The organism is Oceaniovalibus sp. ACAM 378, assembly GCF_008085915.1.
In the GTDB taxonomy this organism is placed as follows: domain Bacteria; phylum Pseudomonadota; class Alphaproteobacteria; order Rhodobacterales; family Rhodobacteraceae; genus Oceaniglobus.
Window position 1 is genome coordinate 113,288 of the sequence record NZ_VSJK01000009.1, and the last position, 56,416, is coordinate 169,703.

The 56,416-nt window shown below is 60.9% G+C and carries 55 protein-coding genes and 1 pseudogene (1 of these 56 only partly in view); 24 read left to right on the top strand and 32 right to left on the bottom strand.

Annotation, left to right across the window (positions count from 1 at the left end; all coding sequences use genetic code 11):
- Positions 1-100 precede the first annotated feature (100 nt).
- From FQ320_RS13750 to FQ320_RS13765, 4 genes are read right to left on the bottom strand one after another with little or no spacing between them, the layout of a single operon-like run.
- Positions 101-670 (bottom strand): TadE/TadG family type IV pilus assembly protein, encoded by a 570-nt coding sequence (locus FQ320_RS13750; RefSeq protein ID WP_148473182.1) that lies wholly within the window; start codon positions 668-670, stop codon positions 101-103.
- A gap of 27 nt (positions 671-697) precedes the next feature.
- The gene (locus FQ320_RS13755) at positions 698-1,240 is read right to left on the bottom strand and encodes a pilus assembly protein (protein ID WP_148473184.1); all 543 of its coding nucleotides are present in this window, start codon (positions 1,238-1,240) and stop codon (positions 698-700) included.
- Positions 1,237-2,958 carry a Tad domain-containing protein gene (locus FQ320_RS13760; RefSeq protein ID WP_148473185.1) on the bottom strand — a complete coding sequence of 574 codons (1,722 nt, stop codon included), beginning with the start codon at positions 2,956-2,958 and terminating at the stop codon, positions 1,237-1,239. The genes FQ320_RS13755 and FQ320_RS13760 overlap by 4 nt, the downstream gene beginning before the upstream one ends.
- A 57-nt stretch (positions 2,959-3,015) precedes the next feature.
- Positions 3,016-3,240: a hypothetical protein gene (locus FQ320_RS13765; RefSeq protein ID WP_148473187.1), complete on the bottom strand. Its 225-nt coding sequence runs from the start codon at positions 3,238-3,240 to the stop codon at positions 3,016-3,018.
- A gap of 162 nt (positions 3,241-3,402) precedes the next feature.
- On the opposite strand from FQ320_RS13765, the gene FQ320_RS13770 reads away from it, so the two are divergent.
- Complete coding sequence (locus FQ320_RS13770) at positions 3,403-4,002, top strand: DUF6151 family protein (protein WP_187393902.1); 600 nt, start codon at positions 3,403-3,405, stop codon at positions 4,000-4,002.
- A 341-nt stretch (positions 4,003-4,343) separates the two neighbouring features.
- On the opposite strand, the gene FQ320_RS13775 is transcribed toward FQ320_RS13770, so the two are convergent.
- The 5 genes from FQ320_RS13775 to cobS all read right to left on the bottom strand — a co-directional run bounded on the left by FQ320_RS13775 (position 4,344) and on the right by cobS (position 10,423).
- A complete protein-coding gene (locus tag FQ320_RS13775; RefSeq protein ID WP_148473191.1) occupies positions 4,344-4,682 on the bottom strand; it encodes a DUF427 domain-containing protein in 339 nt (112 codons plus the stop codon).
- A 149-nt stretch (positions 4,683-4,831) separates the two neighbouring features.
- Positions 4,832-6,634 carry an aminopeptidase P family protein gene (locus tag FQ320_RS13780; protein ID WP_148473192.1) on the bottom strand — a complete coding sequence of 601 codons (1,803 nt, stop codon included), beginning with the start codon at positions 6,632-6,634 and terminating at the stop codon, positions 4,832-4,834.
- Between the two features lie 75 nt (positions 6,635-6,709).
- Positions 6,710-8,581 (bottom strand): cobaltochelatase subunit CobT, encoded by a 1,872-nt coding sequence (gene cobT / locus FQ320_RS13785; protein WP_148473194.1) that lies wholly within the window; start codon positions 8,579-8,581, stop codon positions 6,710-6,712.
- A 200-nt stretch (positions 8,582-8,781) separates the two neighbouring features.
- The gene (locus FQ320_RS13790) at positions 8,782-9,201 is read right to left on the bottom strand and encodes a PACE efflux transporter (protein WP_148473196.1); all 420 of its coding nucleotides are present in this window, start codon (positions 9,199-9,201) and stop codon (positions 8,782-8,784) included.
- A gap of 235 nt (positions 9,202-9,436) precedes the next feature.
- Positions 9,437-10,423, bottom strand: a complete 987-nt coding sequence (cobS, locus tag FQ320_RS13795) for a cobaltochelatase subunit CobS (RefSeq protein WP_148473371.1) — start codon at positions 10,421-10,423, stop codon at positions 9,437-9,439.
- 166 nt (positions 10,424-10,589) lie between these two features.
- On the opposite strand from cobS, the gene FQ320_RS13800 reads away from it, so the two are divergent.
- Positions 10,590-11,132 carry a sigma-70 family RNA polymerase sigma factor gene (locus tag FQ320_RS13800; protein ID WP_148473198.1) on the top strand — a complete coding sequence of 181 codons (543 nt, stop codon included), beginning with the start codon at positions 10,590-10,592 and terminating at the stop codon, positions 11,130-11,132.
- Positions 11,129-11,842, top strand: coding sequence for an anti-sigma factor domain-containing protein (locus FQ320_RS13805; protein ID WP_187393903.1), 714 nt, complete (start codon positions 11,129-11,131; stop codon positions 11,840-11,842). Before FQ320_RS13800 ends, FQ320_RS13805 begins: the two co-directional genes overlap by 4 nt.
- Positions 11,843-12,302: 460 nt before the next feature.
- Here the strand turns inward: FQ320_RS13805 and FQ320_RS13810 are convergent, their stop codons facing one another.
- The gene (locus FQ320_RS13810) at positions 12,303-12,935 is read right to left on the bottom strand and encodes a J domain-containing protein (protein ID WP_148473201.1); all 633 of its coding nucleotides are present in this window, start codon (positions 12,933-12,935) and stop codon (positions 12,303-12,305) included.
- A gap of 88 nt (positions 12,936-13,023) precedes the next feature.
- Between FQ320_RS13810 and FQ320_RS13815 the strand changes: the two genes are divergently transcribed.
- Entirely contained in the window at positions 13,024-13,293 is a 270-nt protein-coding gene (locus tag FQ320_RS13815) for a BolA family transcriptional regulator (protein ID WP_148473203.1), read from the top strand.
- Between the two features lie 32 nt (positions 13,294-13,325).
- Here FQ320_RS13815 and FQ320_RS13820 read toward each other — a convergent pair whose 3' ends face one another.
- Both FQ320_RS13820 and gatB read right to left on the bottom strand, forming a co-directional pair.
- On the bottom strand, positions 13,326-13,832 hold the full coding sequence (locus FQ320_RS13820) for a DUF4177 domain-containing protein (RefSeq protein WP_148473205.1): 507 nt from the start codon (positions 13,830-13,832) through the stop codon (positions 13,326-13,328).
- Positions 13,833-14,000: 168 nt separating this feature from the next.
- Positions 14,001-15,512, bottom strand: coding sequence for an Asp-tRNA(Asn)/Glu-tRNA(Gln) amidotransferase subunit GatB (gene gatB / locus FQ320_RS13825; RefSeq protein WP_148473207.1), 1,512 nt, complete (start codon positions 15,510-15,512; stop codon positions 14,001-14,003).
- A 171-nt stretch (positions 15,513-15,683) separates the two neighbouring features.
- On the opposite strand from gatB, the gene FQ320_RS13830 reads away from it, so the two are divergent.
- A complete protein-coding gene (locus FQ320_RS13830; RefSeq protein WP_148473209.1) occupies positions 15,684-16,265 on the top strand; it encodes a transglycosylase SLT domain-containing protein in 582 nt (193 codons plus the stop codon).
- Positions 16,229-17,035, top strand: a complete 807-nt coding sequence (locus tag FQ320_RS13835) for a transglycosylase SLT domain-containing protein (RefSeq protein ID WP_255509504.1) — start codon at positions 16,229-16,231, stop codon at positions 17,033-17,035. Before FQ320_RS13830 ends, FQ320_RS13835 begins: the two co-directional genes overlap by 37 nt.
- Before the next feature lie 84 nt (positions 17,036-17,119).
- Here the strand turns inward: FQ320_RS13835 and pepN are convergent, their stop codons facing one another.
- The gene (gene pepN, locus FQ320_RS13840) at positions 17,120-19,684 is read right to left on the bottom strand and encodes an aminopeptidase N (RefSeq protein WP_148473211.1); all 2,565 of its coding nucleotides are present in this window, start codon (positions 19,682-19,684) and stop codon (positions 17,120-17,122) included.
- A 125-nt stretch (positions 19,685-19,809) separates the two neighbouring features.
- Between pepN and FQ320_RS13845 the strand changes: the two genes are divergently transcribed.
- The 3 genes from FQ320_RS13845 (at position 19,810) to FQ320_RS13855 (ending at position 21,203) form a co-directional block, all read left to right on the top strand.
- On the top strand, positions 19,810-20,007 hold the full coding sequence (locus tag FQ320_RS13845) for a hypothetical protein (RefSeq protein WP_148473213.1): 198 nt from the start codon (positions 19,810-19,812) through the stop codon (positions 20,005-20,007).
- Between the two features lie 140 nt (positions 20,008-20,147).
- The gene (locus FQ320_RS13850) at positions 20,148-20,933 is read left to right on the top strand and encodes a gamma-glutamyl-gamma-aminobutyrate hydrolase family protein (RefSeq protein WP_187393904.1); all 786 of its coding nucleotides are present in this window, start codon (positions 20,148-20,150) and stop codon (positions 20,931-20,933) included.
- Positions 20,934-20,975: 42 nt separating this feature from the next.
- Positions 20,976-21,203 carry an N-(5'-phosphoribosyl)anthranilate isomerase gene (locus FQ320_RS13855; protein WP_148473216.1) on the top strand — a complete coding sequence of 76 codons (228 nt, stop codon included), beginning with the start codon at positions 20,976-20,978 and terminating at the stop codon, positions 21,201-21,203.
- 303 nt (positions 21,204-21,506) lie between these two features.
- Here the strand turns inward: FQ320_RS13855 and FQ320_RS13860 are convergent, their stop codons facing one another.
- Together FQ320_RS13860 and FQ320_RS13865 are read right to left on the bottom strand one after the other, a co-directional pair.
- Positions 21,507-22,511, bottom strand: coding sequence for an aldo/keto reductase (locus FQ320_RS13860; RefSeq protein WP_148473218.1), 1,005 nt, complete (start codon positions 22,509-22,511; stop codon positions 21,507-21,509).
- An 88-nt stretch (positions 22,512-22,599) separates the two neighbouring features.
- Positions 22,600-24,210: a GMC family oxidoreductase gene (locus FQ320_RS13865; protein WP_148473220.1), complete on the bottom strand. Its 1,611-nt coding sequence runs from the start codon at positions 24,208-24,210 to the stop codon at positions 22,600-22,602.
- A 139-nt stretch (positions 24,211-24,349) separates the two neighbouring features.
- Here FQ320_RS13865 and FQ320_RS13870 point away from each other — a divergent pair, with 139 nt between their 5' ends.
- The 12 genes from FQ320_RS13870 (at position 24,350) to mdoH (ending at position 38,666) form a co-directional block, all read left to right on the top strand.
- Positions 24,350-25,582, top strand: a complete 1,233-nt coding sequence (locus FQ320_RS13870) for a TRAP transporter substrate-binding protein (protein ID WP_148473222.1) — start codon at positions 24,350-24,352, stop codon at positions 25,580-25,582.
- A 122-nt stretch (positions 25,583-25,704) separates the two neighbouring features.
- On the top strand, positions 25,705-26,373 hold the full coding sequence (locus FQ320_RS13875; protein WP_148473224.1) for a TRAP transporter small permease: 669 nt from the start codon (positions 25,705-25,707) through the stop codon (positions 26,371-26,373).
- On the top strand, positions 26,373-27,728 hold the full coding sequence (locus tag FQ320_RS13880; protein ID WP_148473226.1) for a TRAP transporter large permease: 1,356 nt from the start codon (positions 26,373-26,375) through the stop codon (positions 27,726-27,728). Before FQ320_RS13875 ends, FQ320_RS13880 begins: the two co-directional genes overlap by 1 nt.
- A gap of 42 nt (positions 27,729-27,770) precedes the next feature.
- Entirely contained in the window at positions 27,771-28,547 is a 777-nt protein-coding gene (locus tag FQ320_RS13885; RefSeq protein ID WP_148473228.1) for an IclR family transcriptional regulator, read from the top strand.
- A gap of 99 nt (positions 28,548-28,646) precedes the next feature.
- The gene (locus FQ320_RS13890; RefSeq protein ID WP_148473229.1) at positions 28,647-29,591 is read left to right on the top strand and encodes a TAXI family TRAP transporter solute-binding subunit; all 945 of its coding nucleotides are present in this window, start codon (positions 28,647-28,649) and stop codon (positions 29,589-29,591) included.
- 259 nt (positions 29,592-29,850) lie between these two features.
- Positions 29,851-30,453, top strand: coding sequence for a L,D-transpeptidase (locus FQ320_RS13895; RefSeq protein ID WP_370513068.1), 603 nt, complete (start codon positions 29,851-29,853; stop codon positions 30,451-30,453).
- A 72-nt stretch (positions 30,454-30,525) separates the two neighbouring features.
- Positions 30,526-30,999 carry a DUF302 domain-containing protein gene (locus FQ320_RS13900; RefSeq protein WP_148473232.1) on the top strand — a complete coding sequence of 158 codons (474 nt, stop codon included), beginning with the start codon at positions 30,526-30,528 and terminating at the stop codon, positions 30,997-30,999.
- Between the two features lie 189 nt (positions 31,000-31,188).
- A complete protein-coding gene (locus tag FQ320_RS13905) occupies positions 31,189-32,370 on the top strand; it encodes a CaiB/BaiF CoA-transferase family protein (protein ID WP_148473234.1) in 1,182 nt (393 codons plus the stop codon).
- A gap of 201 nt (positions 32,371-32,571) precedes the next feature.
- Positions 32,572-33,942 (top strand): tetratricopeptide repeat protein, encoded by a 1,371-nt coding sequence (locus FQ320_RS13910; RefSeq protein WP_148473235.1) that lies wholly within the window; start codon positions 32,572-32,574, stop codon positions 33,940-33,942.
- Between the two features lie 28 nt (positions 33,943-33,970).
- Complete coding sequence (locus FQ320_RS13915) at positions 33,971-35,275, top strand: OpgC family protein (RefSeq protein WP_148473237.1); 1,305 nt, start codon at positions 33,971-33,973, stop codon at positions 35,273-35,275.
- The gene (locus FQ320_RS13920; protein ID WP_148473238.1) at positions 35,272-36,780 is read left to right on the top strand and encodes a glucan biosynthesis protein; all 1,509 of its coding nucleotides are present in this window, start codon (positions 35,272-35,274) and stop codon (positions 36,778-36,780) included. The genes FQ320_RS13915 and FQ320_RS13920 overlap by 4 nt, the downstream gene beginning before the upstream one ends.
- Positions 36,768-38,666, top strand: a complete 1,899-nt coding sequence (mdoH, locus tag FQ320_RS13925; RefSeq protein ID WP_255509505.1) for a glucans biosynthesis glucosyltransferase MdoH — start codon at positions 36,768-36,770, stop codon at positions 38,664-38,666. Before FQ320_RS13920 ends, mdoH begins: the two co-directional genes overlap by 13 nt.
- Before the next feature lie 209 nt (positions 38,667-38,875).
- Here the strand turns inward: mdoH and FQ320_RS13930 are convergent, their stop codons facing one another.
- The 14 genes and pseudogenes from FQ320_RS13930 to FQ320_RS13995 form a co-directional block, all read right to left on the bottom strand.
- Positions 38,876-39,694 carry a PHB depolymerase family esterase gene (locus FQ320_RS13930; protein WP_255509506.1) on the bottom strand — a complete coding sequence of 273 codons (819 nt, stop codon included), beginning with the start codon at positions 39,692-39,694 and terminating at the stop codon, positions 38,876-38,878.
- Positions 39,691-40,164, bottom strand: a complete 474-nt coding sequence (locus tag FQ320_RS13935) for a rhodanese-like domain-containing protein (RefSeq protein WP_148473242.1) — start codon at positions 40,162-40,164, stop codon at positions 39,691-39,693. The genes FQ320_RS13930 and FQ320_RS13935 overlap by 4 nt, the downstream gene beginning before the upstream one ends.
- A 1-nt stretch (position 40,165) precedes the next feature.
- Positions 40,166-40,726 (bottom strand): SCO family protein, encoded by a 561-nt coding sequence (locus FQ320_RS13940; protein WP_148473244.1) that lies wholly within the window; start codon positions 40,724-40,726, stop codon positions 40,166-40,168.
- On the bottom strand, positions 40,723-41,289 hold the full coding sequence (locus FQ320_RS13945) for a hypothetical protein (protein ID WP_148473377.1): 567 nt from the start codon (positions 41,287-41,289) through the stop codon (positions 40,723-40,725). The genes FQ320_RS13940 and FQ320_RS13945 overlap by 4 nt, the downstream gene beginning before the upstream one ends.
- A 5-nt stretch (positions 41,290-41,294) precedes the next feature.
- Positions 41,295-41,747, bottom strand: a complete 453-nt coding sequence (locus FQ320_RS13950) for a hypothetical protein (RefSeq protein WP_148473246.1) — start codon at positions 41,745-41,747, stop codon at positions 41,295-41,297.
- 132 nt (positions 41,748-41,879) lie between these two features.
- Entirely contained in the window at positions 41,880-42,719 is an 840-nt protein-coding gene (locus tag FQ320_RS13955; protein WP_148473248.1) for a 3-keto-5-aminohexanoate cleavage protein, read from the bottom strand.
- 49 nt (positions 42,720-42,768) lie between these two features.
- A pseudogene (locus tag FQ320_RS13960) lies at positions 42,769-42,936 on the bottom strand (protocatechuate 3,4-dioxygenase subunit beta); the annotation flags it as partial.
- Between the two features lie 38 nt (positions 42,937-42,974).
- The gene (gene pcaC, locus FQ320_RS13965; protein WP_148473250.1) at positions 42,975-43,355 is read right to left on the bottom strand and encodes a 4-carboxymuconolactone decarboxylase; all 381 of its coding nucleotides are present in this window, start codon (positions 43,353-43,355) and stop codon (positions 42,975-42,977) included.
- An 87-nt stretch (positions 43,356-43,442) separates the two neighbouring features.
- Complete coding sequence (locus FQ320_RS13970; protein ID WP_148473252.1) at positions 43,443-44,018, bottom strand: FAD-dependent monooxygenase; 576 nt, start codon at positions 44,016-44,018, stop codon at positions 43,443-43,445.
- Between the two features lie 78 nt (positions 44,019-44,096).
- Complete coding sequence (locus FQ320_RS13975; RefSeq protein WP_148473254.1) at positions 44,097-45,059, bottom strand: ABC transporter permease; 963 nt, start codon at positions 45,057-45,059, stop codon at positions 44,097-44,099.
- Complete coding sequence (locus FQ320_RS13980) at positions 45,052-46,059, bottom strand: ABC transporter permease (protein ID WP_148473256.1); 1,008 nt, start codon at positions 46,057-46,059, stop codon at positions 45,052-45,054. Before FQ320_RS13980 ends, FQ320_RS13975 begins: the two co-directional genes overlap by 8 nt.
- Positions 46,060-46,209: 150 nt before the next feature.
- Complete coding sequence (locus FQ320_RS13985) at positions 46,210-47,955, bottom strand: peptide ABC transporter substrate-binding protein (RefSeq protein WP_148473258.1); 1,746 nt, start codon at positions 47,953-47,955, stop codon at positions 46,210-46,212.
- Positions 47,952-48,980 (bottom strand): ABC transporter ATP-binding protein, encoded by a 1,029-nt coding sequence (locus FQ320_RS13990; RefSeq protein ID WP_148473260.1) that lies wholly within the window; start codon positions 48,978-48,980, stop codon positions 47,952-47,954. The genes FQ320_RS13985 and FQ320_RS13990 overlap by 4 nt, the downstream gene beginning before the upstream one ends.
- Before the next feature lie 83 nt (positions 48,981-49,063).
- On the bottom strand, positions 49,064-50,059 hold the full coding sequence (locus tag FQ320_RS13995; protein ID WP_148473261.1) for an ABC transporter ATP-binding protein: 996 nt from the start codon (positions 50,057-50,059) through the stop codon (positions 49,064-49,066).
- 564 nt (positions 50,060-50,623) lie between these two features.
- Between FQ320_RS13995 and FQ320_RS14000 the strand changes: the two genes are divergently transcribed.
- Positions 50,624-51,550 carry a calcium/sodium antiporter gene (locus tag FQ320_RS14000; RefSeq protein ID WP_148473263.1) on the top strand — a complete coding sequence of 309 codons (927 nt, stop codon included), beginning with the start codon at positions 50,624-50,626 and terminating at the stop codon, positions 51,548-51,550.
- Positions 51,551-51,613: 63 nt separating this feature from the next.
- Positions 51,614-52,777 (top strand): M20 aminoacylase family protein, encoded by a 1,164-nt coding sequence (locus FQ320_RS14005; protein ID WP_148473265.1) that lies wholly within the window; start codon positions 51,614-51,616, stop codon positions 52,775-52,777.
- 101 nt (positions 52,778-52,878) lie between these two features.
- On the opposite strand, the gene FQ320_RS14010 is transcribed toward FQ320_RS14005, so the two are convergent.
- Complete coding sequence (locus FQ320_RS14010; protein WP_148473267.1) at positions 52,879-53,895, bottom strand: Hint domain-containing protein; 1,017 nt, start codon at positions 53,893-53,895, stop codon at positions 52,879-52,881.
- Positions 53,896-54,225: 330 nt separating this feature from the next.
- Here FQ320_RS14010 and FQ320_RS14015 point away from each other — a divergent pair, with 330 nt between their 5' ends.
- Entirely contained in the window at positions 54,226-55,347 is a 1,122-nt protein-coding gene (locus tag FQ320_RS14015; protein ID WP_148473379.1) for an ABC transporter ATP-binding protein, read from the top strand.
- Between the two features lie 24 nt (positions 55,348-55,371).
- Here the strand turns inward: FQ320_RS14015 and FQ320_RS14020 are convergent, their stop codons facing one another.
- Together FQ320_RS14020 and FQ320_RS14025 are read right to left on the bottom strand one after the other, a co-directional pair.
- Positions 55,372-56,211 carry an ATP-binding protein gene (locus tag FQ320_RS14020; protein WP_148473269.1) on the bottom strand — a complete coding sequence of 280 codons (840 nt, stop codon included), beginning with the start codon at positions 56,209-56,211 and terminating at the stop codon, positions 55,372-55,374.
- Positions 56,208-56,416 carry the final stretch of a twin-arginine translocase subunit TatC gene (locus tag FQ320_RS14025; protein ID WP_148473271.1) on the bottom strand. Its footprint extends 709 nt past the window's final position, so only the last 209 of its 918 coding nucleotides appear in the window; its start codon lies off the right edge, out of view; the stop codon is at positions 56,208-56,210. The genes FQ320_RS14020 and FQ320_RS14025 overlap by 4 nt, the downstream gene beginning before the upstream one ends.

The window sequence follows — 56,416 nt, forward strand, 5'->3', positions numbered from 1 at the left end:
ATTGGAGACCCAGAATCGGGAAAGGCACGGCCCAATCAACGGGATATGCCTTTTTTGCGCCCGATGTGCGGGCAAGTTCTTTTTGAATTCTGCAAGAGGATCAGCTGGTTGAAACCAGAGTCCCGTCATCGAACAGCACCTGGGGCGCAAAACGCGGGCTGGTGACGACGAAGTTGAACAATGTGGTGTCCTTCAGGCCCATCACAAACGCCGAGCGGTAGTCCATCCAAGTTTCCACAACGATGATCGTATCGCCGTCCGCGGTGATCGGCAGGCGCGCGCGGTTCTGTTCGGGGGTGGCGGCGTTCATCTGGCCCGACGTGCCGCGAGTTTCCGACCACATGACCTCGAACTGTTGGTCATCGCCGTCATAGCGATAGACAGACACGCGCAACGCACTGTCATAGCCGCGGTTGATCAGAAAAGTCATCAGCCGGTAAGTGCCGTCGATATAGGCGTCATTGATCGGCGAGGACTCCCGTGACAGGACATCGCTGATCGTATGGGCGGCCTTGATGTTGGCATTGGCCAGCCGCAAACCGTCAAAATAGCTGAACATCGCCAAAATCGCCCAAGCCAGCATCGGCAGAACCAAAATCGCCTCGATCGAATAGCTGCCATCGCGGTCTTCACGGAAACCACGCAGACGGGACATCAGGGGGGCAAGCATGGTCTTGGTCCTTTCAGCTCGGGGCGATCAGGGTTCGTTGACAAAGGCAGCGGTGGCAACGGCGGCATAATCGCCGGCTGCATCCTTGCGCATCATCAATCCCAGCCCGGTGGTCGGAAAGATCGGACGCGCCTTGATACAGGCACGCACCAGCATCAGCTCACTGGACCGACCGGGCATGAACCGCGTCACTGGTTTGATTCCTTCGCTGCGGTCGGTGCAGTCGGCATCGGCAGCGATTGTCGCCCAGTTGGTTTTCGGGACACTGCGCATTTCCACCATCAGACTGTTCATGCAGTCGGGCAGCAGCATCGCCTGATCGCAGATCAGCTGTTTGACCTGATCGTGGGTTGGCGGTGTCGTCGGGTTCAGCCGCACGGCGCGCATTGCGATGTCGGTGCCGCGCTCCAGCATCACGTTGCGCATGTTCAACAATCCGGCCTCGGCGCCCGTCATCAGCAGCAAGAGGACCGGAACCACCAGGATCACGAATTCGACGGTTGGGCCGCCATCCTGTTCACGGACAAACCGGCGCAGAGGGCGGGCAAGTGCGTTCAGCAGACGGTTCATTGGGTCAGCCTCAGTTTGGTGATCGATGCGGCAATGGCGTCAAACGCGTCTTCCAGATCGTCCCCCACAACACGGATGAAATAGTTCGGGGTGCTGGCGCACTGGCTCATCACGCTGGCCGAGTGGTCGGTCACTTCGAACCCGATGGTGAACACGGTGGCGCCCTTGGTGCGGGTCTGGTTGCACAGATCCAGCAGCCGCGCGTCCTTGGTCGGACCCAGCACGTCGCGCCAGACGTCATTGTAGAACCTGTTCATCGACCAGCTCGATCCTCGCTGTCCGCGCACATAAAGCGTGGCGAAGTGGCGCACCGACATTTCATTCCACAACTCGGAATAGTCGAGTTGCACCGGTGGCTGGCTTTGCGGCAGGGCGGCGGTCAGAGCCGCATTGATCGCACCAGGATTCTGCCCCAGCGGAAGGTTTGACCAGCCCTGTGGAATGGTGATCGGCGCGATACCCGTCACGCTGCGCGGGAGCGTGACACGCCGGTTCCAGTATCGTTCGTTGGCGATCCGGTCGCCGTCCTCGTCGCCGATTTCGGGCGAACTCCAGGAATAAAAGCTGACAGGCACCGCCGGGTTCGGGGTCCAGCGCCAGACACCTGACGGGCCCGTGGCATAGGCGCTGTTGATTTCCTGCTGCACGGTGTTCACGCCATCGGTCAGCACGACGATGAATTTCTCGGTGTTTGAGCGGTCCCAGCCATAAGGCCGTTCGTCATAGGCGCTGTCGACATCGCCATCGTTGATCAACCGCTGGGTCAGGTTGCGCGCGCTTGGGTCCAGAAAGGCCGCACCCCATTTCATGCCGATTTCAATCGACGTGTTGCCATTGGCAGTCAGTGAATTGATGTGCTGTTTGATCTCCACCGGGTCGTGCAGGAACGGGCGGACGATCTGGTCGGCCTCGGACGGGCAGACGTAAAGCTGTGGCTTTTCCTCAGTATACCACTGGTCAAAGTGCATCGTATGCTCGTAGGCATCGCCGCCACGGATCAGCGTTTCGTTAAAATCTGCATCGGCGAAGGCCAGACAGTTGGAATAGGGATGTTTGGCCGTCACACCCAGTTCGTCCATGATCGCCGGTCCGGCGTTCACATGGGTCGCATAGGGGACCAGGTTCATCGTGATCCGCTCGGATTCTTCGGTGTTATAGATCTTGTCGACGAACCGGGTGGCGGCTGATTTAAGATCGGCCAGCTTTGACGAACTGCCCGGTGCACTTGAGGCCCAGTTCATCGAGTTGGACACGTCCAGCACTAGCGATATTTCCATGTCGGTGCGCAATTCGGTCGCCACCGACAAGGACCGCGGGGTCAACGTATCGACTCCAGTATGGTTCCAGAAGTTCAGGAACATCGTTTTCTGGGTCTTTTCGGTGTCGACCCGCACGGAACGTTGGTTCACCGACTGGGTAACCTGCACGTCCTTGAGATAGTCTGCCAGCCCTTCTTTTTCGAAATAGCTTCCCACGATCACGGCCGCCGGCACCGTTTGGTCCAGGTCGGCGGCGGCCAGTGCGGCGCGGTCGGACAGGTTCTGCAAACGCGTGCGGTTGTTCTCGAACATCATGATGTCGATCGAGATCCCGCCAATGATGACCATACAGATGAAAAAGAACAACGCGAGGATGGTCAACGATCCGGCTTCGTCATCAAGGAACGTGACCCGATCATTTGCGGACCCGCGCTGCTTTGTGTCGAAATGCTGTGACATCGTTCACCTCGGTGATCTCGCCCTCAATGGACCGTTTGATCTAAAAATTCTTTGCTCTCACAGATCAGGCGCGGCAATTCGGGCGGGAATGTGGCAGTGGCGTGCCGCTAAGTTGCCATAGATGCGGCGCAGGAACCGATCGGCACAAACCCGTCGAACTGTCATGAAGCAGACGACAATCAGGGCATTTTTCTTGGCGAAGAAAATTGCTGCAGGCGGGCCCGCTTCCGTATCGGCCGCGCGGGGCAGGGTGGTTTGGTTAACCGCGCCCTTTGATTTCATGCAGAGAGATGGCGATTCGCGTTTGGATCTCACAATCAGGGCGGCCGGCGCCTTGTTGCTGCCGCGATGATATTTGCGGGGGCGCCGACCGCTGCACTGACTTTCCCAACGCGGAGAGGGGCGTTAGAATTACCTACTCCGAACCAACAAAGCACAGCCGCCATGCCCGAACACGCCTTTTCCTGTCGCTGCGGTGCCTTGCAGGGGACCTTGACCCAAACCTCTCCCGGCGAGGGGTGCCACCTGATCTGTTACTGTCGTGACTGCCGCGCCTTTGCCCATCACATGGGCGTGGCCGACCAGTTGTATCCGGGGGGGGGCAGCCCGCTGTATCAGGTGCTGCCCAATCGTATCGCCATTACCCGGGGTGCAGATCAGATCGCCTGCGCACGCCTGTCACCCAAAGGGTTGCATCGCTGGTACGCCGCCTGCTGTGACACGCCGCTGGCCAATACGGTGGGCACGTCGCGCATGCCGCTGGCCGGGATGTGGGCGCCATTGTTCAGGGATCCGGAGGCGCTGGGCCCGGTGGTGACGCACGGGTTTACCAAGGCGGCGCTGCCCGGGGGGCCGAAAAAGGATCGCGGTATCGGACGGATGTTCGGCCGTCTGCTGCGTCGGTCAGTGTCGGCCTATCTGTCGGGCGCGGCGCGGGTGTCACCGTTTTTCGACGCCGCCGGTGCGCCTGTGGTCCGCCCCGAAGTTCTGAGTGCAGAGGCCCGACGTGCGGCCTTCGCCACTGAACCTGGCAAGCAGGACTGACACCATTCTTCAGGGCAGACTGCTCAGAGGGAAACCGCGAACACCGCCGTTTTCATGTTCTGGAGATATCTAGAGCGTGTTGCGTTTTACTAGATTCATGCGTTCAAGCGCCGGGATGAAGCAGCGTTTGCAACGCACAATGCGTTCATCCCGGCGCTTGAATTCAATTGAACGCAACACGCTCTAATCACCGGCAGTCATGCTGCATTCCCCGACGCGGGCCGCGCCCCGATGATCCGGCCAACAGCCGTCCCGACCAAGACTCATGGCACAGGCAGGCCGCTGGATGCGATCCGAACGCCTGTCCGCTTGTTGCGCCAGACCGAGTCGTGCGGCCTGGGTCAGATTTCCTCGACCGTCACGCGGTCGCGATCGAATGCCAGATGTCCGGCGATCTCTGCTGCGGCGTTACCCGGGGTTTCATGGCTCCAGGCCACATCCTGAATCAGTTCGCTTTTCGTCTGGACCGAGAAAAACGCTGCCTCGCCCAACATGGCCGAAGGCGTGCGCGTGATCGAGGGTTCAAGAAACATCATCGCGATGTCGCCGCGTGGAAAAAAGACAATCGGGGTGTTGTCACCCTCGGTCAGTTCCAGCGCGTGCTCGGTTTCGGCCAGAACGGCGCCGCCTGCGCGTACTGTCCAGATGCCCTTGACGGCGCGGATCGTGATATCATTCATGCGGCTCTCCCTGCAGCAATTTTCGCGAACCTAGAGCACCATGTCCAAAAAATGAATTAAAATCCGCCTGAGGGTCGGTCGAATTTCGGTTCGACAGACTCAAAGTGAACACCTCTCACTCCACAAGAGCGGCAAGCAGCGTTGCCCGCTCAGAGCACATCAAGAGGTGCTGTCGCCTGCATCAGCCAGTCACGAACCCGTCCGTCCAACTGCGGGGCAATCAACGCCGCGACCTGCGCGTGATAGCTGTCGATCCAACTGCGTTCGGCAGGCGAAAGGGCGGCCACATCGATCAGCCGCCGATCAATCGGCGCGAAGGTCAGCGTGTCGAAAGCCAGCATGTCGCGCCCGTCAACTCCCGCCAAAGCAGGCTGCACCACCACCAGATTCTCGATCCGGATGCCGAAAGAACCCTCGCGGTAATAGCCCGGTTCGTTGCTCACGATCATGCCGGGCGCCAACGGCACTTCGCTGATCCGCGAAATCCGCTGCGGCCCTTCGTGAACCGACAGATAGACGCCGACGCCGTGCCCGGTGCCGTGATCGAAATCCATGCCCGCAACCCACAGCGGAAACCGCGCCAGCGCGTCCAGATCACGTCCGGCCAGCCCCCGCGGCCACTGCGCCCGCGACAGTGCAATCATCCCCTGCAGCACCCGGGTGAAACAATCGCGATGCTCGGGTGTCGGATCACCGATGACCACGGTGCGCGTGATATCGGTGGTGCCGTCCAGATATTGCCCGCCGGAGTCCACCAGCAGAAGATCCCCGGCGACCAGCGCGCGGTTACTGTCCCGGGTCACGCGGTAATGCACGATGGCACCGTTCGGCCCCGACCCGGCGATGGTGTCAAAACTGATGTCCTGCAGCACGCCGGTGGCGCGCCGAAACTCCTCAAGCGCGGTAACGATCTCGATCTCGGTGACCTTGCGCCCTTCAACGACCTCTTGCGCCATTCCGTCAAGCCAATGCAGAAAGGCGCAGACGGCCGCTCCGTCGCGCAGATGCGCCGCCCGGGTTGCGGCGATTTCGGGCGCGGTCTTGGCCGCTTTGGCCAGAATGCAAGGATCGGCGTCATAGACCACTGCGACACTGGCGGCGTTCAGGATGTCGGTCACGGCAAAGGGCGCGCTGTCGCGATCCACCCTGACCGGCCCGGTCAGCCCGGCAAGTGTTTCGGCCAGATCGCCAGCGATACTCACGTCATTGCCCAGATGTCCGGCGATTGCGGCGAATTTCCCCTCGCCGCCGAACACCTGAACCTTGCCGTCGTCATGCAGCAGTCCAAAGGCCTGTACGATGGGAACGCGCGGAATGTCGGCACCGCGAATGTTCAGCAGCCAGCACAGAGAATCCGGAAGGGTGATCACCAAGGCCCGTTGCCCCGCGTCGCGCAACTGTTCAGCCATATCCGTCCGTTTGGCACCGTGTGTCGCTCCGGCCAGATCGGCGGGATAGACCGTGGCAGGTGCGTCGGGTGCGTCGGGCTGATCGTGCCATACACTATCCACCAGATTGGCAACCGGCACAAACGAAAGTCCCGGAGCGTCCTCGCGCAGCTTCTCGATTTCGCCTAGGGTGTGCAGCCACGGGTCGAACCCGACACGCGCGCCGTCACTCAGCCGTTCTGTGAGCCAGGGCCCCGGCTTGATCGCAGGCCAGTCGACCGGGGTGAATACTTTCGCCACCTGAGCGCGCACCTGAACCTTATAGCGGCCGTCAATAAAGACACCCGCCTGATCGGCCAGCACCACGGCAAACCCCGCCGATCCGGTGAACCCGGTCAACCAGGCCAGTCGCGCATCCCGCGCGGCCACATATTCACCCTGATGGGCATCGGCGCGCGGCACCAGAAATCCGTCCAGCCCCGCCGTCGCCATGGCAGCGCGCAAATCAGCCAGCCGTCCCGGCCCCTGATCCGGCGATGTGCTCACCTCAAAGGTTTGAAACATGACCGTGCCCCCAATGCCGAACTATGGCTTCTTCTTTGTATAAATACTCATAATCCGAACCCGGCATCACGCGCCTCAACCAGCCCGTTTTATCCCCATGATCCGTGCGCGCGCCCGCGGATCGCTGTCGAACAACGAGGCGAGTTGCTCGGTCATCGCACCGGCCAGTTGTTCAACATCGGTGATCGTCACGGCCCGGTCATAATACCGGGTCACGTCATGGCCGATGCCGATGGCCAGCAGTTCGACCTGCTTTTTCTTTTCGACCATGGCGATCACATCCCGCAGGTGCTTTTCCAGATAGTTCGCCGGATTGACGCTGAGCGTGGAATCGTCGACCGGGGCACCGTCGGAAATCACCATCAGGATCTTGCGCGCCTCGTGGCGCGACGCGAGCCGCCGATGCGCCCATTCCAGCGCCTCACCGTCGATATTTTCCTTCAGCAGGCCCTCTTTCATCATCAGCCCCAGATTGGGGCGCACCCGCCGCCAGGGCGCGTCGGCGGATTTATAGATGATATGACGCAGATCGTTCAGCCGCCCCGGAGCGGCGGGCCGCCCGGCAGCCAGCCATGCCTCGCGCGCCTGTCCGCCCTTCCAGGCCCGGGTGGTAAACCCGAGGATTTCCACCTTGACCTGACAGCGTTCCAGAGTGCGCGCCAGAACATCGGCGCAGATCGCTGCGATCGAGATTGGCCGCCCGCGCATCGATCCCGAATTGTCCAGCAGCAGCGTGACACAGGTATCGCGGAATTCGGTGTCTTTTTCCTGTTTGAACGACAGCGGAGTTGTCGGGTTCGCAACCACCCGCGCCAGACGCCCGGCGTCCAGTGTGCCTTCTTCGAGGTCGAACAGCCAACTGCGGTTCTGCTGTGCCTGAAGGCGACGTTGCAATTTGTTGGCAAGCCGCGACACAGCGCCTTTAAGCGGTTCAAGCTGCTGGTCCAGATAGGCGCGCAACCGCTCGAGTTCGGCTGGCTCGGCCAGATCCTCGGCGCGGATTTCCTCGTCGTGGGTGGACAGGTACACCCGATAATTCGGATCGGCGGCACTGGCCGCAGGCGGGGGCGGAGGCTCCAACGGCGCGTCGCCTTCCGGCATCTCGGCCTCTTCGCCCATTTCGGTGTCGGCCATGTCATCCGTGGAGACCTGGGCCTGGCTTGGATCCTGCGACTGATCCTGCGATTGTTCAGGCGATGCGTCACTGTCTTCGCTGTCGTCCTGGTCGTCGCCCTGGTTGTCAGGATCGTCGGAATTGTCATCGTCGGTGTCGGCCTGATCATCGGCGTCGTCTTCGGAATCGGGGTCGTCGCCCAACTGATCGCCATAGCCCAGATCTTCAATGATCTTTCGCGCGAACCGGGCAAAATCGGTCTGATTGCCCAGTTTAGCCTGCAAACCCTCGAGAGTGCCGCCAGCCTTTTCCTCGAAGAACCCGCGCCACAACTCCATGATGTTGTCGGCACCGGGCGGCAGGGGGCGACCCGTGGCCAGATGGCGGATCATGTAACCGGCAGCAACCGAGAGCGGCGCATCGGCCATCTTGGTGACCTGCGCATAGCCCTTGCGCGTCGCGTCATGGGCGATCCGGGCGTCGATATTGCCCGCAGTGCCGGGCATGGTGCGGGCACCCACGGCCTCGCAGCGGGCCTCTTCCATCGCCTCGTAAAGATCGCGCGCCATCTGCCCGGTCGGCGCATAGCGATTGAACGTCGCGGCGTTGTGGTGACGGCGGCGCAGCGCATAGGCATCGGCGGTGCCCCTTGCCAAAAGCACCTCATCGGCGGTCATCCGGCGGCTGACCTGCGGCAGACGGACCGAATCATCGGTCATGCCCGGCGGATCGACGGAATAGGTAACCGATAACTCGCTGTCGTTGGCCATTGTCTTGGTGGCCTCGGCGAGGGCTTTCTTGAACGGATCGGCGGGGTTGTCGTTGTGTTTCATGGGCGTCGGAACCTGCTGAAGCGGCGTCTCCTCCATGTCGCAGGTTTCTGCGTCAGGGTCAAAGGGGGTGGGGCCTGTTCGAGTGGAGCGGGCGTTTTGGCGCAGTGGACAGATCGACCCCGCCGCGTGGCGGGATCTGATCCTTTCGCGGTTCGCTTTCGGCGGCGCCGGTCAAAGAATGCCTTGCGCGAAAATCAACGCTATGCGGCCTCGGGCAGGGGAAAGACCTGATCGTAAGCCCAATTAAACACGAAGGCATAGATCAGATAAAACACAACGAAGGCCACATCCAGGACGAGCGCCTGCCACAATCCAATGCCCAAATAAAAAGCGAGGAGGGGCAGGGTGACGAGCAGAAGCCCTGTTTCAAAAAGCAGCGCGTGTAGAATGCGCTCGAGAAATGTCTTGTGAACACTGCCCTTCAAACGTTTCATCGCCCGGTCAAAAATCAGGTTGTAGATATAATTCCAAAGGGTCGCGATGGTCGCGGCAATAATGGCAACGACGCCAATATCTTCGGCAGGCATCCCGAATCCCATCGAGCCAAGCGGTATGACAAGAAGTAAGCCGATAATTTCAAAGCTGATTGCATGACGGATGCGGTCGCGGGGCGTTCTCATGTTCTTTCCCATCTGGTGGCCGGGTCGTCCCGTAATAGTGCCCTGATGGGGGAGGTCGTCCTCACGGGTTTTACATATAGGACTTATGACAAGGATCTCAATCCATCCCGATCACTGTTGGCAAAATGTCTTTGCCTAAAAAGGACTTGGGTCGGGCACGGATTTCGCAAATGCCCGGAACCATATCACTCGCTGCACAGGATCGGGACACAATCGCCCGACCCTGATCCCGAGCCTAGCGCATGGCAGTGCTGACAGCGCTTTCCGGCAATTCCTGGTCGAAACAGCGCTGATAGAATTCGGCGACCGTTTCGCGCTCAAGCTCATCGCATTTGTTCAGGAACGTCAGGCGGAAGGCATAGCCGACATCGCGGAAAATAGTCGCGTTCTGCGCCCAGGCGATGACCGTACGCGGTGACATCACCGTCGAGAGATCGCCGTTCATGAAGGCCGTGCGTGTCAGATCGGCGACCGTCACCATCTGGCCGAGGATCTTGCGGCCCTTTTCGGTGTTATAGACCGGTGCCTTGCTCAGCACGATGGCGACTTCTGCGTCGTGGGACAGATAGTTCAGCGTCGCAACAAGGCTCCAGCGGTCCATCTGGCCCTGATTGATCTGCTGGGTGCCGTGATACAGCCCGGTCGTGTCGCCCAGACCCACGGTGTTTGCCGTGGCGAACAGGCGGAAACTCGGGTGGGGTGTGATCACCTTGTTCTGGTCCAGCAGCGTCAGTTTGCCGTCTACCTCAAGCACCCGCTGGATCACGAACATGACATCGGCGCGCCCGGCATCGTATTCGTCGAACACAATGGCGGTGGGGTTGCGCAGGGCCCAGGGCAGGATACCCTCCTGAAACTCGGTGACCTGCTTGCCATCCTTCAGCTTGATCGCATCCTTGCCGATCAGATCGATCCGGCTGATGTGACTGTCGAGGTTCACCCGCACACAGGGCCAGTTCAGCCGCGCGGCGACCTGTTCAATATGTGTCGATTTGCCCGTTCCGTGATACCCTTGGATCATCACCCGACGGTTATGGGCGAATCCCGCAAGAATTGCCAATGTCGTGTCGGGATCGAATTTATAGGTCGAATCAATCTCGGGGACCCGCTCGGTGCGGTCGGTGAACGCTTTGACGTTCATCTCGCTTTCGACGCCGAACACCTCGCGCAGGTCGACCTCTTCGGTGGGTTTCGCGTGTACGTCGATCATGCCGTCGGCCATCTGGGTCATTCCTTTCCGCACTGGCCCCGCAATCGGCAGAACCCGTCATCGCAGGCGTGGTGCAACAAATCATCGGACTGTGCAAGAGAAAGGCGGAAAATCACGAAGGGAACCGGCGCACTTCGAGGCGGTTTAGTTTAATAGGGCATTGAACCGGGGGGCCTTGATGACAACGACGATCGATATCGAACGCTGGATAAATGCGACGGCCAGCGGCGATCGTGCCGCGTTCCTTGCGCTCTATGATGCGACAAACGCGAAACTTTTTGGCGTGTGTTTGCGTGTGTTGAGAGACAGAGCCGAAGCCGAGGAGGTGTTGCAGGACGTATTTCTAAAGATCTGGCGAAATTCCGGACTGTATCAAGCAAACGGGTTTTCCCCGATGACATGGCTGATCACAGTGGCGCGAAACGGTGCCATAGATCGGTTACGGGCAAGAAAATCGCGGGGCGAAATGGTGGATTTGGTGGCCGAACTTCCCGATCATGGTCCGACCCCCGAAGCGGCGGCGATTGCGTCGTCAGACAATGCCCAGATGCAAATGTGTCTGGGGCAGCTTGAGCCGGACAGGGCGGACGCTGTGCGGGGCGCCTATCTCGACGGGATGAGTTATCAGGAGCTGGCCGAGAGATACACAGTGCCGCTCAACACGATGCGAACATGGCTGCGGCGCAGCCTGCTGAAACTGAAAGAGTGTCTGACAGAATGAGTAGCGAAATTCCCATCGACGGAGATCCGGAACGCGACGACGATATGTTGGCGGCGGAATATGCGCTGCATTTGCTTGGCCCTGCCGACCGCGCCGCCTTTGAACAGCGTCTTGCCATAGAAGGTGCGCTGCGCGAGATGGTTGCCCGTTGGACTGAATCCTTTGCGGCATTCGCCGAAGATATCCCGTCCGTCGAAGCGCCGCCTGCGGTTCGCGCGCGTCTGGTCAGCGCCATCGCGCCGACGAAACGCAGCACGGTGGGACAGCGCGGGCTTTCCCTGTGGCGGTTGATTGGCGGTGCCGGACTTGCCGCTGCACTGGCGCTGGCGCTGTTTGTATTCTTGCCGCTCAACAGCATCGATACACTGTCGCCGGCAACCTATATTGCCAATATGCAGTCGGACGACAGTGGGTTTGTCCTGCTGGCCGGGTATCATCCTGACGAGGCGGCGCTGGTTGTCAAACGGTCTGCCGGAGACATTCCGGAGGGGCGCGTGCTGGAATTGTGGCTGATCGCGGCGGATGCGCCCGCGCCAGTGTCGCTGGGCACCTTGCCCGATCAGGCCTCCGTCACTCTCACGCTTCCCGAAGATTTGCGAGACAGCGTGGCCGGTGCGACCTTGGCGATAACCGACGAACCCCCCGGCGGCTCGCCCACAGGGAGCCCGACGGGCACAGTCTTGGCGGCAGGTTTGCTGACCGATGCTTAAACTGCGACAGGAACTCTGGGCGTGGTGTCAGCGTTGTCTCCATAGTGTGATTTCGGGAAAATCTGGAATTACCAAAAACTATTTCCCGACATGCGGCGTGTATAGGGAGAGGGCCGTGGAAACGTTGCACGGTTCTTTGACAAGTGTTTTGCACCGCTCGTTCTTTTCGGTGTTTCGGCACTTTCCAGGACCGTCGCAAGAGGTTCCGGTGGGCGTTGCGGATGATATGGATAGCCCCATGCCATTCGATTGCGCCAGAGTCGTTTAAAGAGTTCTTGTGGTAAGAGTGCGCGTCGCCCGGTTCATTCCGGGCGACGTTGTCTTTTCTAGGCCTTTTTCGCCGCAAAAGGCGATCCGCGGTCCGGCCGCGGTCCAGCGGATACTTGCACCTCAGAGGTTAGAGGTTAAGGCGGCGTTACCCGGCACCAACCGACCCGGGCCAAAACCGGATCAGCCTGAATTATTTGGTGAAATTACGGCTGTCCTTGATCTGATCCCAAGCCCAGACAACTTCCTGCAACTGCTCCTCGTGGCCGCGGTCGCCGCCGTTCATGTCGGGGTGCAGCACCTTGATCAGCGACTTATAGGCCGCGCGGATCTGGGGTTTGGACCACCCGTCGCGCGCATCAAGGATATCCAGCGCCCGCCGTTCAGTCGGGGGCAGGCGCTTGGTGCCGGTGACCGCGCGTCCCGGATTGCGCGTCGCGTTTTCGCCCAGCACCTGATGCGGGTCATCGACCCCAAGTCTGGCCCAGGCGCGCTGCTCGTCGCTGGGTTTTCCGAAGGGTTTGGTTTCGCGTCCCCCAACGCGATCCTTTTCGATCTGCTCGTCCATTTCCTCTTCGGTGGCACCGTTAAAGAAGTTCCACTTGAGATTATATTCGCGCACGTGATCTTTGCAGAACCAAAGATATTCATCCAGTTGGTCAGGGCTGCGCGGCGCACGGTACTGGCCGCCTTCCTCGCATCCGGGATGTTCGCACACCCGGGTCGAGGTCTCGAAAGCCCCCGACATGCCGCGTCTGCCACGGGGATTCTTTTTCTTCGCGGCGCTCACGCGCAAATCGAAACCGAATGGATCGCTCTTTGCCATTGTCCGACCTTTCCGGCATATGCCACTGCGACTCGGGGCTTGCAGTCTAGTGTATTGGCCACCGGAGTGAAGGGGAGATTGAATAAAAATGGTAGTACAGGACGATATCGAGGCCGAAATGCGGCAGCGGCTTGAGCGGGCCTTTGCCCCCAGCGCGCTGGACGTGATCGACGAGTCAGAACAACACCGGGGACATGCCGGATATCAGGAGGGCGGTAAAAGCCATTGGCGCGTCGTCATCGCCGCACCCGCCTTTGGCGGGATGACCCGACTGGCCCGTCACCGTGCGGTGCATACGGCCCTGGGGGACGAGGTGATCGGGCGTATCCACGCGCTGGCGCTGGATATTTCGGTCTGATTGGTCAGATCCGGCGGGCCGGTTATGGCCATTCAATCCTGACCGCGCTCTTCGGCGCGGTCGGGGGCCGATGCCGGAAAGGGGGGCACGTGCGCCTCGCCGGTAACCGCTGGCGCAGTCGGACGTGCCGATCCGAGACGCGGCAGGGCGGGCGCGGCCTCGTGTCGCGGCTCGGGCAGGTGGGGTTCGATGGCGACGCGTTTTTCCGGCGGCGCCAGTGCGGCGGGGGCAGGCAGTGTCGCGGCCAGCTGCTCGGGCGTTTCGACCCCGTCATGGGCCGGCAGACCAAAGTTGGAGGCTTCCTGTTCGATCGCGCGGCGGAACACCAGCATCGTCTGGAACACCGTCTTGGTGCCGGTGAATCCCGAACGTTCCTCGCAGGGCAGGGTGTCGGAGCGCAGATATTCCCACCCTTCGGCGCCATAGTCGTTCATCACACCGGTGAGCGCATGGGCAAACCGTGCCTCGCCCGTTTTGGCACCCTTGACCTTGGGTGCCCTTTTCGGTGCGGGCACCACCACGTATTCGAATGTCGTCATGTCACGCCCCTTGTCGGAAATTCCCAGCCGGTGGTTTAGCAGGGCACGCGGCCACGCGAAACCCCGCCCGATGTGTGTCGGCGTCTGCTTGCCGTTACGGAGAGGGCCAGGCGACAGGCCGAAACGCAACATTTGGAAGCGTCTGCACCAACCGCCCGGGCCCGTCCGTCACAGCTCGAGTTTGGCGCTGACCATCTGGTTCACCACAGCCGGATTCGCCTTGCCGCCCGTCGCCTTCATCACCTGCCCGACGAACCATCCCGCCAATTTGGGGTTCTGTTTCGCCTTCTCAACCTGAGCCGGGTTCTCTGCGATGATTCGGTCGACTGCGGCTTCAATTTCGCCCGTGTCAGTGACCTGTTTCATGCCGCGTTTTTCAACGATCTCGGCCGGGTCTCCGCCAGTTGTATAAACGATTTCAAACAGATCCTTGGCGATCTTGCCCGAAATGTCGCCCGATGCGATCAACCCGACGATTCCGCCCAACTGCTCGGGTGAAACCGGGCTTTCGCCAATCGACAGGTCATCTTTCTTCAGCCGGCCAAACAGCTCGTTGATCACCCAGTTCGCGGCCAGCTTGCCGTCATGTCCCTTGGCAACCTGTTCAAAATAAGCGGCATTATCCACATCTGCCGTCAGAACCGAGGCGTCGTATTCGGTCATCCCGAATTCGGTGACAAAGCGGGCTTTTTTCGCATCGGGCAATTCGGGCAGTGACGCCGCGATATCATCGACAAATCCCTGTTCGATCTCCAGCGGCAGCAGGTCGGGGCAGGGGAAGTATCTGTAATCGTGGGCTTCCTCTTTGCTGCGCATGCTGCGGGTTTCACCCTTGTCGGGATCATAAAGGCGGGTTTCCTGCAGGATGCTTCCGCCATCCTCAAGAATCGCGATTTGGCGGCGGGCTTCGACATCAATCGCCTGCTGGATGAACCGCATCGAGTTCATGTTCTTGATCTCGCAACGGGTTCCGAGATGGGCGAAGTCCTGTGATTCCTGATATCGTTCGTAATCGCCGGGACGGCAGACCGACACATTCACATCGGCGCGCATGTTGCCGTTCTGCATGTTGCCATCACACGTCCCGAGATAGCGCAGGATCTGGCGCAGCTTGACGACAAAGGCCGCAGCCTCTTCAGGGCCGCGAATGTCGGGGCGCGAAACGATTTCCATCAAGGCCACGCCGGTGCGGTTGAGATCCACAAAGGACATATCCGGGTCCATGTCATGAATCGACTTGCCCGCGTCCTGCTCCAGGTGAATCCGTTCGATCCGCACCAGTCGTGCAATCCCGGGGCCCATTTCGACCAGAACTTCGCCTTCGCCGACGATCGGATGATAAAGCTGGGATATCTGATATCCCTGCGGCAGGTCCGGATAAAAATAGTTCTTCCGGTCGAAGGCCGACTTGAGGTTGATCTGTGCATTCAGCCCCAGACCGGTCTTGACCGCCAGCGCCACACAGCCTTCGTTTATCACCGGCAACATGCCGGGCATGCCCGCGTCTACGAAGGCAACATTCGAGTTTGGCTCGGCGCCGAATCGGGTGCTGGCGCCGGAAAACAGCTTGGCTTTGCTGGCGACCTGGGCATGGACCTCAAGGCCGATGACGAGTTCCCAATCGTGTTTCGCCCCCGAGATCACCTTGGGTTTCGGCGTGTCAAAGGCTAGATCCAGCATGGTTTTATGTCCTTCGGAATGGCTGAGACGTCATAGTTCAGAGGGGTGAAAGGGGCAAGGGGCGGTGGATTTCCGCCGACAGAAAGCCGCGAAGGTTGATCGATGCGTCGACTCGTTTATGACTTCGCGCTGCCGGGGAACTGGGCCGCGGCGCTGCCATAGCGAGCCATGATGAAACGACCGATTGCTGCCGCGTTTGCGCTGATGTTGACCCTTGGCGCTTGCGCCAGCACGACAAATACCGTTGTCGATGGTTCGGATTCTCTGCCTGTGATGCGGTGGGATCACCGACCCGAAGCCCCTCTTTGGACCGAAGCGACGCTTACCGCGCTTGAGTCCCATGGAGCAGCGCTTCCCTCCTTTGTGCCCTCCGATATTGCCACATATTGCCCGGGTTATGCCGAAGCCGAGCCTGATGACCGCGCCGCGTTCTGGGCCGGATTGTTCAGCGCGCTGGCCGAATACGAAAGCACATGGAACCCGGTTGCCGTCGGTGGTGGCGGGCTGTGGTACGGTCTCGTGCAGATCGATCCGCGCACCGCACGGGGATATGGCTGTGCAGCAACCAGCGGCTCCGCGCTCAAGGACGGTGCGGCAAACCTCAGCTGTGCGGTACGGATCGCAACGGCGCAGGTGACAAAACGCGGCACGGTAAGCCGTGGCATGCTTGACTGGGGCCCGTTCCACAACGCGGGCAAACGGTCTCAGATGCAGGCATGGACCCGCGCACAACCCTATTGCAAGGCGGGTTGAACCGGCTTGCCCCCCATGATGTCCAAGGGCACTCTGCATCCATGTTGCGCGCCGCGATCATCATTCTCTGCCTGAGTCCCTTCGCCACCTTTGCTCTGGCGGATGTCACGCCGGTGGAAACCACCCGACCAAAGCCGCGACCGTCAATCACCCCCGAGATCATTCCCGACACCCGTTGGGATCACCTCAGCGAAAGCGCCCGCTGGACCCGCGCCGCACTGGACGCCCTGAAGACGCATGGCGCGCCCTTGGTGCGTGTGGTGCCAAAGGACGTGGCCGAATGGTGCCCGGCCTATCCGCAAGCCGGCGCAGAGCAGCGGCGGGCCTTCTGGGTCGGCTTTCTGTCTGCACTGGCCAAGTATGAAAGCCGCTGGCGCCCCCGGGCGGTTGGCGGAAACGGACGCTGGTACGGGTTGTTGCAGATCCTGCCAGCCACAGCGCGTGGCTACAGATGTCGCGCGCAATCGGGAGAGGCGTTGCAATCTGGCGGCGCGAACCTGTCCTGTGCCGTGCGGATCCTGGCGCGCACCGTCCCCCGCGACGGGGTCATTCAAGCCCGGCAGCCGCGATGGAGCGGGGTTGCCGCCGACTGGGGCCCGATGCGGTCAGAAAGCAAACGGTCGGAAATGGCGGAATGGCTGCGCTCTCAGGACTATTGTCAACGGATGACCAGCCCCCGCCCGGTGCCGCGCCCAGCCGATCTTATGGGTCCGGTGATGGCGGGCACAGGCCCGGCACCGCCTCGTAAAATCGTGCAGGCGTCGAACTGAGCGCATCGGGCAAAGGCAGTGTCGCGCGGCGATTCGGCAGGAATGGCCGCCCGTCAGGCAGGTGACGCGGCGGCCATTCCCTTGTCAGCCCAGAATGCGGCCCACCATTTCGTCGGTGTCGCGTGACAGGCCGGGGGTTGCTGCGATCCGTTCCATTGCGGCGCGCATCATTCCCTGCCGGTCCGCGTCATAGCGGCGCCAGGTTTCAAAGATCGTCGTCATTCGCGCCGTTGTCTGCGGGTTCACCGGATCAAGCCGGATCAGCCAGTCAGCGATCAGTTCATAGGCCGCGCCCGATTCGTGGTGCAGCCCGCCATGGTTGCCGGCCAGCCCGCCGATAAGCGAGCGGAAGCGATTGGGGTTCTTCCAGTCGAAATCAGCCCGTGCCGCCAGATCGCGCGTCACCTCGGCCGCCCGTTCGGGTGCGGCCAGCATCGTCTGCAACATCAGCCATTTGTCCATCACCAGCCGGTCATCCCGCCACTGGTTCTCGAACGCGGCCACCTGTTCGTCACCCTTTTCGGTGGCAAGCAGCGCCGCAAGTGCGCCGACCTGTTCTGTCATGTTGTCCGCCGCTTCGAACAGCCGCTCGGCCCGCGCGCCGCCGTCGATATGCGAAAGGAACCCAAGCGCCGACAGTCGCAGCGCCCGCGCACCCGCGCCCTTGGCATCGGGCGCATAGGGGCCGGGCACCGCCATTGCATCGAATATCCCGCCCAATACATCGCCATTGGTTTCGGCGATCTCACGCGTCAAACGCTGGCGGGCATCGCGGATCGCATCCGGATCGGGGGTCAGCCCGGCATCGAACAGTGTCTGCGCCATGTCATCGTCACCCGGCAACGCTATGCAAAGACTGCGAAATGCGGGCTCAAGCGTTTCGTCGCGCAGCACCTTGTCCAGCGCCGAAAGAAAGACCGGCGCGGGCGTGGCACCGTCCACCACCATCGACGTCAAAACATCCTTGGCCAGAGTGCGCCCCGCCTCCCAACGATTGAAAGGATCGGTGTCGTGGGCCAAAAGAAAAGCACGCTGTTCAATGGTCATCTCACGCTCGACGATCACCGGCGCGGAAAAGCCCCGCAGGATCGACAGAACCGGGCGCGGGCCCTTGGTGTCGAAAGTGATTTGATCCTCGGCCTTGTCCATGATCAGCATTTCGCTGCCCGTCATGTCGTTCCCGTCGGGATGCAGGAAGCCGAATGCGATTGGAATGACCTGCGGTTCCTTTGCGGCATGCCCCGGGGTGGGCGGAGTGTATTGCCGAAGATTTACCGTCAGGCGATTGTTGTCAAAGCTCTCTGTCACCTTCAGGCGCGGCGTTCCGGGTTGCTGATACCAGCGTTTGAACTGGGTCAGATCGCGGCCCGTCGAATCCTCAAACACCTGCAACCAATCCTCGATCGTGCAGGCCTGCCCGTCGTGGCGTTCAAAATACAAAGCCAGCGCCTTGTCATATTCCGCGTCGCCGACAATCCGTTTCAGCATCCCGATCAGCTCGGCACCTTTTTCGTAAATCGTGGCGGTGTAGAAATTGTTGATCTCGACATAGCTTTCGGGGCGCACGGGGTGGGCCAGCGGACCGTTGTCCTCGCGGAACTGGCGGGCGCGCAGTTGCAGGACGTCTGCGATACGCTTGACCGGACGGCTGCGCATGTCGCCGGAAAACTGCTGATCGCGGAAAACGGTCAGCCCTTCCTTGAGACACAGTTGAAACCAGTCGCGGCAGGTAATGCGGTTGCCCGTCCAGTTGTGGAAATATTCGTGGGCAATGATGCCCTCGATCCGTTCGTAATCAAGATCGGTCGCGGTTTCCGGGCTGGCCAGAACATAGCGCGAGTTGAAGACGTTCAGCCCCTTGTTCTCCATCGCGCCCATGTTGAAATCATCGACCGCCACAATGTTGAACACCGACAGGTCATAGGCGCGGCCATATACCTCTTCGTCCCATTTCATGCTGCGGATCAGAGCGTCCAGAGCATAGTCGCACTTGTCCTCGTCGCCCGGTCGCACCCAGATGTTCAGAGCCACATCGGCGCCGTGCATCGTGGTGAACTGCCCCGAATGGGCCACCAGATCGCCTGCGACCAAGGCGAACAGATAGGCGGGCTTGGGCCAGGGATCGTGCCATTCGGCAAATCCGTCGCCGCTGTCGCCCGGATTGCCGTTGGACAGCAGGACCGGCGCGTCGCCTTCGATGCGGACGCTGAAGGTGGCCATCACATCGGGGCGGTCAGGATAATAGGTGATCTTGCGAAAGCCTTCGGCCTCGCATTGGGTGCAGTACATGCCGTTGGACATATACAACCCTTCAAGCGCGGTATTGCTGGTGGGGGCGATTTCGACCTCGGATTCCCACAGGAATGGGCCGCCGGGTACGGCGCAGGTCAGATGGGTGTCGGTCACATCCGGGCTGACCGGGGTGCGGTCGATTGTCGCCGAGATCAGCCGCAGTTTTTCACCGTCCAACCGCAGTGTGGTGTGATCAGTGGCGGCCGGATTTGGGCGGAACCGGATTTCGGTGCGGACCCTTGTGGCGTCCGGTGAGAGGCGAAACACCATTTTTACACTGTCGATCAGATGGCTGAACGGGCGGTAATCGGACAGGCGGGTGGCCTGCTGTGCATCCTGCGGCGCGGCGTCTTTCATGGCGGTCCTTTGGCAAAAGACAGTGAACTTTCTGTTGGCCGGGACGTTAACTGGGTAGCTGTCCGGCCGCAACGTTCGGTAAAATCCAATTTGTCCTGAAGCAATCTGTATCAAAGGAGACTATCATGTCCGCACCCCAGACCAACGTGGAGAAGCAGGAAAAGGACCACAAGCCCGCACTCTTGGGTATGAAGGCGTCGGTAATATTTGCCGTCGTGATGCTGATTGTGATGATCGGCTGGCTTGCCTTACGGGGTAACACGCCTGATGAAGCCGAAACTCAGATCGACGGACGCACGGGCGATGCTGTGGTTGCAGAATAATCACCAGGTGCCCAGACGAGAACAGCTGCTGTCAAACGGCCGATTTTTGACATCCGGCTTGCGACGCGCACTTCATTTCGTTGTCTTTTACCGTTCGGGGGGGCATGGTCGGCCCAACGACACAAGACACGGAAATAGTCATGAAGCGCCCCATTGTCGGAATTATCGGCAACCAGAACTTGTTGAACAATCAATATCCAGTGCATGCCGTGGGCTTGATGAACACTCAGGCTGTTGCAGGAGTCACAGATGCGATTCCTATGCTTATACCGGCCGATCCACGGTTGGTATCGGTGCCCGAACTGTTGGATGCCTGTGACGGGTTTCTGCTGACCGGCGGGCGACCGAACGTCCACCCCGAGGAATACGGTGAGATCGCCACCGCCGCTCACGGTGATTTTGACCGTGCGCGAGATTGCATCGTCCTGCCGTTGGTGCGTGCATGTGTCGAGCGGGGCCAGCCATTTCTTGGAATCTGTCGCGGCTTTCAAGAGGTCAATGTGGCCATGGGTGGGTCGCTGTATCCCGAAATTCGCGATCTTCCGGGACGAACCAACCACCGCATGCCGCCCGACGGCACGTTGGAGGAAAAGTTCGAACTGCGACATGCGGTCAGCTTTACGCAAGGCGGAGTGTTTCACCGGCTGATGGGCGCGCAATCTGTGATGACGAATACGCTGCACGGGCAGGGCATATGTCGCGCCGGAGTGCGGATCGTGATCGACGGGACGGCGCCCGATGGAACGCCGGAAGCGATCTATGTGGAGGGTGCTCCGGGGTTTACTCTTTCCGTCCAATGGCATCCGGAATGGAACGCCGCAAACGACCCGGTGTCGCGACCGTTGTTCACAGCATTTGGCGAAGCCTGCCGCGGCTATGCGTCAGCGCGGGGGCGATTGATCAACGGATCTTCGGCAGTTGCCTGAGCGATTAAGGGATTTTTTACCGACATCGCGCAGGTTGGAAGGATGGATCATCTCTGCCCCATGCCTCCGGCACTGTTCTTTGCGCGTTTCTTTGCATCGCAGGCGGCGCGCGACGGTGCCGTCATTCGGCGAAAGATCCGGGATGTGGAAAATATGATCGGTCGACAGGTGTTTCTGGCTGAGATGCGGCGCCGAGGGTTTCCAGTGATCGAGAATGCAGGACAGTTCGTGGTGTTCTGCAATCGCGAGCCGATGCATCGGTTGGTCTGATGCGATTTCCGAGCCGGAAATCGTTTCGGAAAATCTCGATTTTCCGTTTCCAGCGTGAGCTTCGTCAGGCTGCGAACCCCGGACTTTGACGAAGCAACTCATATTTGAGCACGAGAAAAGCCGCCTTCGGGCTTTCTGACGCGTCCCAGGCTCGTTTTTAGGTCGAACCCCGTCATCCAATCCCGGTCACGGGCTTGGACGTAAGTTAACCTCCGGCTTGGTTTTGCGCCATCACCGCTCTGATTTTTCAGTGGCGCGGTAGACCAGATAGGCACGCGGACGACCCCTCAAGCGGTGCGGGTGTCAGCAGTACCTTTCCGGCCCAATCCATTGTGCGGTCGCATAGCGATCACCGTGGGTCGATCCGACGGGAAATGCCGCTTCGATCCGTGCCAGATCATCCGTGCTGAGCTCCATGTCACAGCCCCGGGCCAGATCGCGCAGATGATCCACAGACCTTGTGCCGGGGATCGGCAATACATGATCACCCCGCGACAAAAGCCAGGCGATGGCCAGCGCTGCAGTGGGCACACCCATGCTGGCCGCAAGACGACGCAAGGAATTGGTGGCGACGAGGTTGGCAGCGAGATTGTCGCCGGTGAACCGGGGGGCTTCGGACATGAAGGCAGATTGAGCCACAGTTTCAGTCGTCGGCGGGCGATCGGTCAGCAGACCCCGGCAGACCGGCGAAAACGCGACCAGCGCCGCGCCGGTGTCGGCACAGGCTTGCACCAGCCCAAGTTCGGGCAGGCGGGTCGCCAGAGAATATTCCGATTGTACGGCGGCCACCGGATGCACCGCCACTGCGCGGCGCAACGACGCCGGAGCAATTTCGGAAAACCCGAACGCGGCGATCTTTCCCGCTTTCACAAAGCTAGCCAGGGTTTCGGTGACGTCCTCGATCTCGTACCGGGGATCGCGGCGGTGGACATAGAACAGGTCGACCCGTTCGATACACAGTCTCTTCAGGCTCTTGTCCAACTCAGCCGCAAGATGCGTGGGCGAATTGTCAAAGCTGCGGGCTTTTGTCTTCGGATCGCGGCTTATCGACGCCTTGGTGGCAATGTGGAACCGGTCGCGTGTGTCGGGGCCGCGTGCCGTCAGATATTGTCCGATCACGGTTTCCGAGCGCCCCATGCCATAGACGTTGGCCGTGTCGATCAGCGTGATTCCCAGTTCCAGTGCTGCATCCAGAATGGCAAAAGACGCTTCGTCGGTGGTTGGGCCATAGAAATCGGAGAACGACATCGCGCCGATTCCCAGTGCGGATACCTTGGGGCCGTTACGGCCCATGGTGCGGGTGATCATTGGAGGGCTCCTGACTTTCGCGGCAAGAAACCCGCACGCGCGCGGAATGTCGAGCCGTTTTCTGTCCCAGCGTCCCGGCCCGGGTCGATCAGGCGTCTTCGCGCAGCATGTCAGCGGCCTTTTCACCGATCATGATGGTCGGAGCGTTGGTGTTGCCTGAAACGATCGCGGGCATGATCGAGCAATCCGCCACACGCAGTCCGGAAATGCCGTGCACGCGCAGGCGTTCATCGACCACCGCACCCGGCCCCTGACCCATCGCGCAGGTGCCCGCAGGATGATAGATCGACGCGGTATTGCTCCGCGCCCAGTCCAGCGTCGCGTCGTAATCCTCCATCGGCAGGGACGCGTGGGGGCGGTATTCTTCGGATATCTTGTCGGTCAGCGGCGCATGGCGGGCGATGGTGCGCGCAATGTTCACGCCCGCGACCACCGTGCGGCAATCGGTTTCGGTGGACAGGTAATTTGGCAAGATTTTGGGATAAGTGGCGGCATCCGGCCCGGCCAGCCGGATTTCGCCACGCGATTCGGGGCGCAACTGACACACCGACATGGTGAAGGCCGAAAACAGATCGGCGCCCTTGCCCGGGTTTTCCGCCGACAGGGGCTGGACGTGGAACTGGATGTCGGGGGTTTCCAGATCGGGGCGGGATTTCATGAAACCGGTGGCAAGGCTGGCCGCCATTGCCATGGGACCGGAGCGGAACAGCAGATATTTCAGGCCGATCCGCGCCTGATTGACCAGACCGCGCACTTCGTCATTCAGGGTCGGCTCATTGCATTTATAAACCAATCGGGCCTGCAGATGGTCCTGCATGTTCTGGCCAACTCCGGGCAGGTCATGCACCACAGCAACCCCGTTGTCCTTCAGGTGTTCGCCCGGGCCGATCCCCGACAGCATCAGGATCTGCGGTGAATTGATCGCCCCACCTGAAAGCACGATTTCGCGCCGGGCGGTGACAGTATGCAGCGCACCCGCCTTGTCGCGGTATTGCACTCCAGTGGCCCGCTTGCCGTCAAGAATTACCTTTTGAACGTGGGCGTGGGTGATGATCGTCAGGTTTTTGCGTGACTTGACCGGGTTCAGGTAGGCAACAGCGGCGCTGCACCGCCGACCGTTCTTTGCAGTCAGCTGGAAATATCCAACGCCCTCTTGCTGCGCGCCATTGTAATCGGGATTGAACGGATAGCCCGCCGATTGCGCGGCGGCGACCCAGGCATCGCAGATTGGCCGCTGGATGCGCATGTTCGACACGTTCAGCGGTCCCTGATCGCCGTGAAATTCATCGGCGCCGCGCTCATTGTTCTCGGCCCGGCGGAACAGCGGCAGAACCGCGTCCCAGCCCCAGCCGCGATTGCCCATCTGTGCCCAGCGGTCATAATCCTGCGGCTGCCCACGCACATAAAGCAGCCCGTTCAGGGAGGATGACCCGCCCAGAACCTTGCCGCGCGGCCATTCGATGGACCGCCCGTTCAGCCCCGGATCGGGCTCGGTTTTATAGCACCAGTCGACCGAGGGATTGTGAATCGTCTTGAAATACCCGACCGGGATGTGAATCCACGGGTTTGTGTCGCGCCCGCCCGCTTCCAGCAGGACAACGCGAACTGCCGGATCGGCGCTCAGCCGATTGGCCAGTACGCAACCCGCGGATCCAGCCCCGACAATGACGTAATCTGCATCATGACCTGCTTCGGACATGCGATTCTCCCATGGTTCGATGAAAAAACTCTATACAGAATCAAATTCACCGCATAGTATTTTTTGAAACAAAATGTCTCATTAATTGAGGCGCGCGATCCAAAGACGACTGTTAAGATCACTTCAGGGAGGAACGAAGATGACAATTGGTAACAAGCTCAGCGGCATTTCCCGCCGCGATCTGTTCAAACTGGCCGGGCAATACGGCATGTCCAGCACGCTGCTGGCCGCTGGCAGTTTCGGTGGCGCGATGAGCATCGCAAACTTGGCCCGCGCGGCCGAGTCGACCTATGAGCGGCGGTTTGCGAAAGAGGCCAAGCATACGCTGAAAATGGGCGCCTCGGGGTTCAACGCGCGCAACCTGCTGATTGAACGGGCAGGCGGGCTGGAATTCGCCCGCGATCTGGAAAGCCGGACAGACGGCGAAATCCGCGTCGAATTCATTGGCGACAACCAGATCTGCGGTCAGACCTCTTGCGTCGAAAAAACCCAGCAGGGGATCGTCGACATCTATTCCGCCTCGACCCAGAATTCGGCCGGGGGTGCGCCTTATCTGAACGTTCTCGACTATGCCTATATGTTCCCGTCGCGCGCGGCCCAGTACCATTTCCTGTACTCACCTGAATCGAACAAACTGCTGCGCGAGCCGCTTGAAGAACGCCACGGCCTCAAATTCCTGTTCAGCCATTGCGAGTTGCGCGGAATCCAGTTGGGGCAGGGGTGGAAGGATCGCCCGACCGTCACCAAGGTTGAAGAACTGTTCGGCACCAAGAACCGCGTCACCGGAACACAGCTGGGTCGCATCGCCATGCAGGCGCTGAATCTAAACCCCGTGCCCGTGGCATGGGAGGAAACGCTGGACGGTCTTCGTCAGGGTCTGATCGACGGTGCCGAGACTTGGGCCTCGGCAGTGGCCTATGCCGGGATGACCCCGGTTGTGTCCCAGTCGGTCGATCTGAAATTCTTCTGCGGCACCGAACACACATCGATTTCCACCAAGGTTTACAACTCACTGTCCGAGGAATTGCAGAACGCGGTCATGGAATCAGCCTATTGGACGCAGGTCCATGTGCAGGGCGCGAACGAGGCGGCGCTGGTCAACACCGTTGGCTTTTCCGATCCGCAATTGCCAAACACGATGTTCGTCAAGGACGATGTGCGCTGCGCCTTCCTTGCCGACGATCAGATCAAGATCGCTGAGGAAATGTGTTCGCCCGAGTTCCAGCCGCAGCTGTGGGAGCAGTGGCGCGAGCGTCTGAACAACTGGGCCGGTGGCATTGATACCTATCAGGAAATCTATGACGTCGCGCGGCAGATTCCAAAAGACACGCTGCCCGAGAATGTCGAGCCGCGCCGCTGGTGGAAGGGCTGACATCCTGACCGGATGAACCTGTCCGGTCCCCGGTCGGGGGCCGGCCTTACGGTCAATCGGGGCGACCCGGGCGGCAGACTGCCACAGCGGCAGGCCAACCTAACCAATGCTGAGGAGGGGTCATGTCCCTGTTTTCGGAAGCCATCGGCGTCGTCGGCGCCATGGCAAGCGGCGATTCCTTTGAAATGAGCAGCGCGTTCAGGACCAATGGCGCCTGGCTTGCAGGCATCGTGTTCACCCTGCTCGGCGGGCTGTTCATCCTGATCGTTTACCGGGTGATCCCATTCCTCGAGCGGCATCTTGAACGCACGATCATGGTCTATGCCTATCTCGGGATCGCGGTGATCATCTTTGTCGAGGTGATCCGCCGTTTCGTGTTCTCGGTACAGGCGCCCTGGTCCACGACCTTTCCGCCAGTGCTGTTCCTGGTGATGACCTGGTTCGGCTGTGCCTGGAATATCAAGCTGCGCACGCATCTCGCGTTTACCGAATTTCGCAGCAACATGCCCCGCCCGATGCAGATGGCCTGTCTGTCGCTGGATGCGGTGCTGTGGCTGGGGTTTTGCGTCATCGTTGTCGTCACATCGTCGCGTATCACGGCGCAGTCGGCGGGCAATTTCCAGATCCTTGAGGGAACGGACAATTTCATGAAATGGTGGTTTCTGATCACAATGCCCATCGCGTTCCTGCTGATGTCGGCGCGGGTGTTGCAGAACTGGGCCGACGACTTGGCCAACTTCCGCACCGGGCGCCCCCTGATCGAGCCGGGTATCATCGGGGGGGATGCGTGATGACTGATGCAACCATCATAACGCTGATATCGGTCGGCGTGACCTTTCTGTTCATGCTGGGCGTGCCGGTGTTTCTGATCATCGGATACTGGGTGATCGGCACCACTTTCGTTCTGGGTCAGACGCTGGACAATGTGGGGGCCGAACTGTCGAATGTGTTCGTCAAGGGGTTTGCCCTGCTGGCGATGCCGTTGTTCATCCTGACCGGCGATCTGATCAACAAATCAGGTATCGCGCGGCGGCTTTCCGATTTCGCTTATTCCTGTCTTGGCTGGCTGCGCGGTGGTCTGGCCATGGCGGCGATTGGCGCCTGTGGGTTGTTCGCAGCGATTTCCGGATCCAACAGCGCAACCACCGCGACCATCGGATCAATGCTGCACCCCGAGATGGTCAAGGGCGGATACGACGAAAGATTTTCCGCGGCCACGGCAGCGGCAGGGGGAACAGTGGGTATCATTATCCCGCCATCGATCATCTTTATCGTTTACGGTTATCTGATGAACCTGTCGATTTCGGACCTGTTCATCGCCGGCATCCTGCCCGGTGCGCTGATGGTCTGGGCGATGATGTTCGCCTGCTGGATCGTCTGCTCGCTAAACGGCTGGGGCTATCTGATTCCGCTGCGTCTGGGTCGGGTGCTCAAAACCGCGTTCGGCGCATGGCTTGGGTTCTTTGCCATCGGGTTGGTGCTTTACGGTATCTATACCGGCAAGTTTTCCCCGACCGAGGCGGCGGCGGTGACGGTCGGGTTCTGCCTGATTGTCGGGCTGATCTCTTATCCGCTGAACCGGATGATGCACAACGATGCCGACACGCCCGTCGATCAAAAGGGGTATCGCGACATGGTCGTGGTCGAGGGGTTTAAACTGACCGAGGTGCCAAGCATCGTCATGCGCTCGGCCCAGATCACCGGCATCCTTGCGCCGCTGATCGGGATTTCGGTGGTGATGCAGCAAAACCTGTCGCTACTTGGTGCGCAGGAGGTGATCGGCAATTTCGTAACGTCGATGGGCGGGTACTATGCGGTTCTGTTCACCTCGATGGCGATTGTGTTCGTGGCCGGGATGATCCTTGAATCTCTGCCGGTGACGATCATCCTTGCGCCGATCCTGGCACCTGTAGCGGCCAGCGTGGGCGTCGACCCGGTGCATTTCGCGGTGATTTTCCTTGTCGGCGCGTCGATCGGATTCATCACGCCGCCCTATGGTCTGAACCTATATGTCGCCAGCGGGGTGACCGGAGTGCCCTATTTCAGACTGCTGAAATACACCGTGCCCTATCTGGTCGCGTTGATTGCCGTTTGGTTGCTTGTCGCGTTGACACCATCACTTGCGTTGATGCTATTGCCGAACTGACTCCGCCCACCGGCGGCTGATGCCAAACCCGAAAGCAGAGTGATGTCCGAAGACCCGGCGGCTGAAACAGGCCAGATCCCGACCAATTTGCGGCTTTTGCTGCTGCTGGAAGAACTGGCGCGTGTCGGCAAACCGGTCAGCCCGGCGGATCTTGGGCTGGCGCTGGGCCTGCCCAAGCCGACGGTGCACCGTCTGCTGAACACCGCCGAGTCCGAAGGGTTCGTCCAACGCGATCTTGACGGGCGGTCCTTTGGTCCGGGTCGGCGGCTGCGGCGGCTGTCGGTGAACACGCTGTCATCGCTGAATGTGCGCACGGCGCGCGTCGCTATCCTGACGGCTGTGGCCGAAAAGATCGGCGAAACCTGCAACATCGCCACCCCCGACCGTGAAGCGATGCGATATCTCGACCGGGTGGAAACCAAATGGCCGCTGCGCATCCAACTGCCGATCGGCACACAGGTGCCGTTTCACTGCACCGCCAGCGGCAAGATGTATCTCAGTTCGCTGAAGCCAAGTTTCCTTGACCGGTATCTGGCCGCTGCCGTGCTGAACGCCCGGACACAGCACAGCCTGACCGAGCCTGCGGCCCTGAAATCCGAGTTGGAACAGGTGCGCCACAACGGGTTTTCCACAGATAACGAGGAATTCATGGAAGGTATGGTGGCGATCGCGGTTCCGATCCTGGACGATCAGGAACGGGTTCTTGCCACCCTGTCCGTGCATTCTCCGGTGCAGCGTCAAGATCTTTCGGCGTTGCAGACGCATCTGCCGCTGTTGCAAAAAGCTGCGCTGGATCTTTCGGCGCTGCTTTTGGACTAGCCCGCCGATCCCCGACACCGCGCTGAAATGGGGGCTTTTGTTTCCCCGTGCGGTACCACATGATCGGCTCCGACAACGAAAATCCGGGAAGGAACCTGCATGAAAACCGTATTGTTCACCGCTGCTGCGATTGCGCTGGCGATGCCCGCGCTGGCCGAAACGCGCATCACTTACAAGTCGGCCAAGGCTGGCACCGCCTATTATCAGATGGGCGTTGAAATCGCCGAAGCGATGAAGGCTGGCACCGGCGGCGACGTGATCGTCACGCTGGAAGAAAGTCAGGGGTCGGTGCAAAACGTGATGGAGGTGCGGGCACGCGGCGCGGACTATGTTTTCACCACGCCGCCCGCTCTGATTGGTTCGGCACAGGCAGCCAGCGGCCCGTTTGCCGACAAGGGCGATCCGGCCTTTGACGGTATTCGCGCGCTGTTTCCGATTCCGTCGCTGACCATGCATTTCATCATGTCCGCCGACAGCGGTGTCACCACGCTTGACGGGCTGGAGGGCAAGACGATCCTTCTGGGGGCTGGCAGTTTTGGCGCCACCGAGGGTGAAAAATACGTCGAGCTGTTCGGGCTGACCGACAAGGTGAAAATTGCTGACAGCGAGTTGTCGAATGCTGTCGCCGCGCTGAAGAATGGTCAGATCGACGGGTTCGTCACCGCAGGCAGCTATCCCGCGCCAAACGTGATCGAAGCGGCGGCCAGCATGCCGGTCACGCTGATTTCGATGACCGATGAACAGGTGACGGCGACCAAGCGCACGCCTGTCGTGATTCCGGCTGGCACCTATCCGGGACAGGACACGGACGTGGCCACCACATCGCTGCCTGTCGTCGCCTATGCGACCGACAAGATGGACGACGACACCGCCTATCTGATGACGAAAACGTTCTGGGAGCAGAAAGACATGCTCTCCACGACCTCGCCTTGGTGGGGGGCCGTCAGCAGCGGCATGTTGTCGACAATCACGACGGCGATCCACCCCGGCGCCGTGCGGTACTATGACGAAATCGGCGTGAGCCTGAGCGATTCGCAAAAATAGGCACGCGATTCTGCGGGGTGTCAGTTTGTGCGCCCCGCAGGACTGTTTGCATGGCCAATTGTCCCGATTGGCGGGGCAGGGCGTGGCGAAAATGTCCCTTTCCGGCATCAACGCCCCGTGATCCTGCGCAGAAATGGGAACTTTTGGACACTCGATGGCTTGCCAGTCACATGGATTATGAGAAAATTCAGCGCAATGGTCCGGTGTATTTTGCACCCTTAACGGCCGCGCCCTGTCTGGAAGGAAAATTACCGCCATGCTGACCCGTCGCAATCTGCTGCAATCCGGGGCCGCAGTCGGCCTGTTGGGCGCCACGCCCCTGACGGCCCAGACCGTGCCTGACTATCCCGTTCCGCCGCAATACGAACCGCGCATTGTTCAACTGCGCGTCAATCTGGCGCCGGGTGAAATCCACGTCATGCCCGATGAATTTGCCCTGTACTGGACTCTGCCCGATCTACAGGCGATCCGGTACACAGTCGGAATCGGCCGTGTGGGATTGTACGAGCCCGGCGAGTTCGTTGTTGGCGCGAAGAAAGAATTTCCAAGCTGGAAGCCGACCCCCGACATGGTCAAACGCAGCCCCGACCAATACGCCAGATATGAAAAGGATGGCATTCCGGGCGGGTTGACCAACCCACTGGGTGCGCGGGCGTTGTATCTGTTCTCACCGGGACGCGGCGATACTTTCCTGCGGATCCATGGCACGCACCTGCCCAACACCATCGCTCGCGCCGTCAGCAATGGTTGTGCGCGTCTGGTCAACGATCAGATCGTCGATCTCTACAATCGCGTGCCGATGCAGTCGCGCATCGTGTTGTACCCTCGTATGGGGCCGAACGCGTCTTCGGCGCAGGGCTGACGCTGTCGCAATCGTGACTGTCCGGGATTGGTTCGCGCCTCTAGGGTGTGTGCCAATCCTGGAGGTATCCCCATGCAACGCATTCTGCCGACTGTTCTGATGACTTTCGCCCTGGCGCTTCCGGTTGGGGCGCAATCGGTCATCGCCCGCGACGGATGGGTCGTGATCGATACCGACAAACCCTTTGCCACTCTGCTTGACGATACCAAGGCAGCGGTCACTGCCAATGGGTTTGGCGTGGTCACACAGGCCGGACCGACCGCTGCAGCCCGGAAACGCGGCATCGATATCCCAGAAAACCAGGTCATCGGCGTTTTCAACAACAAATTTGCCGTCCGCATCCTCAACCTGTCGGTGCCGGCGATGATCGAAGCGCCGGTGCGTTTCTATCTGACCGAGGACGATGACGGGACCGCCACCCTGTCCTGGAAGACGCCAAGCTTTGTCTTTGCGCCCTATTTTGACGAAGCAGACGCCGATCTGAAGGCTGCGGCAGGCGAACTTGACGCCGCCTTCCAAAAGATCGCGCAGGCCGCCTCCAACTGACTGGTCAGCCGACCGTGGACCATTTGCATGATCGGCTTCGCCGTCCGGTGGTGCCCTGCTGCGGGCTGTCTGCTAATATGCGGTGCGTCCGGCGGCGCAGGCTTGACCGCCGCGCGCGCGCCCGACACCATGTCCGCCGCCGTGATAGACCGGCAATGAAAAATTAACGACAGATTTAAAGGGGCAGGCATGGCTGGGGCATTGGACGGGTTGAAGGTTCTGGATTTGACGCGGATTCTCGCGGGGCCGACCTCTACGCAGCTCTTGGGTGATCTTGGCGCCGAAGTGATCAAGATCGAAAACCCCTCGACCGGCGGCGATGACACCCGCGCCTGGGGTCCGCCCTTTATCGCCGATGCCGCTGGCAATCAGACCGATCTGTCGGCCTATTTTATGTGCGCCAATCGCAATAAACTGTCAGTCGCAGTGGATATCGCCACGCCAGAAGGGCAAGAAACGATCCGCGCCCTGGCCGCGCAATCCGACGTGATGATCGAGAATTTCAAACCCGGCGGGCTGGCAAAATACGGTCTGGATCATGCGACGATCTGTGCCGAGCATCCGCGGTTGGTGTATTGCTCGATCTCGGGCTATGGGCAGACGGGGCCAAATGCGGCCAAGCCCGGCTATGATCTGATGGCGCAGGGGTATGGCGGCATCATGTCCCTCACCGGGGTCAGCGACGGCGAGCCGATGAAAGTGGGCGTGGGCATCGCCGATGTGATGTGCGGCATGTATGCGACCGTCGGCATCCTTGCCGCATTGCGCCACCGTGACGCCACCGGGCAGGGGCAGCATATCGATATCTCGCTGGTCGACAGTCAGATCGCTTGGTTGATCAACGAGGGGGTGAATTACCTCGCCTCGGGCGATGTGCCCCAGCGGCGCGGCAATGCCCACCCGAATATCGTTCCCTATCAGGTATTTGCCGCCAGTGACGGGCATCTGTTGGTGGCCGTCGGCAATGATCGCCAGTTTGCGCGGTTCTGCGACTATCTCGATCAGTCGGGGCTTAGCGCCGATCCGCGATATGCCACCAATCCCGCCCGATTGGCGAACCGTGACAGCCTGATTGCCACGCTGGCACCGCTGCTGGCTGCACGTCCCATGGCAGATATCATCGTCGGACTTGAGGCCCGCAAGGTGCCTGTGGGGCCAGTACAGACATTGGATCAGGTGTTCGCATCCGATCAGGTGGCAGCGCGCGGCATGGTGGCACAGGTGGCGTCCGATCATGCAGCGGCGGGCCATGTGCGGCTGATCGGCAACCCGCTGAAAATGTCGGCCAGTCCAGTGAGTTATCGCCGGGGGCCGCCACGCTTTGGACAGGATACCGAAACCGTATTGGCACGGCTTAAAAAACCGCTCTGACGGAACCCCTGCCGCAGAAGACTGTAACATGGACGTGATGCGGAACCTGGAAAATCGGCAAAACCGGTGACTCCGGGCGATATTTTCCGGCTTTCCGATCACATGACTTCACAGAGGTGTCATACACCTCTCTGTGACGATGGTTTTGCCCCATGTTTCGTTAGGCAGGGTCAACAGCACCAGAAAACGGCGGAACAGCTTATGACGCAAGATATTTTTGGCCAACCCATCAGTCTTGATGCGGGTCCGGCTCTGGACAGCTGGAACGCGATGCAACTTGCCTTTATGGCGCATTCTGCCGCCACGCCCACCCATCTGGCCGCAACCCTGAGTGCTGCGCCCGGTTTCGCGCTGGCCCACGCCGTAAAGGGCATGTTCCATATCCTGTTGGGGCGGCGCGAATTTATCGCCACGGCGGCTGAAGCAGCGGAGATGGCCCGTGCCGCACTCGCCATAGCGCCCGCCACCCAGCGGGAAATTGCGCTGGTCGGCGCGCTGGACGACTGGCTTGCGGGCCGGGTGCGTGAAACGCTGGCCACCTTCGAAAGGCTGCTGGCCGCAAACCCCGGCGATACTCTGGTGGTGAAGCTGGATCATGCGCTGCGCTTTGTGCTGGGCGACAGCCCGGGCATGCGGCGGATGATCGAACAGGCGTTGCCTGCACATGGGGACGATCATCCGGGACGGGGGTATGTCTTGGGCTGTCATGCCTTTGCGCTCGAGGAAACCGGCGCGTTTGAGCTGGCCCATTCGACGGGGCACAGGGCGTTGAAGCTGTGTCCAGACGACGCCTGGGGGCTACATGCGGTTGCCCATGTCCATGACATGACGGCGGATGCACAGGGCGGGCTTGACTGGTTGGCAGGGCGCGAGGGGGCCTGGGCGCATTGCAACAACTTTCGCTTTCACGTCTGGTGGCACAAGGCGTTGATGCACCTTGATCTTGGCCAGACCGATGCGGTGCTGGCGCTGTACGATGATGAAATTCGCAAGGAAAAGACCGACGATTACCGCGACATATCCAACGCCACGTCGCTGTTGATGCGGCTGGAACTGGACGGGGTGAAGGTTGGCGACCGTTGGGGCGAACTCGCGGACCTGTCCGAGGATCGTACCGAAGACGGCTGTCTGATCTTTGCCGATCTGCACTATATGCTGGCGCTGGTCAGCGATGACCGGACCGATGCCGTGACGACGTTGATGGGGCGGTTACACCGCGACGCGCGCGCCCAATCCAGCTATATGCACCGGGCGATGGCACAGCCCGGATTGTCTGCGGCGGCGGGGCTGGTGGCCTTTGGTGACGGGAAATACGACATCGCGTTCCTGAACCTTGCCCGTGCCCGCAAGACGATGCAGCAGGCTGGCGGCAGCCATGCACAGCGCGATGTGTTCGAACGGCTGACCATCGACAGCGCTATCCGGTCGGGGTTTCTGGACGAGGCCGAAACCATTCTGACCGATCGCACTGCGCATCGGGCGGGCCGCGAAGACGGATATGCGGCGGTCCGCCGCCAACTCATCGCCAGAGGCCGCGATGCCGCTTGCGCAGGACGCGTTCCGGCTGAATAAGCGGCACGAACGGAAAACCGGTATGGTCATGGAATCAACGACAGATCTTGCGGCATATGGCCGAGCCAGCACGACGCGGGCTCGGCCCGCCGCAGGTGTGACTGCACGCGATCCGCGGCTCGATTTCTATCGCGGCATCGCCATGCTGATCATTCTGGCGGCGCATACGCCCAACAACTTTTTCTCAAGCTGGATCCCCGGCCGTTGGGGGTTTTCCGACGCGACCGAGATCTTCGTCTTTTGCTCAGGCATGGCCAGCGCGATTGCCTTTGGGGGCAGTTTCGACCGGCGCGGCTGGTTCCTTGGCACCGCGCGGGTGGCCCAGCGGGTCTGGCAGGTCTATTGGGCGCATATCGCGCTGTTTGTCGCCACAGCGGCGATGCTGGCGGCGATCGACCTGCTGGGCGGGTTTGATAAGCAATATATCGGATCGCTGAACCTGTGGAAATTCTTTGCCGATCCCGCAGTGCCTTTGGTGGGGCTGTTGACGCTGACCTATGTGCCGAATTATTTCGACATCCTGCCGATGTATATGGTGATTCTGGCGATGCTGCCGGTGGTGATGGCGCTGGCGCGGGTGCATGTCTGGCTGGTGTTCGCCGTGTCCCTGGCGGTTTGGCTGGCGGCGCAATCGGCGCTTTTGGGCTGGTTCGGGTTCAGGGATGCGGGAATAAACTTCTCGGCAGAACCGTGGTCAACGCGCGAATGGTTCTTCAATCCTTTCGCTTGGCAGTTGATCTTTTTCACCGGTTTTTTCCTGATGCGCGGCTGGATCCCGGCGCCGCCGGTGCGTGCCTGGCTGGTTGTTCTGGCGGCGGCGGTGGTGATCGGCTTTGTGTTCCTGTCCGCAATCGGATTCCGGCTGTTCCAGTGGGAGCCGGTTCAGACGGCCTTTGTCGCAATGACCGGGTGCAGCGAAACCGGGTTCGGCGCGTGCAACCCGGTGTTTGACTGGCGGCAGGGCTTTGCCGGATGGTATGACAAGACCGATTTCGGCATCCTGCGCTTTGTGCATTTTCTGGCTCTTGCCTATCTCGCATGGGTGGTGGCCGGTCCGCATGGCCGCCGTCTGCGCCCGGTGGGTGACGGTGCGGCGACCCGTGTCTGGCGCGGTTTTGTCGCGATGATCACCAAGGTCGGGCAGCAATCACTGGCGGTCTTTCTGTTCTCGATGTTTTTCGCCCGCTTCTCCGGTTTTGTAATGGACCAGATCGGCAGAAACGTCTGGAACATGACCGCCGCCAACCTTATCGGCTTTGCGCTGTTGATCGGTCTCGCTTACGGCGTGTCCTGGTTCAAGCGTCAGCCCTGGAAAGTATCGGCCACCGGATGACCCTGAACCGACGCACCTTTATCGCGACCCTTGCCGCCTTGTCGGCGGCACCCGCCGTGGCCCGCGACGAACTTGTGGTGTCCGAGACACCTTTTTCGCGCGAGTGGCTGGTGGCCGAGGCCGAACGGCTGGCGAAATCCCCCCATGTCCCGGCACCGGATGTGCCCGAGGCATGGCGCAATCTGACCTATGACCAGTACAAATCGATCTGGTTCAATTCGCAAAAGGCGATCTGGGCAGACGAGGCGCGTGCGCTGCAGCTCGATCTGTTTGCAGCCGGTCTGTTTTTCAAACACCCGGTCGAGGTTTCGATCGTCGAGAGCGGTGTGGCGCGCACCCTGGGATTTGACATCTCGCTGTTCGACAAGACCGACAAGTTTCCCGATTTGCCGGTTGAAGACATGGGGTATTCCGGCATCCGTCTGCGGGCCGAATTGCACAAGCGCGGAATATTCGAGGAATTCATGGTGTTTCAGGGCGCCAGCTATTTCCGGATGATCGGCAACGGCCAGACCTATGGATTGTCGGCGCGCGGGCTTGCCCTGCGCACCGGTGACGATGCCGGAGAAGAGTTTCCCGAGTTCACCCGGTTCTGGATCGAAACTGCCCCAGCCGGGGCCGAGACATTCACGGTTCACGCCTTGCTCGACGGGCCTTCGGTCTGTGGTGCCTATACCTTTGTCATCACCCCCGGCATGCCTGCCCGGGTCGAAGTGGCGGTCACCCTGTTTGCCCGTGTCGCATTGGACCATGTCGGTCTTGCGCCCCTGACCAGCATGTTTCTGTTCGATGAAACCAACCGCCACCGGTTCGACGATTTCCGCCCCGCCGTGCACGACAGCGAGGGATTGTTGATTCACAACGGCAACGGCGAAGTGCTCTGGCGGGCGCTGGCCAACCCCGCCGCGCTGCAATTTTCCAGCTTTGTCGACGATAACCCCAAGGGGTTCGGTCTGATGCAAAGAAACCGCCGGGCCGAGGATTACGCCGACCTTGAGGCACAGTACGAAAAACGTCCGTCTTTGTGGATCATTCCGCGTGGCGACTGGGGGCCGGGAACTGTGCGGCTGGTTGAAATTCCGGCTGACCGCGAAATATATGACAATATCGTCGCGTATTGGTTGCCGCATGCGCAGTATGCCGCCGCATCGCGGCATGATTTTGCCTATGGGATGGAGTGGGGTGATAACCCGACCGATCTGCCTGACGTGGCAAAGGTCACCAATACGCGGATCGGCAAAGGGTTCGATCAGCTAAAAACCGTTGTGACGATTGACTTTGCCGATCACCCGGGCATCGCAGGCGACCTGAAGGATCTGGTCGTTCGGCTTGGTGGCCGGAATGATCTGGAGCCAGCTGTCGTGCAGCGAAACCCGGGAACCGGCGGTGTCCGGGTGGCGTTATCGTTGCAACCGGGAGAGGAACGCGCCATCGAGTTGCGCGCTCAGATATTTCGGGATGGAACCCCTGTCAGCGAAGTGTGGCTTTATCGATGGACGGCGTAACAAATTTTCAGAGCCGGGGCCGGATGCCGCCGCTCAATCCTCTCTACCGCCCGATTCAGGCGCTGGATCGGCCCTATGGCGGACCCGACCGTCCGAATGTGCGTGTGCGCTCCCGTGCGGCACTGTGGCGTCTGGCGACATTCGTACCGGCGGTCCTGACCACAATGGGTCTGATTGCCGCCTTTACCGACTGGTTCGCCATGGGCGGTCTGTCGGTGTTTGAATGTGTGGTGATCGCGCTGATCGCGTTTACCTTCTTCTGGATTGCACTCTCGGTCAGCACGGCCAGTCTTGGCGTTGCCACGCTGCTGTGGCTGCGCCGCTACCCCGCGTCGGAGTCACAGGACGATGTGCGCGGGATGAGCGTGGCTCTGCTGATCCCGATCTATAACGAATCCCCCGCCGATGTGTTCGGTAATGCCGCTGCGATGATCGACGCCCTGCAGGACGAACCGCACCGGCACCATTTTTCGCTGTTCGTGCTGTCCGACACCCGGGACGAAGAGATCGCCCTGCAGGAACTGCGCGCTTTTCACGCCCTGCGCGCCACACTGCCTGCCGGCACCGGAGTGTTTTACCGTCGCCGCGAGACCAACACCGACAAAAAGGTCGGCAACCTTGCCGACTGGATGGAAAACTGGGGCGGCAGCCACGAGGCGATGCTGGTGCTGGACGCCGACAGCCTGATGAGCGGGCGCGCCATTGTCGCGCTGGCCGATGCCCTGTCCGACGATCCGTCCGCTGGATTGATCCAGTCGTTTCCCATGCTGTTCGGTGCGACAACGTTGTTTGGCCGTATTCAGCAGTTTTCCAACCGGATTTATGGCTCTGCACTTGCCGAAGGGTTGGCCCGGTGGACCGACCGCGAGGGCAATTATTGGGGTCATAACGCCATTATCCGGTCCTCTGCCTTTGCCGCCTGTGCGGGATTGCCGCGTGTCAGGCTGAAGAACGGCGAGGAACGGCTGATCCTCAGCCATGACTTTATCGAGGCCGGGCTGCTGCGTCGTGCCGGATGGTCGGTGCGGTTCCTGCCGCGGATCGAGGGCAGCTATGAAGAGGTGCCGCCGACCCTGATCGACTATGTCTTGCGCGACCGTCGCTGGTGTCAAGGCAACCTGCAACACCTGCGTCTTCTGGCGTCGCGCGGGTTTCATACCGTTTCGCGGTTTCATCTGGTCAGCGGTGCCATGGGATACCTGATGTCACCTGCTTGGTTGGCGTTGCTGGTGGTCTGGGCGCTGGTCGGGCAGGGCAATGACGGCAATGTCTTCCAGTATTTCGAAGGCTTCGATCCTCAGGTGCGTTGGCCAGAAATGTCGACGTTCAAGGGCATTTCGATGCTGACCTTCATGTATGCCATGCTTTTGGCGCCGAAATTGATGAGCGCGGGCGCGATCCACCGTGTCGGCATCCCTCTGCGCGATCTGGGCGGGGCGCGGCAATTCGTGCTGTCGGTTCTGGCGGAAATCGCTTTGTCGGTTGCCTATGCTCCGGTGCTGATGGTGCAGCAATCCGTCGCGGTTCTGCGCACGGCTGCGGGCATAAGCGAAACCTGGTCCCCGCAGGCGCGGCGTGGCGGGGTCTATGGCTGGCCCACGCTTTTCAAGTTTCACGCGCTTGAGACGGTACTGGGCGCGCTGCTGCTGGTTGGAATGGGCTTGGGCGTTGTCACGCTTTGGCTGATGCCCATCGTGCTGTCGCTGGTGATGGCGGTGCCGCTGTCACGGCTCAGCGGCGTCAACCTGTCCACGCGGCGCTGGACCGCGCGCCAGCTGGCCACGCCCGAGATGTGCAACACCCCCCGCATCATCCGCAGGGCCATGGCCGAGCGTCGTCGCTTTGCCAGACTGCTGGCCACGCCCGAGAGAATGGCGGCGGAATAGGCGACAGATTAAGCGGGATGACTTTTCGCAGAGGCAGTCCGTTCAAAAGTCGCCCGATTCCGGGGCGAATTTAGGCTCCTTCCAAAGTCATCTCGCCTTAGAGCGTGTTGCGTTTTACCAGATTCATGCATTCAAGCGCCGGGATGAGGCAGCGTTTAACTCACAATGCGTTCATCCCGGCACTTGAATGCAATTGAACGCAACACGCCTTAATTCAGCGTCTCGAACCAGTTGAGCGCCAGTGTGGCCCAGCCTTTGGGGATGCCATGCGTCCCGGGATGCAGGGCGAATTCCAGCGCCGTGCCGGGGGCGCAGTCCTCCCAGCGGCGAATCCAGAAATTGCCAATCGTGTCAAAGGCATCGGGGCGCATCATGTCGCAGCCGTTCTCTGCCCGCCAGATCACCATGGCGTTCCACACATCGCCCTGTTTGATCGCGCCGCCACCCAGTGGCCGACCCTCCAGCGGGACAGTGGTATCGCGCCAGCCGTGCGTGTGCAGCAGGCGCACCGGCCCGGCACAATCCGTCGGGTGCGGTCGCCAGAAACTGCCCGCCACCGGGGCATAGGCGGCAAAGGCGCCGGGATCTTCACAAGCGATATAGCTGGTCATTGATCCGCCGATGGAAAATCCCGCAAGCAGGATCGCGTTGCGGTCCACGCCGAACCTTGTGGCGGCGTCATCGGCCACCTGTTTCAGAAACGCCAGTTCGTCGCGTTGTTTCGGGCGGTCGGGGTGAAACGACCAGCCGGTTGAAAACCGTCCGGGGCGCTCCATGCCATCGGGGCCAATCAGCGCATAACCGCGTGACAGGATCGTGTCCGACATGCCGGTGTTGCGGATCGCGCCGATCCCCTTGCCGCCCGCACCATGCAGAAACATCACGGCAGGCACGTCGCCGGACGCGCCGTCGGGCAGGGCAATGTGATAGGTGCCCAGGGGCACGCGGCAAGGCTCGGGGGCGTCAAGGCACCCGGCCATGGCAGGCCCAACCGACAGTGCGAACAATGCGAGGGCGGCGCGGATCATGACCGGTCCACCGGCAGGTCCCGCGCCAGCCATCCCGGCCCGGCAGCCGAGCCCAGCATGCCTTCGGGCACATCAATGATCCTTGTGAACCCTGCGTCGCGCAGCAAGTTGCCCAGCCGCGCCGACCGCACCCCCCGGGCACAGATCAGGGCAATCGGTGCATCACGGTTGCCGTTCACCGTTTCGGACAGGGCGGCGATGAAATCGTCGCGGCGCAGGTCCATCCGCGCAGCACCTGCCGGGCTGCCGGTTTTCACCCATTCGTCGGGGCGGCGGATGTCGATCATGGTGATTTCGCCTTCTGTGGCCATGCGGTACGCTTCGGGGGCGCTCAGCGTTTCTCCGGCAAAGTCTTCGGTGATCGCGGCATAGAATTGGCTGCGCCCGTCCAGCACGAGATAGGCGGTGCCCAGAGCGGCCAGACCGCCGAAGACACCGACAAGCAACCAGCGGCGGATCGGTTTGTCCACTTTATCCCGCCGCTTTCAGCCGGGCGCGCAGGATATCGCCCGCTTGCTCGACGCTCAGGATCGGCGGAAGCAGGCTCAGCACCTCGCCCGTGGGGGACAACAGATAGATAAAACTGCCGTGGGAAAAGATCGGGCCGTATTGCGGATCGTCGAAAATATGTTCGAACTCGACCTGAAACGCGTCATAGGCCACCTGCAAAGCCTCGGGGGTGCCGGTCAGGCCGATGAAATCGGGATGCAGGTATTCCAGCGGCGGGCCGATGGTTTCAACGGTGTCCCGCGCCGGATCAACGGTGATCAGCACGGGGCGCACCGGCATTCCCGCCGCGCCCATATCGGTGGCAATCTCGGCCATCAGGGGCAGGGCGACGGAACATATCTGCTGACAGTTGGCATAGCCGAAGAACAGCAGTTGCGGCCAACCGTCGGGATCAGATTGCGAGTGCTGCGCGCCGGATTGATCGGTCAGGGTGAACGCGCCGCCCACATCGAAGGGCAGACCTGCGGCGAAAGATGCGCCGCCAAGAGACAACGCGCCGATAACTGTGGCGGTGCGGATCATTCGAACAACAACTCCTTGATGTCCTTGTCCGTCTCGAGGCCCAATCCGAAATATCCATCCTTGGCGATTGCGGCTTTCACGCGCGGGTCACGTCGATACCACGGGCCTTTGCCCGCAGCCTCGGGGTTTTTCTCGGCCCAAACCTTGGTCCAACTGTCGGCTTTGGTCCATTCCGCGTCGCCCACTTTGCGGATCAGTTGCACCTGATAAATGTTGACCGCCCCCAGATCGGGATCGTCGATCAGCAACCCGTCAACCTCGACCTCGGCACCACAGAACGGCAGCAGTTCGGCAACCGCACCGTTGAATGCAGCCTGACTGTTCTTGTTGGGCAGTACCAGAACATCGTCGGCGGCGCGGACCAGACCCAGTTGCCGATCTCCACCGCCGCAATTCTCGGGGCAATCACCGGTTAACTCACAGAGCACATCCACGACCTGCGCCTGAAACAGCGCCGGCTGTTCGGCGTAGAGGTTCCAGGATTTCGCATGACTGCCCTCCGAGAAATCCTGCGCCACTGCAGGCGTGGCGAGAACCAAAAGTGCGGGGATCAGCTGTCTCATGGAGATCATCGCTCGCCCTCCGGAACCGCAAAGGGGGGAACCGGGCCGTAATCCTCGTGGTTCTGCACGGTGATCCCGTCGTCTGTCACCACATTTTCCACGACCAGATAATTCAGCCCATCGCGTTCATACAGCATTCCGTCGGCTTCGATTCGGTGACTGGCCAGCTTCAGTTGCGTGTCGCCCCCGGCGCTGTCAGCACTGCCTTCGATCTTGAGCACCATATAGACGGTGCCGTCTTCGGCCAGCAGCCCCACGGGAATGCCGCCCGCCGAACACCACAGGGCGCAGGTGTGATGCGCGCTGCCGACAACCGCATCAGGCCCGCCCATTACGCCTGAGAAATAGCACCATGTATCAATGATTTCACCGGTGACCTGAATACGGGTGCCCTCAGCCGCCATACCCGCGCCCGCAAGCGCGATCAATCCGCCTGCAAGGGAAATGGCTCGCAACATCAGCGTTCTCCTGTCTGCGGGTGGATGATGGTTCAGACTGGCACAGGTCAGCCATTCGGGGAACCATGTTTTACCTAGGATAAAGCAGGTGTGAACGGGTCGAGGTGAGGTGCCTCTGTTGGCCTTGCCGCGTCAGGCGGTTTGCGGTCGCAGCCCCAGAATTTCGCGTGCCTGCTGCCATGTGGCCACCGGGCGCGAATATTGCTCGCATACCGCGACCGTGCGGCGCACCAGCGCGGCATTGGACGCGGCAAGGGTGTCGCGGTCCAGCCGCACGTTATCCTCAAGCCCGGTGCGTGCGTGGCCGCCTTGGGAAATCGCCCAGTCGTTCAGCACGGCCTGATTGGCGCCGATCCCGGCAGCGCACCATGGCGCATCTGGTCCAAACAGCCGCCGCACGGTCGCGAGATAGAAATCGAACACATGGCGGTCGGCGGGCATGGCATTTTTCACCCCCATGACGAATTGGACATAGGGCGTGTCGCGGATCTGGCCGTTACGGTACATTTCGCCGGCCTTGAGGATATGGCTCAGATCGAAGGCCTCGATCTCGGGCTTTACATCGTGGGTCAGCATTTCGGCGGCCAGCCAATCCACCAGAGCGGGCGGATTTTCATAGACGCGCGTGGGAAAGTTGTTCGATCCGACGGCAAGGGATGCCATATCAGGGCGCAGGGGCAGCATCCCGCCCCGCTCGGGTCCCGCACCTGACCGCCCACCGGTCGACAGTTGAATGATCATTCCGGGGCAGTGTTCTGCGATCCCCTCCATCAGGCGGGCGAACTTTTCGGGGTCGGATGTGGGGGTCTGGTCATCGTTGCGCACATGGGCATGAACGATGCTGGCCCCGGCCTCGAACGCCGCATGGGTCGATTCCACCTGTTCGGAAATCGTGGTCGGCACGGCGGGATTGTCGGCCTTGGTCGGAACCGATCCGGTAATCGCGACGCAGATGATGCATGGTGTGGTCATGGGTAACCCTTCAGCTATCGAAAATGATGGTTTCCTGCGAGCCTTGCAGGTGGATATGCGCCGGGCGCCAGTCGTTCATGCCGTTGGGCCAGGGATAAGGGCCGGGTTGCACCGTGCGGAATTCAGAACCACCATCGTCGCCGGGGATCACCCGCCCACAGCCACCGAAATTCGGATCGAGCGGTGCCAGATCGCTTTCCTTGCGATGGTGGGACCGGTCGCGCGGGATGTATCCGTCGGGTTGTGCCGTCTTGCTCATAGCTCGATCCCCATGTCGCGAAACGTCTCTTTCGCCAGTTTGATGGCATGGTTGGCCTTGGGAACCCCGGCATAGACCGCCACATGCAGGAACGCCTGCAAAATCTCATCCGGGGTGGCGCCGGTGTTCTGGCTGGCGCGTATATGCATCGGGATCTCGTCGAAATTTCCCGTCGCGGCAAGCAGCGCCAGCGTCAGCAGCGACCGGTCGCGGTGTGAAATCGTATCGTCGGCCCATACCGTGCCCCATGCACCTTCGGTGATCAATTGCTGAAACGGCGCGTCAAACGGGGTTTTCGCCGCCTCGGCGCGGTCGACATGGGCATCGCCCAGCACCGCGCGGCGCACGGCCATTCCGGCCTCGTATCGTTCTGACATGCAACTGCTCCTGTTATTGGCGGAATGTTTCTGCACTGGCGCGGCCCGTCAATAGGGGAGCCCGACATAGTTTTCGGCCATCGCCCTTTACGCCACCTCATTGGTGCGCAGAAATTCAAGCTCGGCGGGCTGCATTTTCAGATCGAACGGCGTCTGATCGGGAAACCGGTACAAGAGCGATGAGAACCACCACGAGAACCGCTCGGCCATCCAGACCCGTTTCAGCGCCTGTCGGGAGTATTGTTCGATCGCCGCAAAGCTGTTGTTCTCATAGAAATCCCGCAGGGCATTGTACAGGTAATGCACGTCCAACGCGGCTGTGTTCTCGCGTGCCGCGTACAGGTCACGAGTTACCTTTGTCTGGCCATAGACCATCACCGGCTTGCCAGTGGGATGCGCGAAATCAATCCGGAACGTTTCTTCGCCAAAGGCAATCAGCGTCCCGGCATGGGTGTACCCCTTGGCGTGCATCCTGTCGCCGCAACCTGCCTGCTCCAACAGGGTGACCAGCCCCTGTTCCAGAACCCCGGCGCGGATTCGCCCGACAACATATTCCTTGGTCTTGCGCTCCAGAACCACGCTGTCGATCCCGCGCCTGTGCAGAAGCTGCGAGAGCAAAAGTCGGGATGGCCCGCCACCGATGATGGCAACCTGTGTCTTCATCGATCCCTCTCGATCCCGCGGTTTCACTGTGGATGACGGATACGCCTGACGGCAACCGTTTGCATCTGTCCGACCCGTCTAACGTCCGCGAATGCGTGGATCCAGCGCGTCGCGCAGCCCGTCGCCGATGTAATTCACTGACAGCACGCTCAGCGATATCGCCAGACCGGGCCACATCACCCGTTCGGGATACTGCTGCAGGTAATCGGTCGAATCAAACAGCAGCCGCCCCCAGGTGGGAAAATCCGAAGGAAACCCGAGCCCAAGAAACGACAAGGCGCTTTCCGTGATGATCGCGTTGGCGATGCCCAGTGTCGCGCTGACCAGGATGGGGGACATCACATTGGGCAGGATATGGCGCGTGATCATCCGCCGGTCGGGTGTGCCGATGCTGCGCGCGGCCAGCACGAACTCACGCTCTTTGATCGCCAGAACATCGCCACGCACGATCCGCGCCGTCTGCATCCAGCTTGTCATCCCGATCACCGCGACGATGAGAATGAAAATCCCGGTTTCCGGCCCGAACGCCGACCGCAGCGTATCGCGAAACAGCATGATGACCACCAGCAGCAGCGGCAGCAACGGCAGCGCAAGGAACAGGTCGGTTAGCCGCATCAACAGCCCGTCGAGTCGTCGAAAATATCCGGCCAGAACGCCGATGAGTGTGCCCAGAAACAGCGAGAGCGCCATTGCCATCAGACCGACCGCAACACTGGTCTGTCCGCCCGAGATCATCCGCGCCAGCGTGTCGCGGCCCAGTTGATCGGTGCCGAACGGATGCGCAAGGCTGGGTCCGGCGTTGCGGGCGGGGATATCGATGTATTTTGGGTCAATGTCCCAGAGCAGCGGGCCGACGCCGACCGCCAGCAACATGAGCATGAAGAAACCTAAACCCGCCACCGCCCCTTTGTGGCGGCGGAACTGATCCCAGACCTCCAGCCATTGATTGCGCGGCAGCGCCGAAAGCCCGGCGGGTTGCGCCGGGCCGACTGCGTTGTGGATCACCGGGGCGGTTTTGGGGCGGGTTACGGGGTCAGTCATAGCGGATCCTTGGGTCAAGGACGCCATAGAGAATGTCTGCGATCAGATTGAACACCACGATCAGGACGGCGAAAATAAAGGTCAGCGTTTGGACCATGGGCAGATCGTTGGCCTGAATCGAAGTGATCAGCAGTTGCCCGATCCCGTTCACCTTGAACACCTGTTCCGTGATGATCGCCCCGCCAAAGATGCCCGGCACCCCCATTGCGATCACGGTGACGACCGGGATCATCGAATTGCGCAGGACATGCACCATGACCACGACGGATTCCGACATTCCTTTGGCCCGGGCGGTCCGGACATAATCCTGATTGAGGTTGTCGAGCATCGACGCGCGCATGAAACGGCTGATCTGCGCCGTGGTCTGCAACGCCAGAACCATGACGGGCATGATCATCTGCTTTAGCTGCACCTTGAAGCTGGCCCAGTCATTCACGACATGGGTGGTGTCATAAATCGACGGCAACCAGCCCAGTTTGACCGAGAAGATCACGATCAGCAGCACACCGGAAAAGAACGGCGGCACGGAATAACCGACCATCGAAACGAAGGTGCCCGCCTGATCGAAGACTGAGTATTGCCGATAGGCCGAGTAGATGCCGATCGGGAGCGCGATCAGCACCCCCACGACATAGGACAGCCCAACCACCCACAGGGTCTGGGGCAGGCGCTGATAGATGATGTCCATCACCGGGCTGCGGGTTTGCCATGAGATCACCCGCAACTTGCCCTCGGCAAAACCGGTGCCAAAGATGTGGTCAACAGTGTTCAACGGTTCGATCCAGAAGAACTGGATCAGCCATTTGGCAAACCGGATATAGCCCGGTTCACCCAGCCCCAGCGCCAGCCGCATCTTTTCCTTGACCTCGGGCGGGACGGTCAATGGCACCTGCGCCATCGGGTCGCCGGGTGACAAGTCCAGCAGCAGGAAGATCACCAGCGCGATGAACAGCAGGGTTGGCACCGATATCAGCAAGCGCCTGAAGGTGAAGATCAGCATGGGCGCCTCGTGTCAGGGTCGCGGAGCGGGGGCGGGCGCAGTGCCGGCCGCCCCCCGGGGGTGCGTCGCGGCAGCCCGCCACACCCCGGCGCGCAGCATTGTCCGCCACACCCCGTGCGCATCGGAAAAACCCGACACGCCCGGCGTGCATCACTTGACGCGATACCAGTCAGCGACGTTCCATAGTTCTGAGTCCCAGGTGTTCAGGATAACCCCGCCCAGAGAATTGGAATGCGCCGAAACCCGGCCCCGGTCGACCAGCGGAAGAACAATATCGGTGTCTTTGGTGATCATATCATTCAACCGTTTGGCGATGCGGCCGCGTTCGTTCAGATCTCCTGTGCGACCCAATTCGGCGATCAGTTCGTCATAGGCCGGATCGCAGAACCGGTTGATGTTTTCACCCTGCCATTGGCTTTCGGGGCCGGGGATCTTTTCGCAGGTATAGGCGGCCAGATAGGCCTCGGGGTCGGTACCGTCGAAGTTGTTGGCGAACAGTCCAACGTCGCCATAGAACTTTTGGAATGTGTCGGGCGAACCCGGATCGCCGCCGAAATAGACCGATCCGTCGATCGCGCGCAGTTCGGTTTCCACACCGATATCGCTCCACCACTGTTTGATCAGGGCCTGAAAATCCTGCCGCACCGCGTTGACCGAGGTTTGGAATAGCAACGACAGTTTCTTGCCGTCCTTGTCGCGGATGCCATCGCCGTCACTGTCTGTCCACCCGGCCTCGTCCAGCAACGCCTTGGCACGTTCGACGTCCTGAGGCATGCAATCGGTGTTGTCCGAGGCATACATCGCAGGCGCGGGCACCACATTGCAGGTGGCGCGCCCGGCCTGACCATAGCCGATCTCGACCAACAAATCGCGGTCGATGGCAATGCTCAGAGCTTTGCGCACACGGCCATCCGACAGGATCGGGTGCGGATGCGTGAGGGTCGAACGCTCGCCCTCGGGCAGGTCGGCAGAGGGATCGGTCAGGTTTATCTCAATCCGTTCAACCAGTGTGCCGAACGCGGAAACCGGCGTGCCCTTGCCCGCCGCCGCCATGTTGGCAATCACTTCGGGGGCAAGCAACAGGTTCCATGCATAGTCGTATTCGCCGGTTTCCAGTACCGCACGCCCCGCCGCAGCTGAATCGCCGCCGCCCTTCAGGGTCAGCGTGGCAAAGGCCGGTTTTGACGGATCGCGATAGTGCGGATTCGCCTCCATGGTGATCACATCGTTCGGGCGGAATTCCTTGACGGTAAAGGGACCGGTGCCGATTGGGTTGAAGTTTGCATCGGTACATTCGGGCGCGCGGGCACCCATGCATTCGGCAAACTGTGCGGCCTGAAGGATCGGCGACTGGCCGCCCATGAACGGCAGATAGGGGTTCGGCTTGGGTTCCTTGAACGTTACCTTGACGGTCAGTTCGTCCAGCGCTTCGACGGTTTCGACACCTTCGAATTTGGCAAGTTGGGCACAGCCGCCATCGGGGTCCATGCAATATTCGGCGGTGAATACCACATCCGCCGAGGTGAAGGCCGTACCGTCGGACCATTTCAGATCTGGCTTGATCTGCCATGTGATGCTGGTCAGGTCTTCGCTCACGCCGCCATTGGCAATCGTCGGGATCTCGGCCGCCAGAAACGCCACAGGGTTGCCCTCCTGATCGTAGCGGCCCAGCGGTTCAAGAACCAGCGATGCCGCCTCGGCGTCCTTTGTGCCGCCCGACAGGAACGGGTTCATGATCGACGGCGCCTGCCAATAGATGATCTTGACCTCACCATCGCGGCCACGCTCGCCTGTTTGGGTTTCGGCATCGGCCATCGTCGGGGCGACGATCGGGACGACGAACGGGGCAAGCGCCGCAATGGCGACAGCACCCCGAAGGGCTGTTCTCAATTTCACAATAGGCTCCCTTGTTGGTTGTTCTTCGGCTCGGTCAATAAATGGCAGGCCACGAAACGCCCGGGCTCCACCTCGCGGAATTCGGGGTCGATGGTGGTGCAGATGTCCATCACCTGCGGGCAACGGGTGCAAAAGTTGCATCCCTCGGGTGGGTGTGCAGGAGACGGCACATCGCCGGTCAGGATCATGCGATTCCGGCGCGCGGCCAGTACCGGATCGGGCTCGGGCACCGCCGAAAGCAGCGCACGGGTATAGGGGTGCCTTGGGTCGGAGTAGAGCGATTCACGCGGGGCCAGCTCGACGATCCGCCCAAGATACATCACCGCCACCCGGTCAGCGATATGGCGTACCATGGACAGGTCGTGACTGATGAACAAATAGGTCAGACCTAGCCGGTCCTGTAAATCCTCAAGCAGGTTCACCACCTGCGCCTGAATTGAAACATCCAGTGCGGCAATGGGTTCGTCGCAAACGATGAACTGCGGGTTCAGGGCGAGAGCCCGCGCAATGCCGATCCGCTGACGCTGCCCGCCGGAAAATTCGTGCGGATAGCGGTTGGCGAAATCGTGGTTCAACCCGACCTGATCCATCAATTCGTGAATCCGTGCCAGCCTCTCGGTTTTGTCGAGTCTGGTGTGTTCCTTCAGCGGCTCGCCAATGATCGAGGCGACCGTCATGCGCGGGTTCAGCGACGCCAGAGGATCCTGAAACACCATCTGCATGGCGGGGCGCAGTTTGCGCAACTGGTCGGGGGTGGCCTCGGCGATGTTCGTGCCGCCGATATGGACCGATCCGCCGGTCAGTTCATAGAGCCGCAGGATCGCCCGCCCACACGTCGTCTTGCCGCAGCCCGATTCACCGACAAGCCCAAGGGTTTCGCCCCGGTGGATATCGAAGGTCACACCGTCGACAGCCTTTATGGCGCCCACCCGGCGTTGCAGCAAACCGCCATGGACCGGGAAGTGCATGGTCAGGTTGCGAACCTGCACCAGAGGCGGGGGTGGTTCAGCCAAGGTATCGACCATGGCGCGCTCCTCGCTTCCTTGCAGTTGCTCCTCGCGGGGCGGGCTTGCGCGATGAGGGACGCAAGGACCGAAGAGCGCCCGGCCTATCCATCTTCCGTCTCTCCATCCCAGTGGCAGGCCAGGTCATGCCCGACACCTACAGCACGGCGTTGCGGGTTCTCGGCGGCACAGCGGCCGAACCCATGGGCGCAGCGTGGCAGAAACACACAGGCATCGGGCGCAGAGCGCAGGATCGGCGGCTGCCCCTCGATCACCTTCAACCGCGCCGCGCGCTGGCCGTGCACCGACGGAACCGTCTTGAGGAGTGCGCGGGTATAGGGGTGGCGGGGATTGGCGAACAACTCGGCCACCGGCGCCTGTTCGACCACCTGACCGCCGTACATCACGATCACCCGGTCTGCGATCCCGGCGATCACACCAAGATCGTGGGTGATCCAGATGATCGCCATCCCCGACTTTTCGCGCAACGCCTTGATCAGCTCGAGAATCTGCGCCTGAATCGTCACGTCCAGTGCGGTGGTGGGTTCGTCGGCGATCAGCACTTCTGGGTCGCAGGCCAGCGCCATGGCAATCATCACCCGCTGCCGCATGCCGCCGGAAAACTGATGCGGATAATCCTTCAGCCGCTGCGTCGCGTCAGGGATGCCGACGAGGTGCAGCAACTCGGCCGCCCGGGTCCAAGCCGCTGACTTGTTCAGCCCCATGTGTTTGCGCAATGGCTCCATGATTTGAAAGCCGACGGTAAACACCGGGTTCAGCGAGGTCATCGGATCCTGAAACACGAAACCGATCCGCTTGCCCCTGATGGCGCGCAATGTGTCCTTGTCCACCGTCAGAAGATCATGACCGCCAAACAGCACCTGACCGCTCCGCACAACGGCAGGCGGCGACGGCAGCAGCCCGATCAGCGCCATCATCGTCACTGATTTACCCGACCCGGATTCACCGACCACCCCCAGCAGTTCTCCGGCGTGCAGATCAAAGCTGACGGAATTCACCGCATGAAGATCGCCAGAGCGCGTGTGAAAAACGGTCGTCAGGTCCCTGACATCAAGGACGGGCAAGACGCCATCCGGCATGTACGACCCCCCGGTCAGTTCCTTTTCTTGTCCCGGATCGGCTGATATCGGGCAGTCCGCCACGGGTTTGGTTAACTGTTGTCCAAGAATGCCGTTCCGACAACCTCTATTCCGGTAACCTCGCGCCAACCCTGAGCTTTCGCGCGGGGTCAGCTGCCCTCGCTTGACCTGGCGCAAACCGCACGCCACTATTGCACTTGCACTTGCACTTGCACTTGCACTTGCACTTGCACTTGTACTTGCACTTGTACTGTCGCCGGAGCCTGAGCCTGACACGCCGCATTTACCCGCCCATGCCGCCTTGACCGATAGGTTGCCTGACCCAGAATAGCGCGGCGTGGCGAACTTGGCTAAAGCAGGTCGAGCCAACGGGAGCGTGCCGCCGCAACGATCCGCACAGCAGGGGATGACCTGCCGGGCGTTCGGTCCCGGTAACGCAGTCTGCCCTGCGAAATAATCGCCACCGCACCGATTGCGCGCCGCCACCGCACCCCCATATTCCGGATGTCACGGCACGGGCACCACCGCGATCCAAAGTCATGTGCCGCTAAAAGTTTTTCATCCATGGATATCCTCTTGGTACTTGCCGGCTTTGCCGCCCTGATCGGTGGTGGAGAGTTCCTGGTGCGCGGCGCGGTCGCCATCGCATCGCGTTTGCGTATTTCACCGCTGATCATCGGGCTGACCCTTGTGGGGTTCGGGACATCCACCCCCGAACTGATGACCAGCCTGCAGGCCGCCCTGTCCGGTGCGCCCGGCATTGCGGTGGGCAACGTTGTCGGCAGCAATATCGCCAATATCCTGCTGATCCTGGGGATCGCCGCAGTGATTTCGCCGATTGCGGTGTCGAAAGCCGGGTTCATGCGCGATGGTGGCACGATGATGGTGGCAACGCTGCTCTGTGCCGGGCTGGTTGTGTTTGGCGAGTTGGGGCGGGCAGGGGGCGCGTTTCTGATCGCCGCATTGGCGGTGTATTTGTGGATGACACTGCGCGACAGCCGGGGCGCACCCGGGTCCGATGACCTGCCCGGCTTGGACACCGGAATGGGGATGGCGGCGCTTTTGGCGCTGGGCGGGTTGGTTCTGACCCTGATTGGGGCGCGGGCGCTGGTCACCGGCGCAGTCGGCATCGCGGCAGATTTCGGCGTGTCCGAGGCGGTGATCGGGCTGACGGTGGTTGCCGTGGGCACGTCTTTGCCGGAACTCGTCACTTCGGTCGTGGCGGCGCGCCGCGGCCAAGCGGACATCGCTGTCGGCAACATCCTGGGCAGCAATATTTTCAACATCCTTGGGATACTTGGCGTCACCGCGCTGGTGCGCCCGTTGCAGGTTCCGGCAAGCATCGCCGGTTTTGACATCTGGGTCATGTGCGGCGCGACCGCGCTTTTGATCGCGGTGATCCTGCGGGCATGGCGGCTGTCACGTTTGCAGGGTGCGGTGTTTCTGGCCGGGTATGGCGCATATCTTGCCCGCCTTGCGACAACTCTCTGACCCCCCCTTTACGCCGCGCGCCGGGCCTGCCACGGTTCGGCCAAACAATCGAAAGGACGCTCTATGCCCGTGAGAAACCGCTTTGCCGAACTTCTGCCCGAAATCACCGAATGGCGGCGCGATTTCCACACCCACCCTGAACTGCTGTTTGACACCCACCGCACCAGCGGCATCGTTGAGGCAAAGTTGCGCGAATTTGGCTGTGACGATGTGGTGACAGGTTTGGGTCGCACCGGAGTCGTCGGTGTCATCAAAGGGCGCAAGACGGGATCGGGCAAGGTGATCGGATTGCGCGCCGATATGGACGCCCTGCCGATCGTCGAAGACACAGGTCTGCCCTATGCATCGCAAACCAAAGGTAAAATGCACGCCTGCGGCCATGACGGGCATACCGCCATGCTGCTCGGGGCCGCGAAATACTTGTCCGAGACACGCAACTTCGACGGTACGGTCGTGGTGATCTTTCAGCCCGCTGAAGAAGGTGGCGGCGGCGGCAGAGAGATGGTCAACGACGGTCTGATGGAAAAATTCGGCATTCAGGAAGTCTATGGCATGCACAACTGGCCCGGCATGCCCGTGGGCAGCTTTGCCATCCGTCCGGGCGCGTTTTTCGCCGCCACCGATGTGTTCGAGATCGACATCGAAGGCCGGGGCGGCCACGGTGCCAAACCGAACGAATGTATCGATCCGATCGTCGCCGCGTCGCAGATTGTCACTGCACTGCAGACGATCGCATCGCGCAACGCCGATCCCGTAGAGCAGGTGGTGGTGTCGGTCACATCGTTCCAGAGCGAAGGCGACGCGTTCAACGTCATACCGCCCCGTGTGCGTCTGCGTGGCACGGTGCGCACCCTGAACGAAGAGGTGCACGATCTGGCCGAAACTCGTCTGACCGAGATCTGCGAGCTGACGGCAAAGGCGATGGGCTGCACGGCAAAGGTCCATTATAACCGTAACTATCCCGTCATGGTGAATTCCGAAGAACAGACTGAATTCGCCGCCGAAGTCGCGCGCAATGTGGCGGGCGCCTGCGCCGATGCGCCGCTGGTCATGGGGGGCGAAGACTTTGCGTTTCTGCTGAATGCGCGGCCGGGGGCTTATATCCTTGTCGGCAACGGCGACACGGCAGGCGTACACCACCCGAAGTACAACTTTACGGATGAGGCGATTCCGGCGGGATGTTCCTGGTGGGCGGGTGTCGCTGAGATGCGGATGCCCGCGACCTAGGGGCCCACGACCTAGGACAAGGTGGATTTGAAACGGATTGAAATTCGCCCCGAGTTCGGGTGAATTTCGATCCGGTCAATCGCAGAACAATAGATCTGGATTTAGCTGGACGAGGCCCGGCGCAAAGCTTCGGCCGACAAGGTCGTGCCGGGGGCAGGGCGCAGCACATCGATTCCAGTGTCGTGGTTTCCGACAGTGTCATGCAGCAGCGCACGAACATTTTCCGGCAGGGCCGGGCGTGTGCGGGTGTCGATCATCAGGCTTTCTGCGGCGATGCCTTCGGCATAGATAATCTCGTGCCGGTCAAACAAAAGCTGGAAATAGTCGACAAATCCGCCGTCGGTGCGGGTGACGGTGTCGCCGTTCAGCAGGTACTTCGCCTTGACCAGAACCTCGGCCCGGCCAGTCACCGGGCGTTCGCGCCTTTGGTAGATGAACAGGCGGTGATTGGGGCTGACGATCAGGTCGCGGTCATTGTTCAGCACCCCGGCAGCGATTCGGATCGGCGCAAAGGCCCCCATGGCGCGCACGGTCTGCTGGCCGATCCAGCGCAGTTTTTGCGGGCCGTGATCCCGGGTCAGCACCGTCGCACCCGGCGCAAGCTGTTCAATGGGAACCTGCAGCCCGGATGCCAGCGTGATATGGGTGCCGCGGGTGAACGACACACAGGCGGCTTCGGCAAATCGCGCGACAGCCGCGTCTCGGTCGACCGCGACAAGGGCATAACCCAGCTTTGGCTTCAGCTTGGCCAGTGGAAACAGGTACACGGCGGCCGCAGATACATCGTCCGGCGCCAGTTCGACCAGAATCAGCGCCTCGACGGTTGTGCCGTTCGGGCTCATGAAGGTGAGGCAGGAATCCAGATGCAGAGCCGCGCCGACCCGCCCGTGATCAGTGTCGGATGCAACGCTGAGCCGGCGCAAATCATGGCCCGTCGCGACGGACACCCGTTCGCGCCGCGCGCGGGGCGCCAGCATGTAGACGTCGCCAAGATTCAGCTCATCCGCAAAGGACAGCGAATCGCCCAGATTCGCGCCGTCGATGGCGCAGAAATCGCAGCCATCGAACACCGGCAGCATCTGCGCCGGTTCCAGTCCGAATGATCCTTCATAAGTCATCAGCAGCCCACTATGTTTGTTCGCGGCTGTCGCACATTGGATCCCCCCAAATCCGTTGCGCCACACCCCACCGCCATAGCATGGCTCACGTTAAGAACCGCCACAGGCAAGGTCAAGCTTCTGACACAAATCCGTGTCCGGCGCCGCTGTTCGTTGCGGAATTCTTGCGTAGTATCTGCGATTTATCGCCATTGTTCCGAAATCCGACGGGTCGGCAAGCCTCAGATTTCCGTGTGACAGGCGCGCCCTGCAATGAGCCTTCTGCGGTCCGGCGCGACTGACGCGACGATCCGAGGGTTGAAGCCGGGCGGGCGGGCTGCTACCCGCGTCATGCCCGACAGGATCACTCGGGTATCGCGATACGAGGGCCCGGTGAACGTCATCCCCAGACTGAAGGTTGAAAACCTGACCCGCTGCTTTGCCGGTCGATGCGTGGTTGACCATGTCTCGCTGTCGGTCATGCCGGGCGAGATCACCTGCCTTCTCGGCCCGTCGGGCTGTGGAAAATCCACGACGCTGCGGATGATTGCCGGGGTCGAAACGCAGGATTCTGGCACGATCTATTCGGACGGCAGATTGCTCTGCGACACCATCACCCGCGTGCCGCCCGAAGACCGGTCGATCGGACTGATGTTTCAGGATTTCGCCCTGTTCCCACACCTGAGTGTTGCCGCCAACGTGGCCTTCGGGCTGAAGGGTGACAAGGCGGCAAAACGGGCGCGGGTGGTCGATCTGTTGGAGCGGGTGGCATTGTCGGGCCATATCGATGCCTATCCCCATGAGTTGTCGGGTGGCGAACAGCAGCGGGTCGCATTGGCACGCGCGCTGGCCCCGCGCCCGCGGATCATGCTGATGGATGAACCCTTTTCCGGGCTGGACAATCGGCTGCGCGACGGTATCCGCGACGATACCCTGTCGATCCTGAAAGAAGAGAGAACCGCGGTTCTATTGGTCACCCACGAGCCGGAAGAAGCGATGCGTATGGCTGATCAGATTGCCCTGATGCGCGACGGACGGATCGTGCAGCAGGGCGCGCCCTATAACATCTATAATGCGCCGGTCGATATGGCTGCGGCGTCATTCTTCAGCGATATCAATGTGATTTCCGGCGTTGTGCAAGGCGCGCTGACCGAAACGGCATTCGGTCGGTTTCTGGCGCCCGGTGTGGCCGATGGCACCACGGTGGATATCGCGATCCGGCCACAGCATGTGCGGATCGATTTCGACAGGGCGGGACGGGGGCCGCTGCCCACACCCAGCGACGGCACACCGGCCCGCGCCGTGGTCAAACGGGCGCGGTTTATCGGCAAGGAAAGTCTGGTCGAATTTCAGATGGATTTTGATGGCTCGATCATCACGGCCACGGTGCCATCGGTGTTTCTGCCCAACGCCGGCACGCCGTTGTGGCTGACGATCCGGCGCGACCGCTGTTTCGTCTTTCCACGGCGCTGATGGTTCGCGGTGTCGGTACGCCGTTCAGTCCAGAGTGACGCCCTGACGCCCGGCCAGATCGGTGAAATACTGCCAGGCGACACGGCCTGAACGGCTGCCGCGCGTCGCCTGCCATTCGATGGCTTCAGCGCGCAGGGTGTCATCGTTGATCGCGACGCCGTAAGCGTCGCAATAGCCACGGATCATTGCCAGATATTCGTCCTGCGTACAGGGATGAAACCCCAGCCACAGCCCGAACCGGTCAGAGAGCGAGACCTTTTCCTCGACCGCCTCGGACGGGCTGATCGCGCTGGAGCGTTCGTTCTCGATCATGTCGCGGGGCATCAGGTGACGCCGGTTCGACGTGGCATAGAACACCACATTGTCGGGCCGCCCTTCGATCCCGCCGTCCAGAACCGCCTTGAGCGATTTATAATGCTGGTCGTCGTGGGAAAATGACAGGTCGTCGCAGAACAGGACAAACCGGTGCGGCACCGCGCGCAGCAGGTTCAGCAGACGGCCGATGCTGGGCAGATCCTCGCGCTGGACCTCGACCAGCTTCAGGGCCGCGCCGCTTTTGCGAACTTCGGCATGGATCGCCTTGACCAGACTGGATTTTCCCATGCCGCGCGCACCCCAAAGCAGGGCGTTGTTGGCTGGCATCCCACGCGCAAAGCGCACCGTGTTCTCCAACAAGGTATCGCGCGACCGGTTCACCCCGATCAGCAGCGACAGGTCCACCCGGTTGACCCGCTGGACAGGGATCAGGCGATCGGGAGAGACGTGCCAGACAAAAGCATCGGCGCTGTCAAAATCGGGGGCGCGCAGGGCCGGGGGCGACATGCGTTCCAGCGCATCGGCGATCCGTTCAAGGGCGTCTGTCACTTCGGATCCTCGGCATCGTCCCAGAGTTCTTCGTCTTCGTCGTCCATCAGACCATCTTCGCGCAGCGAAGCGTCACGCTTCTTTTCGACCCGTTTTACCAGCTGGATCGAGATTTCGTACAATCCATAAACGACAGTAAACAGGATCAGTTGGGTCACGACATCGGGCGGCGTCACCAGCGCGGCCAGTAGCAAAATCGCCACCA

Bases quoted from the DNA above. Each gene is read 5' to 3' on its own strand.
- FQ320_RS13750 (WP_148473182.1), bottom strand. From the start codon at position 670: ATGCTTGCCCCCCTGATGTCCCGTCTGCGTGGTTTCCGTGAAGACCGC.
- FQ320_RS13755 (WP_148473184.1), bottom strand. From the start codon at position 1,240: ATGAACCGTCTGCTGAACGCACTTGCCCGCCCTCTGCGCCGGTTTGTC.
- FQ320_RS13760 (WP_148473185.1), bottom strand. From the start codon at position 2,958: ATGTCACAGCATTTCGACACAAAGCAGCGCGGGTCCGCAAATGATCGG.
- FQ320_RS13765 (WP_148473187.1), bottom strand. From the start codon at position 3,240: ATGAAATCAAAGGGCGCGGTTAACCAAACCACCCTGCCCCGCGCGGCC.
- FQ320_RS13770 (WP_187393902.1), top strand. From the start codon at position 3,403: ATGCCCGAACACGCCTTTTCCTGTCGCTGCGGTGCCTTGCAGGGGACC.
- FQ320_RS13775 (WP_148473191.1), bottom strand. From the start codon at position 4,682: ATGAATGATATCACGATCCGCGCCGTCAAGGGCATCTGGACAGTACGC.
- FQ320_RS13780 (WP_148473192.1), bottom strand. From the start codon at position 6,634: ATGTTTCAAACCTTTGAGGTGAGCACATCGCCGGATCAGGGGCCGGGA.
- cobT (WP_148473194.1), bottom strand. From the start codon at position 8,581: ATGAAACACAACGACAACCCCGCCGATCCGTTCAAGAAAGCCCTCGCC.
- FQ320_RS13790 (WP_148473196.1), bottom strand. From the start codon at position 9,201: ATGAGAACGCCCCGCGACCGCATCCGTCATGCAATCAGCTTTGAAATT.
- cobS (WP_148473371.1), bottom strand. From the start codon at position 10,423: ATGGCCGACGGCATGATCGACGTACACGCGAAACCCACCGAAGAGGTC.
- FQ320_RS13800 (WP_148473198.1), top strand. From the start codon at position 10,590: ATGACAACGACGATCGATATCGAACGCTGGATAAATGCGACGGCCAGC.
- FQ320_RS13805 (WP_187393903.1), top strand. From the start codon at position 11,129: ATGAGTAGCGAAATTCCCATCGACGGAGATCCGGAACGCGACGACGAT.
- FQ320_RS13810 (WP_148473201.1), bottom strand. From the start codon at position 12,935: ATGGCAAAGAGCGATCCATTCGGTTTCGATTTGCGCGTGAGCGCCGCG.
- FQ320_RS13815 (WP_148473203.1), top strand. From the start codon at position 13,024: ATGGTAGTACAGGACGATATCGAGGCCGAAATGCGGCAGCGGCTTGAG.
- FQ320_RS13820 (WP_148473205.1), bottom strand. From the start codon at position 13,832: ATGACGACATTCGAATACGTGGTGGTGCCCGCACCGAAAAGGGCACCC.
- gatB (WP_148473207.1), bottom strand. From the start codon at position 15,512: ATGCTGGATCTAGCCTTTGACACGCCGAAACCCAAGGTGATCTCGGGG.
- FQ320_RS13830 (WP_148473209.1), top strand. From the start codon at position 15,684: ATGAAACGACCGATTGCTGCCGCGTTTGCGCTGATGTTGACCCTTGGC.
- FQ320_RS13835 (WP_255509504.1), top strand. From the start codon at position 16,229: ATGGACCCGCGCACAACCCTATTGCAAGGCGGGTTGAACCGGCTTGCC.
- pepN (WP_148473211.1), bottom strand. From the start codon at position 19,684: ATGAAAGACGCCGCGCCGCAGGATGCACAGCAGGCCACCCGCCTGTCC.
- FQ320_RS13845 (WP_148473213.1), top strand. From the start codon at position 19,810: ATGTCCGCACCCCAGACCAACGTGGAGAAGCAGGAAAAGGACCACAAG.
- FQ320_RS13850 (WP_187393904.1), top strand. From the start codon at position 20,148: ATGAAGCGCCCCATTGTCGGAATTATCGGCAACCAGAACTTGTTGAAC.
- FQ320_RS13855 (WP_148473216.1), top strand. From the start codon at position 20,976: ATGGATCATCTCTGCCCCATGCCTCCGGCACTGTTCTTTGCGCGTTTC.
- FQ320_RS13860 (WP_148473218.1), bottom strand. From the start codon at position 22,511: ATGATCACCCGCACCATGGGCCGTAACGGCCCCAAGGTATCCGCACTG.
- FQ320_RS13865 (WP_148473220.1), bottom strand. From the start codon at position 24,210: ATGTCCGAAGCAGGTCATGATGCAGATTACGTCATTGTCGGGGCTGGA.
- FQ320_RS13870 (WP_148473222.1), top strand. From the start codon at position 24,350: ATGACAATTGGTAACAAGCTCAGCGGCATTTCCCGCCGCGATCTGTTC.
- FQ320_RS13875 (WP_148473224.1), top strand. From the start codon at position 25,705: ATGTCCCTGTTTTCGGAAGCCATCGGCGTCGTCGGCGCCATGGCAAGC.
- FQ320_RS13880 (WP_148473226.1), top strand. From the start codon at position 26,373: ATGACTGATGCAACCATCATAACGCTGATATCGGTCGGCGTGACCTTT.
- FQ320_RS13885 (WP_148473228.1), top strand. From the start codon at position 27,771: ATGTCCGAAGACCCGGCGGCTGAAACAGGCCAGATCCCGACCAATTTG.
- FQ320_RS13890 (WP_148473229.1), top strand. From the start codon at position 28,647: ATGAAAACCGTATTGTTCACCGCTGCTGCGATTGCGCTGGCGATGCCC.
- FQ320_RS13900 (WP_148473232.1), top strand. From the start codon at position 30,526: ATGCAACGCATTCTGCCGACTGTTCTGATGACTTTCGCCCTGGCGCTT.
- FQ320_RS13905 (WP_148473234.1), top strand. From the start codon at position 31,189: ATGGCTGGGGCATTGGACGGGTTGAAGGTTCTGGATTTGACGCGGATT.
- FQ320_RS13910 (WP_148473235.1), top strand. From the start codon at position 32,572: ATGACGCAAGATATTTTTGGCCAACCCATCAGTCTTGATGCGGGTCCG.
- FQ320_RS13915 (WP_148473237.1), top strand. From the start codon at position 33,971: ATGGAATCAACGACAGATCTTGCGGCATATGGCCGAGCCAGCACGACG.
- FQ320_RS13920 (WP_148473238.1), top strand. From the start codon at position 35,272: ATGACCCTGAACCGACGCACCTTTATCGCGACCCTTGCCGCCTTGTCG.
- mdoH (WP_255509505.1), top strand. From the start codon at position 36,768: ATGGACGGCGTAACAAATTTTCAGAGCCGGGGCCGGATGCCGCCGCTC.
- FQ320_RS13930 (WP_255509506.1), bottom strand. From the start codon at position 39,694: ATGATCCGCGCCGCCCTCGCATTGTTCGCACTGTCGGTTGGGCCTGCC.
- FQ320_RS13940 (WP_148473244.1), bottom strand. From the start codon at position 40,726: ATGATCCGCACCGCCACAGTTATCGGCGCGTTGTCTCTTGGCGGCGCA.
- FQ320_RS13945 (WP_148473377.1), bottom strand. From the start codon at position 41,289: ATGAGACAGCTGATCCCCGCACTTTTGGTTCTCGCCACGCCTGCAGTG.
- FQ320_RS13950 (WP_148473246.1), bottom strand. From the start codon at position 41,747: ATGTTGCGAGCCATTTCCCTTGCAGGCGGATTGATCGCGCTTGCGGGC.
- FQ320_RS13955 (WP_148473248.1), bottom strand. From the start codon at position 42,719: ATGACCACACCATGCATCATCTGCGTCGCGATTACCGGATCGGTTCCG.
- pcaC (WP_148473250.1), bottom strand. From the start codon at position 43,355: ATGTCAGAACGATACGAGGCCGGAATGGCCGTGCGCCGCGCGGTGCTG.
- FQ320_RS13970 (WP_148473252.1), bottom strand. From the start codon at position 44,018: ATGAAGACACAGGTTGCCATCATCGGTGGCGGGCCATCCCGACTTTTG.
- FQ320_RS13975 (WP_148473254.1), bottom strand. From the start codon at position 45,059: ATGACTGACCCCGTAACCCGCCCCAAAACCGCCCCGGTGATCCACAAC.
- FQ320_RS13980 (WP_148473256.1), bottom strand. From the start codon at position 46,059: ATGCTGATCTTCACCTTCAGGCGCTTGCTGATATCGGTGCCAACCCTG.
- FQ320_RS13990 (WP_148473260.1), bottom strand. From the start codon at position 48,980: ATGGTCGATACCTTGGCTGAACCACCCCCGCCTCTGGTGCAGGTTCGC.
- FQ320_RS13995 (WP_148473261.1), bottom strand. From the start codon at position 50,059: ATGCCGGATGGCGTCTTGCCCGTCCTTGATGTCAGGGACCTGACGACC.
- FQ320_RS14000 (WP_148473263.1), top strand. From the start codon at position 50,624: ATGGATATCCTCTTGGTACTTGCCGGCTTTGCCGCCCTGATCGGTGGT.
- FQ320_RS14005 (WP_148473265.1), top strand. From the start codon at position 51,614: ATGCCCGTGAGAAACCGCTTTGCCGAACTTCTGCCCGAAATCACCGAA.
- FQ320_RS14010 (WP_148473267.1), bottom strand. From the start codon at position 53,895: ATGACTTATGAAGGATCATTCGGACTGGAACCGGCGCAGATGCTGCCG.
- FQ320_RS14015 (WP_148473379.1), top strand. From the start codon at position 54,226: ATGCCCGACAGGATCACTCGGGTATCGCGATACGAGGGCCCGGTGAAC.